This is a genomic window from Halococcus agarilyticus (genome assembly GCF_000334895.1).
Lineage (GTDB): Archaea > Halobacteriota > Halobacteria > Halobacteriales > Halococcaceae > Halococcus > Halococcus agarilyticus.
Genome location: NZ_BAFM01000011.1, coordinates 55412 through 110726, shown reverse-complemented (window position 1 = coordinate 110726; position 55315 = coordinate 55412). Strand labels below are relative to the sequence as shown.

The 55315-nt window shown below is 66.7% G+C and carries 56 protein-coding genes, 1 tRNA gene and 1 pseudogene (2 of these 58 cut by a window edge); 27 read left to right on the top strand and 31 right to left on the bottom strand.

Going from position 1 to position 55315, the window contains the following annotated elements; translation table 11 throughout:
• On the bottom strand, window positions 1–332 hold the 5' portion of the coding sequence (pth2, locus tag TX76_RS10510) for a peptidyl-tRNA hydrolase Pth2 (RefSeq protein ID WP_049902363.1). 7 nt of this gene lie to the left of the window's left edge; only the first 332 of its 339 coding nucleotides appear in the window; the start codon lies at window positions 330–332; the stop codon falls past the left edge of the window.
• A 140-nt stretch (window positions 333–472) separates the two neighbouring features.
• Window positions 473–1513, bottom strand: a complete 1041-nt coding sequence (locus tag TX76_RS10505; protein WP_049902362.1) for a hypothetical protein — start codon at window positions 1511–1513, stop codon at window positions 473–475.
• 124 nt (window positions 1514–1637) lie between these two features.
• Here TX76_RS10505 and TX76_RS10500 point away from each other — a divergent pair, with 124 nt between their 5' ends.
• A complete protein-coding gene (locus TX76_RS10500) occupies window positions 1638–2144 on the top strand; it encodes an RDD family protein (protein WP_049902361.1) in 507 nt (168 codons plus the stop codon).
• 40 nt (window positions 2145–2184) lie between these two features.
• Here TX76_RS10500 and TX76_RS10495 read toward each other — a convergent pair whose 3' ends face one another.
• Window positions 2185–3393, bottom strand: a complete 1209-nt coding sequence (locus TX76_RS10495; RefSeq protein ID WP_049902360.1) for an AI-2E family transporter — start codon at window positions 3391–3393, stop codon at window positions 2185–2187.
• A gap of 95 nt (window positions 3394–3488) precedes the next feature.
• Here TX76_RS10495 and dcd point away from each other — a divergent pair, with 95 nt between their 5' ends.
• Genes dcd through TX76_RS10480 form a run of 3 tightly spaced genes read left to right on the top strand, consistent with a single transcriptional unit; the run spans window position 3489 to window position 5734 of the window.
• Window positions 3489–4157, top strand: coding sequence for a dCTP deaminase (dcd, locus tag TX76_RS10490; RefSeq protein ID WP_049902358.1), 669 nt, complete (start codon window positions 3489–3491; stop codon window positions 4155–4157).
• On the top strand, window positions 4154–5041 hold the full coding sequence (locus TX76_RS10485; protein WP_049902357.1) for a thiamine-phosphate synthase family protein: 888 nt from the start codon (window positions 4154–4156) through the stop codon (window positions 5039–5041). The genes dcd and TX76_RS10485 overlap by 4 nt, the downstream gene beginning before the upstream one ends.
• Before the next feature lie 9 nt (window positions 5042–5050).
• Complete coding sequence (locus TX76_RS10480; protein WP_049902398.1) at window positions 5051–5734, top strand: class I SAM-dependent methyltransferase; 684 nt, start codon at window positions 5051–5053, stop codon at window positions 5732–5734.
• A gap of 12 nt (window positions 5735–5746) precedes the next feature.
• On the opposite strand, the gene TX76_RS10475 is transcribed toward TX76_RS10480, so the two are convergent.
• Entirely contained in the window at window positions 5747–6508 is a 762-nt protein-coding gene (locus TX76_RS10475; protein ID WP_049902355.1) for a DUF7001 family protein, read from the bottom strand.
• Between the two features lie 405 nt (window positions 6509–6913).
• Here TX76_RS10475 and TX76_RS10470 point away from each other — a divergent pair, with 405 nt between their 5' ends.
• Both TX76_RS10470 and TX76_RS10465 read left to right on the top strand, forming a co-directional pair.
• Window positions 6914–8500 (top strand): SagB/ThcOx family dehydrogenase, encoded by a 1587-nt coding sequence (locus TX76_RS10470; protein WP_049902353.1) that lies wholly within the window; start codon window positions 6914–6916, stop codon window positions 8498–8500.
• A 65-nt stretch (window positions 8501–8565) separates the two neighbouring features.
• A complete protein-coding gene (locus TX76_RS10465; RefSeq protein WP_049902352.1) occupies window positions 8566–9000 on the top strand; it encodes a VanZ family protein in 435 nt (144 codons plus the stop codon).
• Window positions 9001–9117: 117 nt separating this feature from the next.
• Here TX76_RS10465 and TX76_RS10460 read toward each other — a convergent pair whose 3' ends face one another.
• Both TX76_RS10460 and TX76_RS10455 read right to left on the bottom strand, forming a co-directional pair.
• The gene (locus TX76_RS10460) at window positions 9118–10971 is read right to left on the bottom strand and encodes a DUF2070 family protein (RefSeq protein WP_049902351.1); all 1854 of its coding nucleotides are present in this window, start codon (window positions 10969–10971) and stop codon (window positions 9118–9120) included.
• A 51-nt stretch (window positions 10972–11022) separates the two neighbouring features.
• Complete coding sequence (locus TX76_RS10455) at window positions 11023–11574, bottom strand: GMP synthase subunit A (protein ID WP_049902350.1); 552 nt, start codon at window positions 11572–11574, stop codon at window positions 11023–11025.
• A gap of 218 nt (window positions 11575–11792) precedes the next feature.
• Between TX76_RS10455 and gdhB the strand changes: the two genes are divergently transcribed.
• Window positions 11793–13082 carry a glutamate dehydrogenase GdhB gene (gdhB, locus tag TX76_RS10450; RefSeq protein ID WP_049902349.1) on the top strand — a complete coding sequence of 430 codons (1290 nt, stop codon included), beginning with the start codon at window positions 11793–11795 and terminating at the stop codon, window positions 13080–13082.
• Between the two features lie 31 nt (window positions 13083–13113).
• On the opposite strand, the gene TX76_RS10445 is transcribed toward gdhB, so the two are convergent.
• Both TX76_RS10445 and TX76_RS10440 read right to left on the bottom strand, forming a co-directional pair.
• The gene (locus tag TX76_RS10445) at window positions 13114–13551 is read right to left on the bottom strand and encodes a VOC family protein (RefSeq protein ID WP_049902348.1); all 438 of its coding nucleotides are present in this window, start codon (window positions 13549–13551) and stop codon (window positions 13114–13116) included.
• Window positions 13552–13660: 109 nt separating this feature from the next.
• A complete protein-coding gene (locus TX76_RS10440; protein WP_049902346.1) occupies window positions 13661–14236 on the bottom strand; it encodes a DUF7097 family protein in 576 nt (191 codons plus the stop codon).
• Between the two features lie 129 nt (window positions 14237–14365).
• Here TX76_RS10440 and TX76_RS10435 point away from each other — a divergent pair, with 129 nt between their 5' ends.
• The gene (locus tag TX76_RS10435; RefSeq protein ID WP_049902344.1) at window positions 14366–15871 is read left to right on the top strand and encodes a (R)-citramalate synthase; all 1506 of its coding nucleotides are present in this window, start codon (window positions 14366–14368) and stop codon (window positions 15869–15871) included.
• Between the two features lie 364 nt (window positions 15872–16235).
• Here TX76_RS10435 and TX76_RS18335 read toward each other — a convergent pair.
• A pseudogene (locus TX76_RS18335) lies at window positions 16236–16439 on the bottom strand (IS5/IS1182 family transposase); the annotation flags it as partial.
• A gap of 69 nt (window positions 16440–16508) precedes the next feature.
• Here TX76_RS18335 and TX76_RS10430 point away from each other — a divergent pair.
• Entirely contained in the window at window positions 16509–17372 is an 864-nt protein-coding gene (locus TX76_RS10430) for a 3-hydroxyacyl-CoA dehydrogenase family protein (protein WP_049902342.1), read from the top strand.
• Between the two features lie 28 nt (window positions 17373–17400).
• Here TX76_RS10430 and TX76_RS10425 read toward each other — a convergent pair whose 3' ends face one another.
• The 5 genes from TX76_RS10425 to TX76_RS10405 all read right to left on the bottom strand — a co-directional run bounded on the left by TX76_RS10425 (window position 17401) and on the right by TX76_RS10405 (window position 23613).
• Entirely contained in the window at window positions 17401–18096 is a 696-nt protein-coding gene (locus tag TX76_RS10425; protein WP_049902340.1) for a metal-dependent transcriptional regulator, read from the bottom strand.
• An 89-nt stretch (window positions 18097–18185) separates the two neighbouring features.
• On the bottom strand, window positions 18186–20483 hold the full coding sequence (locus tag TX76_RS10420; RefSeq protein ID WP_049902338.1) for a heavy metal translocating P-type ATPase: 2298 nt from the start codon (window positions 20481–20483) through the stop codon (window positions 18186–18188).
• A gap of 105 nt (window positions 20484–20588) precedes the next feature.
• Window positions 20589–21038 (bottom strand): universal stress protein, encoded by a 450-nt coding sequence (locus TX76_RS10415; protein ID WP_049902331.1) that lies wholly within the window; start codon window positions 21036–21038, stop codon window positions 20589–20591.
• 69 nt (window positions 21039–21107) lie between these two features.
• A complete protein-coding gene (locus TX76_RS10410) occupies window positions 21108–22337 on the bottom strand; it encodes a putative manganese transporter (protein ID WP_049902329.1) in 1230 nt (409 codons plus the stop codon).
• A gap of 307 nt (window positions 22338–22644) precedes the next feature.
• The gene (locus TX76_RS10405; protein WP_049902327.1) at window positions 22645–23613 is read right to left on the bottom strand and encodes a nucleoside hydrolase; all 969 of its coding nucleotides are present in this window, start codon (window positions 23611–23613) and stop codon (window positions 22645–22647) included.
• Between the two features lie 26 nt (window positions 23614–23639).
• On the opposite strand from TX76_RS10405, the gene TX76_RS17605 reads away from it, so the two are divergent.
• Together TX76_RS17605 and TX76_RS10400 are read left to right on the top strand one after the other, a co-directional pair.
• Window positions 23640–23774, top strand: a complete 135-nt coding sequence (locus TX76_RS17605) for a carotenoid oxygenase family protein (protein ID WP_154019055.1) — start codon at window positions 23640–23642, stop codon at window positions 23772–23774.
• 38 nt (window positions 23775–23812) lie between these two features.
• Window positions 23813–24910, top strand: a complete 1098-nt coding sequence (locus TX76_RS10400) for a hypothetical protein (protein WP_228842357.1) — start codon at window positions 23813–23815, stop codon at window positions 24908–24910.
• Window positions 24911–25002: 92 nt separating this feature from the next.
• On the opposite strand, the gene TX76_RS10395 is transcribed toward TX76_RS10400, so the two are convergent.
• Together TX76_RS10395 and TX76_RS10390 are read right to left on the bottom strand one after the other, a co-directional pair.
• Window positions 25003–25075 (bottom strand) — tRNA-Gln (locus tag TX76_RS10395).
• Window positions 25076–25166: 91 nt separating this feature from the next.
• On the bottom strand, window positions 25167–25757 hold the full coding sequence (locus TX76_RS10390) for a homing endonuclease associated repeat-containing protein (protein WP_049902323.1): 591 nt from the start codon (window positions 25755–25757) through the stop codon (window positions 25167–25169).
• Window positions 25758–25906: 149 nt separating this feature from the next.
• Here TX76_RS10390 and TX76_RS10385 point away from each other — a divergent pair, with 149 nt between their 5' ends.
• Together TX76_RS10385 and TX76_RS10380 are read left to right on the top strand one after the other, a co-directional pair.
• Window positions 25907–26590 (top strand): IMP cyclohydrolase, encoded by a 684-nt coding sequence (locus TX76_RS10385; RefSeq protein ID WP_049902321.1) that lies wholly within the window; start codon window positions 25907–25909, stop codon window positions 26588–26590.
• Between the two features lie 49 nt (window positions 26591–26639).
• Window positions 26640–27299, top strand: coding sequence for a metallophosphoesterase family protein (locus TX76_RS10380; protein ID WP_049902320.1), 660 nt, complete (start codon window positions 26640–26642; stop codon window positions 27297–27299).
• Here TX76_RS10380 and TX76_RS10375 read toward each other — a convergent pair.
• A complete protein-coding gene (locus TX76_RS10375; protein WP_049902318.1) occupies window positions 27283–28473 on the bottom strand; it encodes an aspartate kinase in 1191 nt (396 codons plus the stop codon). The two genes, TX76_RS10380 and TX76_RS10375, sit on opposite strands and share 17 nt — an antisense overlap.
• 188 nt (window positions 28474–28661) lie before the next feature.
• On the opposite strand from TX76_RS10375, the gene TX76_RS10370 reads away from it, so the two are divergent.
• Both TX76_RS10370 and TX76_RS10365 read left to right on the top strand, forming a co-directional pair.
• Complete coding sequence (locus TX76_RS10370; RefSeq protein ID WP_049902316.1) at window positions 28662–29057, top strand: hypothetical protein; 396 nt, start codon at window positions 28662–28664, stop codon at window positions 29055–29057.
• A 35-nt stretch (window positions 29058–29092) separates the two neighbouring features.
• The gene (locus tag TX76_RS10365; protein ID WP_049902314.1) at window positions 29093–29389 is read left to right on the top strand and encodes a hypothetical protein; all 297 of its coding nucleotides are present in this window, start codon (window positions 29093–29095) and stop codon (window positions 29387–29389) included.
• Window positions 29390–29823: 434 nt separating this feature from the next.
• On the opposite strand, the gene TX76_RS10360 is transcribed toward TX76_RS10365, so the two are convergent.
• From TX76_RS10360 to TX76_RS10350, 3 genes are all read right to left on the bottom strand, one after another.
• Window positions 29824–30453, bottom strand: coding sequence for a hypothetical protein (locus TX76_RS10360; RefSeq protein WP_049902312.1), 630 nt, complete (start codon window positions 30451–30453; stop codon window positions 29824–29826).
• Between the two features lie 243 nt (window positions 30454–30696).
• Window positions 30697–31563 (bottom strand): sulfurtransferase, encoded by an 867-nt coding sequence (locus TX76_RS10355; protein ID WP_195156043.1) that lies wholly within the window; start codon window positions 31561–31563, stop codon window positions 30697–30699.
• A 317-nt stretch (window positions 31564–31880) separates the two neighbouring features.
• A complete protein-coding gene (locus tag TX76_RS10350) occupies window positions 31881–32771 on the bottom strand; it encodes a sulfurtransferase (protein WP_049902310.1) in 891 nt (296 codons plus the stop codon).
• Between the two features lie 99 nt (window positions 32772–32870).
• On the opposite strand from TX76_RS10350, the gene TX76_RS10345 reads away from it, so the two are divergent.
• The 3 genes from TX76_RS10345 to TX76_RS10335 all read left to right on the top strand — a co-directional run bounded on the left by TX76_RS10345 (window position 32871) and on the right by TX76_RS10335 (window position 34800).
• Window positions 32871–33665: a sulfurtransferase gene (locus tag TX76_RS10345; RefSeq protein WP_049902309.1), complete on the top strand. Its 795-nt coding sequence runs from the start codon at window positions 32871–32873 to the stop codon at window positions 33663–33665.
• A 249-nt stretch (window positions 33666–33914) separates the two neighbouring features.
• On the top strand, window positions 33915–34574 hold the full coding sequence (locus TX76_RS10340; RefSeq protein ID WP_049902308.1) for a helix-turn-helix domain-containing protein: 660 nt from the start codon (window positions 33915–33917) through the stop codon (window positions 34572–34574).
• A gap of 85 nt (window positions 34575–34659) precedes the next feature.
• Window positions 34660–34800 (top strand): YHS domain-containing protein, encoded by a 141-nt coding sequence (locus tag TX76_RS10335; protein WP_228842356.1) that lies wholly within the window; start codon window positions 34660–34662, stop codon window positions 34798–34800.
• Window positions 34801–34853: 53 nt separating this feature from the next.
• Here the strand turns inward: TX76_RS10335 and TX76_RS10330 are convergent, their stop codons facing one another.
• Window positions 34854–35531: a class I SAM-dependent methyltransferase gene (locus tag TX76_RS10330; RefSeq protein WP_049902307.1), complete on the bottom strand. Its 678-nt coding sequence runs from the start codon at window positions 35529–35531 to the stop codon at window positions 34854–34856.
• A gap of 184 nt (window positions 35532–35715) precedes the next feature.
• Between TX76_RS10330 and TX76_RS10325 the strand changes: the two genes are divergently transcribed.
• A complete protein-coding gene (locus tag TX76_RS10325; protein WP_049902306.1) occupies window positions 35716–36141 on the top strand; it encodes a DUF2391 family protein in 426 nt (141 codons plus the stop codon).
• A 96-nt stretch (window positions 36142–36237) separates the two neighbouring features.
• On the top strand, window positions 36238–36816 hold the full coding sequence (locus TX76_RS10320) for a DUF7090 family protein (protein WP_049902305.1): 579 nt from the start codon (window positions 36238–36240) through the stop codon (window positions 36814–36816).
• 58 nt (window positions 36817–36874) lie between these two features.
• Here TX76_RS10320 and TX76_RS10315 read toward each other — a convergent pair whose 3' ends face one another.
• From TX76_RS10315 to TX76_RS10290, 7 genes are all read right to left on the bottom strand, one after another.
• Window positions 36875–37657: a DUF7089 family protein gene (locus TX76_RS10315; RefSeq protein ID WP_049902303.1), complete on the bottom strand. Its 783-nt coding sequence runs from the start codon at window positions 37655–37657 to the stop codon at window positions 36875–36877.
• Between the two features lie 5 nt (window positions 37658–37662).
• On the bottom strand, window positions 37663–37752 hold the full coding sequence (locus tag TX76_RS18745; protein ID WP_449404487.1) for a hypothetical protein: 90 nt from the start codon (window positions 37750–37752) through the stop codon (window positions 37663–37665).
• A gap of 376 nt (window positions 37753–38128) precedes the next feature.
• A complete protein-coding gene (locus TX76_RS18510; RefSeq protein WP_049902301.1) occupies window positions 38129–38896 on the bottom strand; it encodes an OapC/ArvC family zinc-ribbon domain-containing protein in 768 nt (255 codons plus the stop codon).
• A 36-nt stretch (window positions 38897–38932) separates the two neighbouring features.
• Complete coding sequence (locus TX76_RS10305) at window positions 38933–39379, bottom strand: DUF2073 domain-containing protein (protein WP_049902299.1); 447 nt, start codon at window positions 39377–39379, stop codon at window positions 38933–38935.
• A complete protein-coding gene (locus TX76_RS10300) occupies window positions 39379–40023 on the bottom strand; it encodes an Era-like GTP-binding protein (RefSeq protein ID WP_049902298.1) in 645 nt (214 codons plus the stop codon). Before TX76_RS10300 ends, TX76_RS10305 begins: the two co-directional genes overlap by 1 nt.
• Window positions 40024–40201: 178 nt before the next feature.
• On the bottom strand, window positions 40202–40543 hold the full coding sequence (locus TX76_RS10295) for a DUF7521 family protein (RefSeq protein WP_049902296.1): 342 nt from the start codon (window positions 40541–40543) through the stop codon (window positions 40202–40204).
• A 1-nt stretch (window position 40544) separates the two neighbouring features.
• On the bottom strand, window positions 40545–40889 hold the full coding sequence (locus TX76_RS10290; protein ID WP_049902295.1) for a winged helix-turn-helix domain-containing protein: 345 nt from the start codon (window positions 40887–40889) through the stop codon (window positions 40545–40547).
• A 105-nt stretch (window positions 40890–40994) separates the two neighbouring features.
• Here TX76_RS10290 and TX76_RS10285 point away from each other — a divergent pair, with 105 nt between their 5' ends.
• A complete protein-coding gene (locus tag TX76_RS10285; protein WP_154019052.1) occupies window positions 40995–41366 on the top strand; it encodes an SdpI family protein in 372 nt (123 codons plus the stop codon).
• Between the two features lie 791 nt (window positions 41367–42157).
• Window positions 42158–43960 carry a Cdc6/Cdc18 family protein gene (locus tag TX76_RS10280; RefSeq protein ID WP_049902292.1) on the top strand — a complete coding sequence of 601 codons (1803 nt, stop codon included), beginning with the start codon at window positions 42158–42160 and terminating at the stop codon, window positions 43958–43960.
• Window positions 43961–44031: 71 nt separating this feature from the next.
• Here the strand turns inward: TX76_RS10280 and TX76_RS10275 are convergent, their stop codons facing one another.
• Window positions 44032–44946: a S26 family signal peptidase gene (locus tag TX76_RS10275; protein ID WP_049902291.1), complete on the bottom strand. Its 915-nt coding sequence runs from the start codon at window positions 44944–44946 to the stop codon at window positions 44032–44034.
• 114 nt (window positions 44947–45060) lie between these two features.
• On the opposite strand from TX76_RS10275, the gene TX76_RS10270 reads away from it, so the two are divergent.
• Window positions 45061–46722 carry a DNA-directed DNA polymerase II small subunit gene (locus TX76_RS10270; RefSeq protein WP_049902290.1) on the top strand — a complete coding sequence of 554 codons (1662 nt, stop codon included), beginning with the start codon at window positions 45061–45063 and terminating at the stop codon, window positions 46720–46722.
• Window positions 46723–46984: 262 nt separating this feature from the next.
• On the opposite strand, the gene TX76_RS10265 is transcribed toward TX76_RS10270, so the two are convergent.
• Entirely contained in the window at window positions 46985–48778 is a 1794-nt protein-coding gene (locus tag TX76_RS10265; protein WP_049902288.1) for an asparagine synthase-related protein, read from the bottom strand.
• 203 nt (window positions 48779–48981) lie between these two features.
• On the opposite strand from TX76_RS10265, the gene uvrB reads away from it, so the two are divergent.
• Window positions 48982–51051 carry an excinuclease ABC subunit UvrB gene (gene uvrB, locus TX76_RS10260; protein ID WP_049902287.1) on the top strand — a complete coding sequence of 690 codons (2070 nt, stop codon included), beginning with the start codon at window positions 48982–48984 and terminating at the stop codon, window positions 51049–51051.
• A 1-nt stretch (window position 51052) separates the two neighbouring features.
• On the opposite strand, the gene TX76_RS10255 is transcribed toward uvrB, so the two are convergent.
• Window positions 51053–51499 (bottom strand): hypothetical protein, encoded by a 447-nt coding sequence (locus tag TX76_RS10255; RefSeq protein ID WP_154019051.1) that lies wholly within the window; start codon window positions 51497–51499, stop codon window positions 51053–51055.
• A gap of 276 nt (window positions 51500–51775) precedes the next feature.
• Here TX76_RS10255 and TX76_RS10250 point away from each other — a divergent pair, with 276 nt between their 5' ends.
• The 3 genes in view from TX76_RS10250 to TX76_RS10240 are tightly spaced (each overlapping or abutting the next) and all read left to right on the top strand, a layout consistent with a single transcriptional unit that may run on beyond the window.
• Window positions 51776–54247 carry a ribonucleoside-diphosphate reductase subunit alpha gene (locus TX76_RS10250; protein WP_049902285.1) on the top strand — a complete coding sequence of 824 codons (2472 nt, stop codon included), beginning with the start codon at window positions 51776–51778 and terminating at the stop codon, window positions 54245–54247.
• Window positions 54247–55242: a ribonucleotide-diphosphate reductase subunit beta gene (locus TX76_RS10245; RefSeq protein ID WP_049902284.1), complete on the top strand. Its 996-nt coding sequence runs from the start codon at window positions 54247–54249 to the stop codon at window positions 55240–55242. The genes TX76_RS10250 and TX76_RS10245 overlap by 1 nt, the downstream gene beginning before the upstream one ends.
• Window positions 55242–55315, top strand: the 5' end (the start) of a protein-coding gene (locus TX76_RS10240; protein ID WP_079890800.1) for an acyl-CoA thioesterase. 454 nt of this gene lie beyond the right edge of the window; only the first 74 of its 528 coding nucleotides appear in the window; it begins with the start codon at window positions 55242–55244; the stop codon falls past the right edge of the window. Before TX76_RS10245 ends, TX76_RS10240 begins: the two co-directional genes overlap by 1 nt.

The window sequence follows — 55315 nt, the reverse complement described above, 5'->3', positions numbered from 1 at the left end:
AGCGAGAGATCGCCCGTGACGCGATCGACGACGCGATCCTCGCCGGGCCCGACCGCGAGCGCGGTCACGGTGCCGGGGTCGAGCTGGGTGCGGCCCGCATCTCGAATCACCGCGTGGGGCAGCCCCTCGCGCTCGGCGCGGTCCGCGAGCTCGAACAGCGTCCGCTCCCCATCCCCCTTGAGCACCACCTTTGTCTGGCCCTCGCCCTGCCACTCCTTCCGAACGGTCGCCGACGTGTCCTCGACGGCCGACAGCGAGGCGTGGGCGACCTGGGCGGCGAGCTTCCCCCGGCCCATCCCCAGGTCCGTGCGCGCGACGATGGCCTGTTTCATGGCGTGTACGGGGACGGCGATGGATATAGGGCTGGCTACTCGGTGGTCGGCAGTCCTCGTCACCCTCCGACGGCCAGGCTCGCAGGCGTCGCGGCTCCGCGTCGGGACGAGCCGGCCAGCAACCGATCCGGCAGCGCCCCTCAGACGTACATGTTCGTGAAGCCGACGTCGCCGTCCTCGACGTCGATGTAGACGATCCGTGCGGCCGCGGCCGACGGATCGTCGAGCGCCCACTCGTACGTGGCGCTCGCGCCGCCGTCGAGCGTGGCCGTGATCCGGTACGTGCCGGCCTCGTCGAGCGGCAGGTCCCACTCCATCGACTCGCCCGCCGAAACGGTCGTCTCCCGGTCGAACAGCGGTGCGTTCCCGCCCTTTTCGACCACGATACGGACCGTGTGGCGTTCGTCGTCAGTGTTGGTGAGCCCGAGGTCGGCCCCCGCATCCGACGTTCCGACCGGGGTGCTTGGCGTCATGGCGGGCGTCGACGAGGTCGTTGCCCGAGCCGAACCCGGTGTCCGTTCGGAGATGGACTGTCCGACCCTCGCCGTCGCGGAGAGCGTACGGTCGCTCGATATCCGCACGACGAGTGTCGTCGTCACCGAGTGCGATTCGTTCCCGACGAGAACCTGGCTCTGATACCGGTGCCTTCCCTCGGGGAGACACGACCCCGAATCGCCGCGGGTGTACGCGTCGAACGTCTCGCGGAGCGACCCGTTCGGCTCGATCGTCCGCCACCCCAAGATGCTCTGGATCGGTTGTTCCGCGTCTGCGAGGTGTCGCCAACAGCCGTCGACCAGCCGCGTCTCGCCTGGCATCTTCACGCCGGGATCGTCGGGGTCTAGGACGACCTCGCTCGACCACGCCAGATCCCCCGTGTCGTCGGAAAACAGCAACGTCGGGCCGAGACCGACGCGAACGGGTGCCGGTCCGGTGTTCTTCAGCGCCGCCTCGATCCGAGCGGGCGCTTCCGATGACGGCTGTTCGATAGCTTCGGCAGTAAACGAGAGCGACTCGGAGTTCCCCCTCGTCACCGTCCGAGCGTCTCCGGACGCCGCTGCCGTCTCGCCGGACTTCCCCGATTCCGTTCCCGGTTCGGATCCCGTCGACGAGATGCATCCAGTCACCCCGACGACGGCGACGCTCCCCACGGCTCCGAGGAGGGAACGACGCTCGATGCGCATGTGTCGGTGTCCGCCGGAACCAGTAAGTTTCTTGTGGTGATCGCCCTGAAGACACCCTTCCGCCGCGGAGCGGGGTCCGGACCCCGCCAGAACCAGCAAGTGAGATACTGGAGAACACCGGGGCATGGGCAGCGACGACACCGACGCCGGATCGGGCGGATCGGTGGAGAGGACGAAACTCCACCTCGCGTCGTGGGACGATCGCTTCGTCGCGTGGCTGATCGATCTCCTGCTCGTCGGTGCGGTCGTCTCGACGTTCGGCGGGGTGGGGGACCTCTTCACCCTCGCCACCGACGCGTTCTTCGTGTCGATCCCGTTTCTCGGGGCCAACGGCGTCGGGTTCTGGCTCTACTGGACGGCGCTCGAAGGCTATCGCGGTCAGTCGGCCGGGAAGATGGTGATGGACATCGCGGTGACCGACGAACGGGGCGGGGAGATCGGCTACCCGGCGGCGGCGATCGAGAGCTTCGGGAAGGCGTTCGTGCTGCCCCTCGACGTGCTGATCGGCTGGCTCGCGATGGAGGAGGAGTACGTCCGGCTGTTCAACAGACTCTCCTCGACCATCGTCGTCGATCTCCCCGAGGGGGAGCGCGTTCCGACGGACGTCGAGTACGTCCCCCCGAAGGACTGAGGCTCCCGGTGGGCGCACCCCCAGCGCTCGACGGCGGGCGTCAGTCCGCCCCGGCCGGGTCGTCGTCCTCGTCCGCATCGGTCGTCCCCCCGGCAGGGACGTCGTCGCGCGCCGACCGCGGATCGGTCCCGACGCCCTCGCCGAGCGAGACCGTGGGCGTGAGCCGATCGCCGCGGACGAGTTCGGGAAGCACGATCCGGACGAGTTCGAGGATCGCGATGAACACGATCGGGAGGAGGAAGAAGCCGTACCAGCCCCAGAGGATCGGCCCGAGGATGTACGCGAACATCAACACCAGCATGTCGAGCTGTCGGCCCGTGATATAGGGTTGGATGAACGTCTGTGGCAGGATGTCGAGCACGAGGAAGTAGCCCACGAGCGCCCCGACGACGAACGCGATCGCACCGCCGCTGCCCGTCCGGAGCGCCTGTACTCCCAGATACGCCACGACCGGGAGGTAGATCACCTTGCCCACCACGACCGGGATCAGGCTGGCGACGCCGGTCAGGACCCCCAGGACGAGCACCATCGGCACGCCGAGGCCCGCGGGCGCGAGGAGATCCGTCGCCCCGTAGGCGATCGTCGCGATCACCGCCATCGTGAGCACGAACAGGAGGTTGCCGAAGAACACCGATTCGAGGTCCTCGTCGACCGCCGCGGCGTAGGCGTACGCCACCGTGTCCCGACCGCCGAACAGCGCTTCGAGCCCGCCGCCGAGCCGGTCGTCGTTCTGGAGGAGAAAGAAGGAGAGCGTGAGCGCGAGCCCGACGAGCACGATCCCGCCGGCGACCGCGCCGAACGCCTGCGCGCCGACGGTGACCACCGACTGTGCCATCTGCTGGGGTTGACTGACGATCTGTGCCGGGTTCTGGAGGAGCGTCCGCACCGTCCCTCGCTGCTCGGCCGGGACCATGCTCAGATCGACGACCCCCCCGAACGCGCCCGAACCGCTTGCGCCGACGGCCCCCTGGACCTGCTGAAAGACGTTGAACCCCGCGTAGGCCACGAGCAGGAGGATCGGCACGACGACCAGCAGGACTGTGATGCCCGCCGCGATCCCGTCCGAGTCGATCCGGTCGGCGAGGCGGCGACAGATCGGCCTGGTGGCGTAGTAACCGAACACCCCGAGCACCGCCATCCCGACGAACGAGTAGGCCACGAACCCGGCGATGACGGCGAGCGCGAGCACGAACGCCCACCAGCCGATCCGGGTGCGATCGGTCGGCGGACCGACCCGTGAAGCAGACATCGTATCGGAAGTCGAGGGAGTCGTCGGGGAAACCGTTGTGCTTGCACGGCAGCGCGACGGGAAGTTTTAGGCCGTCGCCGCCGTCGACTTCGGTCATGATCCTCTCGGATGCGGACATCCACCGCCGGCTCGACGAGGGCAGCCTCGTCGTCGAGCCGCTCGCCGACCCCGACCTGCAAGTCCAGCCCGCGAGCGTCGACCTCCGGCTGGGCCGCGAATTTCTGGAGTTCCAGCGCACGAACATTCCGTGTATCCACCCCGACTCCGAACACGAAGTCGAGGAGTACGTCACCGAAACCCACGTCGACGACGGCGAGGAGTTCATCCTCCATCCCGGCGATTTCGTTCTCGGAACGACCGTCGAGCGCGTCGAGGTCCCCGACGACCTGATCGCGCGGGTCGAGGGCCGCTCCTCGTTGGGGCGGCTCGCGGTCGTGATCCACGCCACCGCGGGGATCGTCGATCCGGGCTACCGGGGCCAGGTCACGCTCGAACTCTCGAATCTGGGCACTGCACCCGTCGCACTCACTCCCGGAATGCGGATCTCGCAGGTGATCTTCACCGAGCTCAAAACCGCCGCCGACCGGCCCTACGGAACGGAGCGCGGCTCGAAGTACCAGGATCAGGCCGGGCCCCAGGCCTCCCAGATCGGCGGCGACGACGAGTTCGACAGTCATGGAGCCGGCGACCGCGTAGAGCCCGGCGACGGCCGAACCGACGACTCCACCGACCGGCGGCACAGGTCGGAGGGCGACGGCCCATGAAGTTCGTCGAGGAGCTCGTCGTCGAGGAGTTTCTCCCGACGTTTCGCTCGATGCTCGCCGAACGGCTGCGCGAGCGCGACCTCACCCAGAGCGAGGTCGCGTCGATCCTCGGCATCAGCCAGTCCGCGGTCTCGAAGTACGCCCACGGCGAGGTCGCCCGGAACGAGGAGGTCCTTCACGACGAGCGGGTGCGCGACCTCGCCGACGACCTCGCCGACGGTCTCGCGACCGGCGACCTGACCCCGGTGGGCGCGCTCGTCGAGATCGAGGTGCTGATCCGGCGGCTCGAACGCGGCGACCTGCTCGCGCGGCTCCACGAGGAGCGGGTGCCCGAACTCGCCGAAAACGGCGGGTACGACGTCCACGATCCCGAGGGGACGCTCCGGGCGGCCGAACGCACCCGGTCGTCGGTCCGGCGGGGGCTTCGAGTACTGGAGAACACCAGCGGGTTCGCTGGGCTGATCCCGAACGTCGGCTCGAACCTCGTCGAGTGCACCCCCGACGCCGAGGGGATCGACGACGTGGCGGGCGTTCCCGGCCGGATCTTCGACGTCAAGGGCCGGACCACGGTGCCGGGCGACCCCGAGTTCGGCGTCTCGGGCCACGTCGCGGGCGTGTTGCTCGCCGCGCGCGCGAACGGGAGCGACGCCCGCGCCGCGCTCGATCTCCGGTACGACGACGCCCTCCGCGATCGGCTCGAATCACTGGGGCTCGAACTCGTGGCGTTCGACGGCGAGACCGAGGTCGAGGCAGCCATCGCCGATGTCCCGGTCGCCGAGGCGGACGTGCTCTACCAGACCGGCGCGATGGGGATCGAGCCGATCACGTACCTGCTCGCACCGAGCGCCGAGGCCGCCGCCGAGCGCGTGCGCGATCTCGTCTGAGTGATCACGATGGCCGACCTTTCGACGGCACAGACGTTCTACGGCCGGTGGGCCCGACTCTACGACGCGATCGCCACGCTCCCCGGCGTCGGCTCGTGGCGCGAGGCGGCCGCCCGGAGCCTCGACCTCTCGCCGGGCGACACCGTGATCGAGATGGGCTGTGGGACGGGGGCGAATTTTCGATACCTTCGCGAGCGGGTCGGCCCCACTGGAACCCTCGTCGGCGTCGACTTCACCCGCGGGATGCTCGACCGGGCAGCCACCCGTATCGCGCGCGAGGGCCGGTCGAACGTCCATCTCGTTCGTGGCGACGCCACCCAGCCCCCGATCGAGGGGCCCGTCGACGCGGTGCTCGCGAGCTTCGTCGTCGGGATGCTCGCCGATCCGGCGGCGGCGGTCGACGGCTGGCTCGATCTCGTCGCACCTGGCGGCCGCGTCGCGCTGCTCGACGCCGCACGGAGTTCACGGGCCAGCGCGCGGCCGCTCGACGCCGCGTTCCGGCTGTTCGTCGCCGCGAGTACCCCACCAGCGACCCAGTTGCGCTACGAGAACCCGCCGTGGGAATCCCTCGACGAGCGCGTGGCGGCCGCGCGCCGACCGCTCGCCGATCGGACGGTCGATCACACCCACGAGACGTTCGGCTTCGGGTTCGTCAGGCTGTCGAGCGGGCGAGTCGTCGGATCTGGCGAATAACCGGGTCGGACTCTATCCGTACCGTTCGGCATGGGTCTCGCAGAACGTGGGCTGGCGGAGCTGTGCTTCGATCACGCCTGGCTGTCGGTGGGCGTTGTGGAGGCGACACCGCTCGTCGTCACAGAAGGCCGAGCCCGTGTCGAGGTACTCGACCGCCTGAAGGACGTACCCCTTCAGCGCGTCGGTCGTGCGGGGATCGTCGTCGACGAGGAACTCGCCGTCGACCTGGTTTTCGAGGACTTCGCGCGGCGGCGCATCCCCCGAGAGCATGGCGTGGCGCTGCTGTGCTTGGTAGTAGGCTTCGGGCTTCGCGGGGGCCTCGAACAGACCGGGCACCGAGAGCAGGGCCGGCTGGCCGAGGACGTTCACCCGCTTGTGCCACCGTTTGTCGTGTGCGCCCCACGTCCCGAGCACGCGATCGAGCAGGGGGACGTGGAGGTGATCGAGGTCGCGCTCGTCGGCCGGGATTCGAGCACTCAGCGCGCGCTGGACCCCCTGGCCGTCGTAGATCACCCCGCCCGCGCGCTCGGGGTGCTCGATGGCGCGCTCCTCGTACCGCACGATCCCGAGCATCTCGTTGCCCGTCTCGCGCTCGTATGGATCGAGCACCCGCGCCCGCGCGAACGCTGCGGGGAGGTCGTCGTCGACGAAGCGATCGAGGTATCGGTCGCGGACCGTCACTGCGGCGTCGACGCGCTCGCGGAGCCACGCGGCGATCTCGTCGGCGTCGGCCGCGGTGGTGGGCGCGCGGTAGAGCGTGATCCGTTCGACCATGCTTCGAGTTCGGGCCGCACGGCGAAACGCTTGCGGTCGATCCGGTCGCATCGCGTCGATCCCCCACGATCCACGATGGACCGCGCCGGCGAACCTGGCGGTGCTCGGATGAGGGGCACTAACCGAGGAAACCCGGGCCGGGTGGGATTGAAAGGGGCCGGCCGTCGCCGGCGCTTCGCGCCGGCTGCTCGGGAGAGCCCTGCTCTCCCGGTGCTCGGCGAACCCCGGCGAAGTAAGGACCGCAGGCCGAAGGCCGAAGACCGCAGCGAGCCGCGGGAGCCGAGCGTGTCGGGGGCTTTCGAACCGGTTGCGGTTGCTATCGTTGTCTCGACTTCTCCGGCTTATCTGAACACTACCGCGAACCCCCACCCGAAAGGACTTGTCGCCGTTGGAGCAAGGCCCTCCATGGTCGACGCCCGCGAGTACCACGAGCGGACGAAGCACTCGCCGCGCACGCTGCGCGCGGACGACTTCGAGCTGGATTTCTCGAACCGGCCCCACCCATCGAAAACGTACGTCGACCTGTCGCGGCGTTCGCTCGGAACGGTCTCGACGCCGCCCGAAGTGCCGGTCCTGGAGGCCATCGCGAACGATACCGTGGAGCCGGAGGGGACGCCTGGCGACGGCCCAGAAACGATCGATCTCACGACGCTCTGTCACTACGCCGCCGGCGTGACGAAGACGCTCGAAGTCCGCGGCGAGACCGCGTCGTTCCGCGCGGCCGCCTGCACCGGCAAGCTCTACCACGTCGATCTGTACGCGATCACCGGCGATCTCGACGGCAGCGAGAACGACGATAACGGGATCGAGGCCGGCGTCTATCACTACGATCCCGACACCGACGAGTTCCACGTCCTGCGCGAGGGCGACTACCGTGGCGTGCTGGCCGATGCCGCCGGCGATCACGCGGGCGTCGCCGACGCACCCGTGACGATCGTGGCGACCTCGGAGTGGTGGCGCAACGCGTGGAAGTATCGCGAACGGACCTACCGCCACGCGTTCTGGGACTCCGGAACGATCCTCGCGAACCTCCTCGCGGTCGCACACGCGTCCGGCCACCGCGCCGAGATCGTGACTGGGTTCGCCGACGACTCGGTGGTTCGCCTGCTCGGTCTCGATCCCGACGACCAGGCACCCCTCGAACTCGTCGCCGTGGGCCGTGACGACTCCGAGGCGGACGTTCGGACGGTCGAACCCATCGACCCGATCGATCCCGCGACCGAACTCACCTCCGAGCCGGTCGACTACCCGCTGATCCCCGACGCGTGGCGTGCGAGCACTCTTTCGGATGGTACGGCAGCCGACGAGTGGCGCGAGCGATTCACCACCGCTGCGGACGACGCGGACCGCTTTGGCACGCACTCTCCGGGCGATGGCGAGCGGATCGACCTCGACCCTGTCGACAGCGATACCGCCTCCGCACGGCCCGTCGAAAACACCATCGGGCGGCGTGGATCGCTCCGGGAGTACAGCCACGAGCCGATCAGCGCCCGGAAATTTGCCACGGTCCTCGATCGCGCGCTCGGTGGCGTTCCGTTCGACTGTTTCGGATCCGATGGAGGGGACGGATCACGCGCGCCGTCGACGCTCGTGGACCCCTACTGTCTCGTCCACGCCGTCGAGGGAGTTCCGAGCGGGGCCTATCAGTACCACCACGCCGAGGACACGCTCGAACGGATCGGCGAGACGGACCGCGAGACCGCCGGCCAGCTCGCGCTCGGCCAGTCCGTCGTGGGCGACGCCGCGGCGAACGTCTACCTGATGGCCGACGTGGAGGCGATCGTCGAGCGATGCGGGAATCGGGGCTACCGGCTCGCACAGCTCGAAGGCGGGATCGCGCTCGGGCGGCTCTACCTCGCCACCTACGCCCACCGTGCGCTCGGCGGACGCGGGTTCACGTTCTTCGACGATCGCGTGACCGAACATCTCTCGCCACGCGCCGCGGACGGGACTCCGATGACGCTGTTCGCGCTCGGCAAGCCCGCGGAGTGAGCGCTCGGCGGCGGCCGTTGCCCGACGATCGCACGCCTTTTGTCGGTCGTTTTCGTGGGCGGTACATGACCAGCGTGCGCGTGCCTCTCGCCGCCCGCTCCGTTCGCTACGCGCTCGTCGCCGTCGTCGCTTGCGTCATCCTCGTCGCGTCGGTCCTCGAACCCGACCCGACGGCAGCGCCGACGATGGGACCGTTCGGGATCGTCGGGGCGGACAAGTGGACGCACGCACTCGCGTACGCGGGGCTCACGGGGACACTACTGTACGCGTCGGTGTCGTCGAACCGCGACGGCAGTCGGGTGGTCCTCGCCGTCGTGCTCGCGGTCGGGTTCGGGATCGGCGTCGAGCTCGTTCAGTGGCCGATCCCCTACCGAACCGCGAGCGTCGCCGATGCGATCGCGGACGCGGTCGGTGCGCTCCTCCTCGCGCTCGCGTGGCGGTCGTTCGGCCGGCTCGTGCGGTTCGTCCCGATCACCCGATGGACGACATCGGGCGAGTGAGCACGCGGCCCGTCGACCGCGGACGAGCGTCCACGCGCCGACGGCGCGCGTTCGTCGGACCGGCTCGAAGCGGTAGCATCTCGCCATCGCTCCCACAGCGAATGAAACCCGGAGGATCTAGGCGGCGAAAAAGAGCAGGACACTCACCGCCATCAGCGCGAGGACGAGGGCGGCGGCGAGTGCGCCACCCATCGCCACCATCGCGTTGGCGTGACTCGCGAGCGTCTCGGTCCGGTCGTTGCCGAACACCGTGACCTCGGCGCGTTCGGTCGCCATCCCGGCGGCGACGGGTTCGCGGTCGGCGAGTGCCTCCTCGACGAGGGTCTCGATCCGCGCCGCGAGTTCGTCGGCGTCGATCGCGCCGCCGACCTGGTTGGTCGAGCTCACGGTGTTCACCACGTGGGTGTCGGTCGTGAGCACTTCGGCGGTGTCCACGGGAAGGGAGCCGACGATCGTCTCGCGGAGACCCGGCTCCATGTTGTTGCCGTCGATCAGGACGTAGGCGGTGGTGTCACCGCCGACGTCGAACACCGCGACCCGGATGCCGAGCGGGCCGATGCCGTCGGTGGGCTCCCACGGCGTCTCGTCCCATGCGACGCCGAGTTTGAGGGTGTCCCGGGGCGCGTTCCGGAGCCCCTCGGCGACCGTGCCGGCGGCCTCCATCAGGTCGAACGATCGCTGGCTGCCGGGGACGACGTGACCGAGATCCGGGCCTTCGAGCCCGTTGTTGGAGTTGTGGGCGTCGGCGAGCAAGACGTCCGAGAGCCCGCGTGAGCGCGCCTCCGCGGCCGCCGAGAGCCCCACGGAGTAGTCGACGTCGTCGGCGAACCCCGGGGCGTACGTCGAGACGAGCAGCGCGCTGTCGCCGACGGCGTGGCCGGTCACGGTTGCCTCGCCGACGGTCGCGCGCCGGCCCGGCGTCGCGGTCTCCGTGTACTCGATACGCTCGTGTGCACGCGCGGCCGCGTCGAGCACCGTGTCGACCTCGTGCTCGGTCACGAGGTTGAAGTCGTGGCCAGCAGTGGCGTGCGGCGGGAAGCCGAGGCCGTCGGCGCTCCGGGCGACCCGTTCGGGGAGGTTGCCGCCGCCGATCTCGCCCATCGGTCCCGGATGGATCATCGGGAGGACGAAGCGCGCTTTCTCGGTGCCGTCGGGCCGGCGGGCGGCGAGCACCGAGACGGGGACGATCGCCTCCTCGCCGAGCGCCTCGAAGAACTTCTCCAGCTCCCGTGTGCCCTCGGCGATGTGGCCGATGAACCCCCGGACGAAGTCCAGCACCGAGACGCCGAGGCTCCGCCGCCACGGCCGGTCGATCGCGGCGACGAACACCCGGACGCCGACCGCGTACAGCACGCAGGTCAGCCCGAGGAGCGCGAAGTCGAGCGGTTCGACGGCCTGGAACTCGGCGGGCCCCTGGCTCGGCCGCGAGAGGTACGATCGAAGCAGCGGGCCGCCGACCTCGACGAACCGCATCGTGCCGCTGTAGATCAGAACGAGCAGCGCGGCGGTCGCGGTCTGGATGCTCGCGGGCACGCTCGCGGCGAGCAGCGACTTCCGCGAGACCGCCATCACGGCGAGCAGCCGGAGCGCGAATATCGACGCGAGCCCGATCGTCAACGCGTCGAAGACGAACCCCTGGCCGAGCGGCGTGAGCACGGCGAGAAAGCCCGCCACGACGAGCACGACGACGAGCACGAGTTCGCACACGAGCGCGAGCAGCGACGCCCGGTTCGGGGTGAGCTGTCCGCCGAGTCGGCGGTCGACCGGCGGGGTGAGCACCGCCGCGACCACCGTGGGGATCCCGATGAAGAACACCCCCTGCCACGCGTCTTCGAGGACGAACCGCGAGTCGAACGCCGCGACGCCCGCGAGCGCGGCGACCACCAGCGCGAACCCGAGGCTCGCGTACCACCGCGGCGCGCGGAACACGTACCGCGAGAGCGCCGCGAGATCGCCCTGCGTGGTCGTCATTGACGGCTACACCGCACGAGAGCAGGTAAAACCCCACTACTCGCCGAGACGTTACGACTCACAGATGGTGCGGAAGTTCTCGAAGACTTCCTCCCCCGCCGCGGTGTGGGCGACCTCGGGATGCCACTGGACGCCGTAGAGCCCCCGATCGGGATCGCTCATCGACTCGATGTCACAGACGTCGCTCTTTCCCGTGCGAACGAACCCGTCGGGGAGGGCGACCACCTCGTCGGCGTGGCTCGCCCAGACGCGGGTCTCCGGCGCGAGCGAGCCCACCAGCGAGTCCTCGGGCTCGTCGATCTCGACGGTCACGTCGGCGTAGCCCCCGTAGTCGCCGGCACCGACCGCCCCACCGAGCTCGTCCGCGATGATCTGCATCCCGAGGCAGATCCCGAGAACCGGGACGCCGAGGTCGAGGTACTCGTCACACCGCCCGCTCTCGTCGATCGACGGCCCGCCCGACAGGACGAGACCGTCGGCGTCGATCTCGTCGGGCGGAGTGGTGTTGTCGACGATCTCTGTCTCGACGCCGATGTCGCGCAACGCCCGGCCTTCGAGGTGGGTGAACTGGCCGTGGTTGTCGACGACGACGATGCGTGTCATTGCTGACCATTGGTGAGAGTCGCCTAAAAGCTCCCTGAAACCGCTCGAACGGGGAGCGACACGCCGCCCCGTGGTCCTAATATTGAACAGTATGCACAGGTATGTCGTAATAGCATTAGTATTATCAAGATGCGGTCCGTGGACCGAGTCGATGGGAACTGCCGACAGCACCGCGGCACGCACAGCAGCCGACTGCCACTGGCGAGGGGATCGCTGAGATGGCGGCGGCAACCGCCGAAACCGACGAGAGAGCGGAGGAAGAAGAGCCGGAATCGGCACGTGAGACCGCCGAGCGCCAGTTAGAGCGCGCGGCCGCGCAACTCGATATCGATCGGAACGTCGTCACCAGACTGTCGAACCCGACCCAGGTCCACCGGGTGTCGGTGCCGATGGAGCGCGACGACGGCACCGTCGAGGTCTTTACTGGATATCGCGCCCAGCACGACAGCGTTCGCGGACCCTACAAGGGCGGCCTCCGCTATCATCCCGGCGTCACCGACGAGGAGTGCGTCGGGCTCTCGATGTGGATGACGTGGAAGTGTGCGGTGATGGATCTGCCCTTCGGCGGGGCGAAAGGCGGGGTCGTGGTCGATCCGAAATCGCTCTCCGGCGAGGAGAAAGAACGGCTCACGCGACGGTTCGCCCAGGAGCTCCGGACCGTCATCGGCCCGACCCGCGACATCCCGGCCCCCGACATGGGCACCGACGCCGAGACGATGGCGTGGTTCATGGACGCCTACTCGATGCAGGAGGGCGAGACCATCCCCGGTGTCGTCACCGGCAAACCGCCCGTCGTCGGCGGGAGCTACGGCCGCGAGGAGGCCCCTGGCCAGAGTGTCGCGATCGTCGCACGCGAGGTGTGCAAGTACTACGACCGCCCGCTGGCCGAGACCACGGTCGCAGTGCAGGGGTTCGGCAGCGTGGGTGCGAACGCTGCCCGCCAGCTCGACGACTGGGGAGCCTCGGTCGTCGCGGTCTCGGACGTCAACGGCGCGATCCACGACCCCGACGGGCTCGACACGGACGACGTGCGCTCGCACGAGGAACAGCCCGAGGCCGTCACCGGCTATCCGGAGGCCGAGGCGATCACGAACGCCGACCTCCTCGAACTCGACGTCGACGTGTTGATCCCGGCCGCGATCGGCAACGTCCTGACCGAGGCGAACGCCGGCGACGTGCGGGCCGATATCGTGGTCGAAGGCGCGAACGGCCCGACCACGACCGCTGCGGATGCAATCTTCGAGGAGCGTGGGGTTCCGGTCGTCCCGGACATTCTCGCGAACGCCGGCGGCGTTACGGTCTCGTATTTCGAGTGGCTTCAGGACATCAACCGCCGGGCGTGGTCGCTGGAGGAGGTCAACGAGGAGCTCGAAGCCGAGATGCTGACCGCGTGGGAGGACGTTCGCGCGGCGTTCGACGACCACGACGCGACGTGGCGCGACGCCGCCTACATCGTCGCGCTCCGCCGGCTCGCCGAGGCCCACGAGGCGCGCGGCCTCTGGCCCTGAGACCGGCCCGCCCCGCCCGCTCGTCGACTCCTTACAGCGCCGTTGGATCGAGCGGCTCGTTCATCCCCTGCCACTCGTTGCGGTCGTTTTCCGCACGAGTGTCACGATAGGCTTCGAGCCCGTTGCCGTCGGGATCGTCGAAGTACAACGCCTCGCTGATGCCGTGGTCGATCGGGTCGACCCGGACGCCACGCTCGTCGAGCGTTTCGTAGATCCGTCGGAGCCCCTCACGGCTCTCGACCTCGAACGCGGCGTGGTAGAGGCCGACGCCTGGTCCCGACCCGGTCGCGTCGGAGCCGACCTCTTGGAGGGCGACATCGTGGTGATGGTCGCCGAAGGTGAGGAAGACGAACGGGCCGTAGCGATCGCCCACGTCGAGATCGAACACGTCGGTGTAGAACGCGACCGCGCGCTCGACATCGCGAACCTTGAGGTGAACGTGGCCGAGGTGGGGCGTCGGACGGCTCATGCGCTTTCGTGGGACGGTACAGAAATAAGGGCTCTGCCGCCCCAGTCGGCGGAATCCGATCGTCGCGGCCGCATCCTGACTGTCAGTATTGGCTCGTCGGTCGTCTGGTTCACTCGTCGCCGTATCGATCGGCTGCCGAGGCGAAGCCGAACTCGTTCTGTTCGCGGCTCCGTCGTCCCTCGCGTGCAGCGATCGCTTCTGGGTCGGGACTGGCGTCATCGCCGAGCCGCGCCCACGAGTTGTGGATCTTGGCGTGACACCACCGACAGAGGGAGACCGTGATCTCGTGGTTTGGCTCGTCGGCCGAGCCGTCGTCGCCGTGGTCCGCGCCGTCGTCGATCTGCTCCGTGTCGTCGGTGTCGGCGTACGAGAGGTGATGTTCTTCGAGCAGCGGGCGCTCCTCGGAGTGGGCCATCCGGCGCTCGTCGAGTCCGCAGCGGACGCACTCGCGGGAGCGGTTTCGCGCCCGGAAGTGGGGACAGTCTTGCCAGTCCCACTCACCGGCGGGATCGGCCGCCGGACACCGGCAGTCGTCGGCTCGGCGTTCGGCGGCGAACCCGGGATCGTGTTCCGCGTATTCGAGGGCGTACCGACACCGGCCGTCGTCGGTCAGGTGGTCGCACCGCTCGACGAACGCGTAGGGGTTGTCGACGCCGACCGACGTGCCGGCGGACGTCTTCTCCATGTTCGTGTATCGATCGACGATGGCTTCAACCCTCGGCAGACAGCGACGAACGGATCGGACAGCAACATCTGCCAGAAGGCACCTCTTTAAGACCCTGCCGCGCGGCGGTGCGAGTGGCTATCATGACCAGTGACCGATTTATTCGGGGGCCTCCCCGAAACCACTCCGCTCTCCGACGCTGACGTACAGTTTCTCGATACCACGCTCCGCGACGGCGAACAGGCTCCAGGGGTGTCGCTCGCGCCCACCGAGAAGGTCGATATCGCGCGGCGGCTCGACCGTGCCGGCGTGTCGGTCATCGAGGCCGGCAGCGCCTGCACCGGCGCGGGCGAGCGCGAGGCCATCTCGCGGGTCACGAGCGCGGGATTCGACGCCCGGGTGACGAGTTTCTGTCGCGGGGTCCGCCACGACGTCGACCTCGCGCTCGACTGCGACGTTGACGGAATCAACCTCGTCGTGCCCGCGAGCGACCGCCATATCGAGGGGAAGATCGGCTCGACCCGCGAGGACGTGCTCGCGGATACGGCCGAGCTCGTCGCGTACGCCCGCGATCACGGCCTCTGGGTCGAACTCCTCGGCGAGGACGGCTCCCGCGCCGACGTCGACTTCCTCTCGCGGCTCGCCCGCCGGGGGTTCGACGCCGGCGCGGACCGGGTGTGTTACTGCGATACCGTCGGGCACGCGACGCCCGAGCGCACGGTCGAGGTGGTCTCGGCTCTCGCCGAGTGCGGCCCGACCAGTACCCACACCCACGACGACCTCGGGCTGGGGGTGACGAACGCGCTCGCGAGCGTGGCGGCCGGTGCTGACCTGGTCCACGCCACCGTCAACGGCGTCGGCGAGCGTGCGGGCAACGTCGCCCTCGAAGAGGTCGCGATCGCGCTTGCGCACGGATATGGGGTCGAGACCGTCGATACCACGACGCTGTACGACCTCGCCAGAACCGTCGCCGACGCCACCGGGGTCCCGCTCGCGCCAAACAAGGCGGTGGTCGGCGAGAACGCGTTCACCCACGAGTCGGGCATCCACACCGACGGCACGCTGAAGGACGAGGCGATGTACGAGCCCTATCCGCCGGAAATGGTGGGTCGCGAGCGACGACTCGTGCTCGGCAAGCACGCCGGCCGGGCGGGCGTCGCAGCGGCGCTCGAAGAACACGATGTGCAGGTGACCGACGACGAACTCGCGGAGATCACCGATCGGGTCACCGATCTCGGCGAGGGCAAGCGCGTGACCGACGCCGACGTGCTCGCGATCGCCGAAACAGTACAGGGCCGCGAGCGCGAGCGCCGGGTCGAACTCCTCGATCTCACCGCCGCGAGCGGCAGCGGGACGCCGACCGCGAGCGTCAGACTCAGGATCAACGGCGAGGAGCGCACCGCGAGCGGCACCGGCAGCGGCCCGGTCGACGCCGCGGTGGGAGCCGTCCGCGAGGCACTCGGGACCGGCAGCGATGCGACGCTCGACTCGTATCACGTCGACGCCATTACGGGCGGCACCGACGCAGTCGTCACGGTCGAAGTCGAGATGAGCCGCGATGGGCGAACCGTGTCGGTCGCCGCGAGCGACGCCGACATCACCCGGGCGAGCGTCGAGGCGATGGTCGAGGCGCTCGACCGGCTCCACGCCGCGTAGCCCGCACCGTTTCGCTGTTTGTCCGCTCTATTGAATCCCCTCTTCCTTGGACACTTGATCTTGCGAAACGACCGTCCACTACGCGCGTACTGCTTAGTTGGGGATTTCAGCTGGCCTATTAAATAGGGCCATGAGAGTGAAGCCGAGGTACAAACCAGTTCCGTGAACAAGTGTCTGAGTCAAGAGATCGTCGGGTGTACTGATTCCCAAAGCATGAATGAGCCACATATCACTGAGAGATACGAGCAACGCGAGGGAATATCCGAACACCGCTCTACGAAGACTGAAAAGAAAGTTTGCCCGTATATCTTCGAACATATTGTCCAACTCCTGTCGAAGTACATAATCTTTCTCACTACCGTCGTTAGAGGATCCGGTTGAGATTGTAGACAAGACACGCAAGGGTGAGTCCGTGGAACTGATTCCACCAACGGTGTGACCTCACGAGCGCACCGTACTTTCGCTTGAGCGGAGGATTTACTGTTTCGCTCCGGTTCCGTCGACTGTAGAGGCGGGCATCTAACCGTGCGTTCCATACTTTTTCGGGTGATGAGAGTTTCCGCTGTTTGTCCGCCCTCAACGGGGAGAACGAGCAACGCTCCAGCAGGCTTACGAGCGGGCCGCCCGGAGCGGGGGTATGCGCGAACTCGACTCGATCGAGCGGGTGGGTGTCGTGGGCGCGGGAACGATGGGCAACGGCATCGCCCAGGTCGCCGCCACCGCCGGGTACGACGTGGTGATGCGGGACATCGAGGAGGCGTTCGTCGAACGGGGGTTCGACGCGATCGGAGATAGCTTAGAGCGGCTCGTCGAGAGCGAGAAGCTGGCCGACGACGAGGCGGCGGCGACCCGCGAGCGGATCACCGGGACCACGGACCTCGACGATCTCACGGACTGTGATCTCGTGGTCGAGGCCGCAGTCGAGGAGATGGCAATCAAGCAGGAGATCTTCGCCGATCTCGACGACACGATGCCCGACGACGTGGTGCTCGCGACCAACACCAGCACGCTCTCGGTCACGTCGATCGCGAGCGCAACTGAGCGGGCGGAGCTCGTCGTCGGCGTCCACTTCATGAACCCCGTGCCGGTGATGGACGGCGTCGAGGTCGTCGTCGGCGAGCGCACAGGGGAGAAAACGACCGCGCTCGCCCACGAGTTCGCCGAAGAGCTGGGCAAGGAGACCTGGGAGTCGGACGACAAGCCGGGCTTCGTCTCGAATCGCATCCTGATGCCGTGGATCAACGAGGGCGTTCGAACGCTCGACGAGGGTGTCGCGACGAAGGAGGACATCGACCGCGGGATGAAGCTCGGGACGAACGTGCCGATGGGCCCCCTCGAACTCGCCGATCATATCGGTCTCGACATCTGTCTCGACGCCACCGAGACGCTCCACGACGAACTGGGCGATCGCTATACGCCGGCGTACCTCCTGAAGCGAAAGGTCGAGGCGGGCGATCTCGGGAAGAAGACGGGGCGCGGGTTCTACGACTATCGGGACTGAAACACGACGGAGTCACGATCGAACCGGGTCAGCCGACGAGAACGTCACCGTTGTCGGGCTGGTCGGGTGACGCCTCCCGGACGCGGACGGTCGCCGCGGTGTCCTCGGGCAGCGAGATCGTCTCTTCGTTCTCGTCCGTAACGACGGTGACCATCCCGAAGGGGGCGATCTCGGTGATCTCGACCCGCGTGCCCGGCGTGATGCCGGCGTCGGCGAGGTACTCCAGGACGGCGGCGTCGCGGTCGGCCACCTCGGCGACGATCACGACCTCGCCCTCGTCGTACTCACAGAGCGGGGTGTGGTCGCCCTCGGGCGTGGCGAGATCGGCGGTCGGGATCGGCGAGCCGTGCGGGTCGACCGTCGGCTCGTCGAGCGCGGCGGCGAGCTCGGTTTCGAGCTTCTCGCTGATGTGGTGTTCGAGCCGGTCGGCCTCGTCGTGGACCTCGGACCAGTCGTAGTTCAGCTGCTCGGTGAGGAACAGTTCGAGCAGGCGGTGATGCCGGATCGTCTCGACCGCGAGGAGTTCCCCATCCTCGGTCAGATGTGAGCCCTTGTACTCCTCGCGCTCGACGAGGCCCTGGTCGGCGAGGCGCTTCATCGTCGCGGTGACGGTCGGCGTCGTCACGCCGAGCGCCTCGGCGATCGTCGAGGGCGCGACCGGCTCGTCGCCGTCGCCGAGCTGGTAGACCGCCTTGATGTAGTCCTCGGCCTTCGCGCTCGACATACCACCGTTAGTGGCGTCTAGCGCTTAGATGTTGCCCTCTCCCGCCCCGCACGGTTCGTGTGTTCCGTCGGGCGCTCCGCGAGCGACCCTCATCGGTCGGGTTCGATCCGGGCGAGGCGCATCGCGTTGCCGGTCACGCCGATGGTCATGCCGGCGTCGCCCGCGAGCACCGCGAGCCAGATCGGGACGTAGCCGAACGGGACCGCGATCGCGAGGCCGGCCTTCACCGCGAGGCTCGCCCAGACGTTCTGCCGGATGACGCCGTTGGCGTCGCCCGCGAGCTCGTAGAGGTAGGGGAGTTTCGCGAGGTCGTCGCCCATCAGCGCGATGTCGGCGGTTTCGAGCGCCGTGTCGGTGCCGGCGGCCCCCATTGCGAGGCCCACCGTCGCCGTCGCGAGCGCCGGCGCGTCGTTGATGCCGTCCCCGACCATCGCCACCGCGCCGGACTCCTCGATCAGGTCCTCGACCGCCGCGACTTTCTCGTCGGGGAGGAGCTCCGCCCGGTGCTCGTCGACCCCAACTTCGTCGGCGATCGCGCGCGCGGTGCGGTCGTTGTCGCCCGTGAGCATCACCGTGCGCTCGACGCCGAGCTCCTTCAGCCGGGCGACCGTCTCCCTCGCCGCGGGGCGCACCTCGTCCGCGACGGCGACGACGCCCTCGATCTCCTCTTCAGTTCCGACGAGCACGACGGTTTTCCCTTCGGCCTGGAGGTCCGGTACCGTGCCCTCCAGCAGGTCGAGGCAGTTGTTCCGGTCGCAGAGTCGCTGAGCGGTCCGCGTGACCACACCCCCATCCGTCGTGGCGTGGACGTGCGAGAGGTCGAAGCCGAGGTCGTCGAACAGGCCTGGTTTCCCGGCGAAGTGCTGGGTGCCGTCGAGTTCGGCCCGCACGCCCTTGCCCGTGATGGCCTCGAACTCGTCGATCTCGCGCTCGGGGACGCCCGTGCTCCCGGCTTCGGCGACGATCGCCTCGCCGATCGGGTGCTCGCTGCGCGCTTCGAGACCGCGAGCGCACCGGAGGACGTCCTCCTCCGAGTTCCCGTGGAGCGGGACGACGTCGGTCACGGTGAGTTCGCCCTTCGTGAGCGTCCCGGTCTTGTCGAACGCCACGACGTCGACCGACCCCATCGCTTCGAGGTGGTTGCCGCCCTTGATCAGCACGCCGTTGTCGGCCGCGCTCGTGATCCCCGACACGACCGAGACGGGCGTCGAGATCACGAACGCGCACGGACACGCGAGGACGAGGAGCGTCAATCCGTAGACGACGGCGGTCGACCACGCGGTTCCGAGGACGAACGGGCTCCCGAGCGTGACGAGGACGGCAAAGGCGACGACCACGGGCGTGTACCACGCCGAGAAGCGTTCGACGAACTGCTCGCGCTCGGTCCTGTTCGACTGGGCGTCCTCGACCATCTCGACGATGCGCGAGAGGGTGTTGTCCTCGGCTTTCGACGTGACTCGAATCTCGAGGTACCCCTCCTCGTTGATCGTTCCTGCATAGACCTCGTCGCCGGCCGTCTTGTCCACCGGGACGCTCTCGCCGGTGATCGGGGCCTGGTTGACCGCGCTCTCGCCGTCGATCACGTCGCCGTCCATCGGGATCTTCTCGCCCGGCCGCACCACCACGATATCGCCGACCGACACCGCCTCGACCGGCACCGTCTTCTCGCCTCCCTCACCGTCTTCGCCGCCCTCGCGTTTGACGGTCGCCTCGTTCGGCGAGAGATCCATGAGTTCCTGGAGCGAGTCGCGAGCCTGGTCCATCGAGGCGCGTTCGAGCAGCTCGGCGACGCTGAACAGGACCGCGAGCGTGGCGGCCTCGAAGTAGAGCGCCTCGCCGAACGCGAGGCTCGCGACCAGCGCGCCGAGGATGGCGACCGACATCAGGAAGTCGATGTCGAGATTGAGGTTTCGGGCGGAGTAGTAGCCGTTGCGGAGGATTTCCTGCCCCCCGATCGCGACCGCGACCAGGAACAGCACGTCCGCGACCAAGAACTCGCTCCCGAAGACCGTCCCAACCGTGGCGTTCTGCGCCGTCAGGACGAACTCGAAGAGGAGCCCCAGTGCGAGGAACCCGCCGCTGATCCACGTTTTGAGCGCGCGCGAACTCGTCCAGATGCTGTCGCTCGAGTCGGTCGCATCGTCGCCGGCCGTTCCCTCGCCCGCGGCATCAGTGACGTCGTAGCCGGCGCTCTCGATGGCTGCAACGATATCGTGTTCCTCGACCGCCGTCGCGTCGTAGGTGACCGCCACCGTGCCGGTCGTCGGCCGGGTTTCGTACGTCGAGAGGCCGACGAGTCGGTCGAGCGCGTTCTCGACCTTCCCCGCACACGATGGGCAGTTCATGTCGGGGACCGAGAGTTTCGTGGTCGCTTCACCCGAGTCCATTACCGACACTACGAGCCAGACTTTTATCAAACTAACTGCCAAAGTAGCCGGTTTCGATAATAGATATTGTCAAAGGATCGACGCCGAGCTAGTAAGTGTGCCGTCTCAGGTGACGTTCTCGGCAGGGGCGCTCACCGTCATGACCGGAACCTGGGCCGCTCCGGCGACGTGTTGGGTGACGCTCCCGAGGAGGCGGCGTTCGATCCCCGAGTGGCCGTGGGTGCCCATCACCACGAGATCGACGTCGTTCTCGGCGGCGTACGCGAGGATCCGTTCGCCAGGCGTCCCCTCCAGAACGTCGGTGACGAGTTCGACGCCGGCGTCCGCCGCCGCGGTCTCGACCTCTCGAAGCGCCTGCTCGCTCGCGTCCTGACCGACTTCCCGGAGCGCATCGTGGACATCGGCCTTCGAGACCGTCAGCCAGCCCGTGTCGGTGTCGATGACGAAGACCGCGTGAACCGTCGCGCCGTACTTCCCGGCGATGTCGACGGCGTGCCGAACGGCGGCGGAGGAGTGCTCGCGTCCGTCCGTCGGGACGAGGATTCGCTCGTACATCTCAGTCGCTCCCCTGGCGTTCCGTTAGTGCCGATCGCACATCAGCGGATCGGTGGCATCGGGCCGTCATCAGATCACCCCGAACCCGAACTGGGCGAACGGCCAGAAGTAGTAGACGAGCACGCCGACGATGACCGCCGGGATCGTGGTGTAGATGGTGGCGATGATCGCGGCCTTCATGTCGATCGCCATGAGCGGGAAGAGGGCGTCGCCGTCCTGGCTGATGGCGTTGCCGACGAGCGCCGAGAACGGGATCGCGCCCTCGGCGTACAGCCCCGCGAACACGATCTGTGGCGCACAGCCGGGGATCAGCCCGAGCGCCGCGCCCGCGATCGGGGCGAGGACGCCCGCGGCCGCCGTGAGCGCGCCGATGTCGACCGAGAGCAACACGATGCCGTACTCGTAGACGAGGTAGGCACCGATGACCCAGACCGTGACCATGCTGGTCTCCATCGCGGCGTGCTGGAACGTATCGTACGCGCTGGCGTACGACTCGCGGACCCGTCCCGCCTCGCCCTCGCCGATGAACCGGCGACCGAAGAAGTGGAGGTAGAAGGAGAGCGTCGTCCCGGTCAGGCCGGCGACGGTGAACAGCCCGAAAAAGGAGGGCGCGAACTCGAAGGGGACTTCGGGCGCACCGCGAGCCAGATACATCACGCCCGCGATCAGGCCCGCGATCGCCACCACCCACCACAGGACGTGGACGCCGTGAGTGAACGTCGACAGCACGCCCGAGGAGTCCGTCCCGTGGTCGTGATCGGCGTGGTCGTCCATCTCGAAGCCGGCGACGCTCGGGCCGCCGTCGGCGACGCTCGCCGTCGCGAACCCGCCGTCGGTCATCGGGCGGCTGATCTGCTCGATCGCACGATCGACGCGACCGACGCCCAGCCCCCACCAGTCGATCGCGTAGCCGAACAGGACGGCGGAGACGAACGCCAACGCGTAGGCGTAGAGCGCGGCCTCGGGCGCGAGCGCGAGAATGACGAACGCCGAATCCCCCGCGGTGGCTCCGAGCGTCGCCACGACGGTCCCGAAGCTGATCGTGCCCCGGATGTACAGCGGCATCGCGATGATCGCGCCACCACACCCGGGCGTGAGGCCGAGCAGGCCGCCGGCGATCGGCTGGAGGCGCTCGTTGGCCTCGAGGAACGCGACGATCCGCCCGCCCGTCCGGTACTGGAGGTAGCCGAACAGCAGGACGGTGATCGCGACGAAGGCCGAAACCTGGACGAACCCGTCGCGGACGGAACCGAGGAAGATGTCGATCGCCCCCTGGAGGCCGAGCTGCAGTGAGATCATCGCTCGGGAGGTCCTGCGCGCCGGTGCCGACGGGCGGAGTCGGCGGTGGGACGCCCGTTCGGACGAAGGCTGACGTTCATGCTCGTACTGAGATGTCGCTGCAAAGATCATAATGCTTTCGGTCAAATGATCTCGTTAGAGTGGGCTAACAGTCTGGTGGCGTCGGCCAGAATCGGCGGACGGGACGGGGAGGAGGGTCGGGTCACCGTTCCGCGGTCGGCCGGATTCGATACTCGGGAGCGAACGGTGGACGAGCGGCCGCTCGCTCGTTGCCCTCAGTTCGGGAGGGGGAACGAGCCCGAAGCGGTCAGTCGAGGCCGGACTCCGGCGGGCGTCCGTGGAGCATCGCGCGGAACATCGCTTCGAAACGGTCGGTGTCGAAAGAGTCCACGACGGTGGTTCGTGGCTCGCCGTCGGTTACGCGGTGCTCGTCGACTGCCGAGTAGCCCCGCGTGAGACCCTCTCGGTCGTCGACCGCGACGTGGTACGTGTCCGATTCCTCGACGAGCGAGGGCTCGACGAGGGCTGCCATCGTCGCGGAGTCGGGCTGGGTGGTCTCGTCCCTGTCGAACGAGTCGCGGTTGAACGCCCGCACCGACGCCGCGATCTCGTCGAAAAAGGCCCCGAACTCGGTGTCGATGGCGGTGAACTCGTCGAGCGTGTCGCCGTCGAAGACGGTGTCGCGGACGGTGACGCCCCAGTCGAACAGCGTCACGTCGAGTTCGGCGAGGACCTTCCGCGCGGCGTGGGGGTCCACCCAGAAGTTGTACTCGGCGGCCGGCGTGACGTTCCCGAGACAGTTCGCGTTCCCGCCCATCACCCAGACCTCGTCGAGGAGGCTGTCGAGATCGGGTTCGCGCTGGAGGGCGAGCGCGACGTTCGTCAGCGGTGCGATGCAGACGAGCGTCAGTTCGCCGGGGTGCTCGCGAGCGTGCTCGACGATGTAGTCTGGGGCGTACCGATCGCCCGACGAGATCCCGGTGTCCGGGAAGCGCTCGCCGCCGAGGCCACCCTCGCCGTGGACGTAGTCGGCGTAGTCGTGCCCGACGAGCAGGGGTTCGGTGGCCCCCTCGTAGACGGTGACGCTATCGGCGACGCCGGCGAGATCGAGCGTGTACTTCGCGTTCTCGACCTCGTAGTCAAAGTCGACGTTCCCCGCACAGATCGTGACCCCCTCGATCGCGAGGCGGTCGGAGACGGCAGCGAGCAAGAGTGCCTGGGTGTCGTCGCCCGCGGTGTCGGTGTCGATGATGACGCGACGCGTCCGATCAGTCATGTGTCCCCTACCGAGGAACGCGTGAAATAGACACCGGCGACGGGCAGTCGGCGCTACTCGCGCTCGACGACCAGTCGTTCGAGGAGCGCGCTCGCGCGATCGTTCCGCATTCGATTCCATTCGGTTTCCACGGTGGGTACTTCGAGGGGTTCGAAGGCTAAGAAGCGTCGTCGGCGATGAGCGAGAACCCGCGTTGACCGTGATAATCGCGAACGATATTGAGGCCACGGAGAAGTTTGGCCTCGTCGAGGATCACGACGAACGGTGGGCCGGCGTTATCGCGTTCCATTCGGATATAGCTTTAAGTCAATTCAACGACAGCCTTACTCGAACTATGCGACGACGACGATACCTCTCGGCGGCGGCAACAGCAGCGGCGCTCGGTTTCGCAGGATGCGGTGGTGGTTCCGGCGACGGAAATAATACCAGTGATGGTGGGGATACCGAGGCCGGCGGCGGAGAAACGACCGAACCTAGCACGGAGACGGAAGCGCCGACCGAGACCACAGTGGCGACGGAAACGTCGGGCGGTGAGACGACCGGCATGTCCGACACCACGATGGCCGAGACCGAGACTGAAGGCATGTCGACCGAGACGATGATGGAGACTGAGACGGAGATGAGCACCGAGACTTCCGGGACCACCGAAATGGAAACGGAGACAACGATACAGACGGAGACTACTGCGAGCAGCGGATCGGACTCCAATACCAGCTCGAACGTGTCCGCATCGTCGGGTGGAGGTGGAGGATTCTCGGAGACGTTCTCAGGGAACGGAACCTCGACCGTTGAGGGACTGGAACTTTCTCCCGGCCCTGTCACGGCTGAGTTCACCGTCGGCGGCGAGGGGTACTATTCAGTGACGCTCGTCACGCTCGAAGGCGAGTCCTTCGAAGACGTATTCATTGTCGACGGCGTGATCTCGGGCGAGGGATCGCAGGTCAAGACGGCGACAGTCGGCGGTGGGTACAACCTCAATGTTGATATCGAAGGTGACTGGGAGGTGACCATCAAACAGCCCGCGAACCCACAGCCTGAGTCGCTGCCGATCGACGCGAGCGGAACGGGGATGGACTACGTTGGCCCGTTCGAGTTCAGCGGGCCGACGACCTTCCAAGGCACACATGATGGCGAGGCGAACTTCATTGTCGATGCGATCCCGGTTGACCCGTCCGCCATATCGACCTCTGTGTTCAACGAGATCGAACAGTTCGAAGGCGAAACGACCGCCCGCGTGAACGGCCTCGCGTATGTGAACGTCGTTGCCGACGGCGAGTGGACGCTATCGACCGGGTAGCAATCGTCCGAGAGCCACCGGCACACCCTTAGCGCATACCTCGTGTACGTGGATGGGTATATCCGGCGTTTGGATTACGTCGAAAAGTGGAGTAGTCCCGGGAGGATTCGAACCTCCGTCGTGAGCCCCAGAAGCTCACATGATTGGCCACTACACCACGGGACTGCACTCGCTACGCTCGTTCGTCCCGTGAGACTCGCAAATCCGGAGGATTTGCTCACCACCACGGGACTTCGACTGTCCGTAGTAGGAGTTGCTACTTATCCTTGTTGGAAACCTCGCGCCGTGGTCGGTCGGGAACCGTGTGGTGTCGTTTTCGGTGGCAGTTCGCGCAGAGGATCTCGCACTTTTCGATCTCCTCCAAGAGTCGCTCCTTCGAGTAGCCGTAGGAGATCATGCTACTGACCGTCATCTCCTTGCGATTCGCGTCGGTGTGATGGAAGTCGAGACACGCAGGGTCGTTCTCGTCACAGCTGACACACCCGCCGTTCGTCCGCTTGTGTTCGTGGGCCCACGCACGGAGCTCGGCCCGTCTGTCGAGCGTGCGCTCGGTGTTCCAGTCGACGTTGCGGTAGTGCCACCGCTGATCGACGGAGAGGCTCGCCCACGTGGCGTCCTCCGGAAGCGTCACGTCGTCCGGTTTCGGGCCGACTCGTGGCCCCGTGGAGGCGTACGTTTCGAGTCCGGCTGCCGTCTTCGCCGCGTTCCAGCCGTCCATGACCCGGATGATCGTCGCCGAGGCGGGCGTCAGTCCGAGGTCCTCGTACGCCGCCTTCGTCGGCGACTCGCCGAGTCGATCGGCCGCACGCCGCAGTGCGTCGCAGCACTCCTCCTCGGTCGTTCGCATGGATCGTCTGGTTCGTGATCGGCAATGAACGTACGCCTGCGTCGAAACGACGAAAGCCGATTCAATGATGGGGTCCGTTCCGCGTTCCATCCGCCGTCCCGAATCCACCGGATCGGTATCTACTTCCGGGCGAGACGTGGAGGGCGCGTATGTACGTCGGACGGTTCGTCGTGATCGGTCCGGAGGTCGGTGCGTATCGGGTCTCCTCACGGTCGTTTCCCGACCGGCGGATCGTCGATCGCGACGGCACGCTCACCGTGGTGCCGACCGCCGAAGCCGACGAGACCGACAACCCCTACGTCTCGTACAACTGCGTTCGTCCCACGGATCGCGGGGCCGTCGTCGGCAACGGCTCGCACGTCGACCCGATCGCCGAGAAGCTCGCTCGGGGCTACCCGCCGCGCGACGCACTCTGTCTCTCGCTGCTCGCGCTCGACTTCGAGAAGGACGACTACGACACCCCGCGGATCGCCGGCATCGTCGGCCGTGGCGGGGCGAACAGTCGTTCGTCCGACGAGACGGATGACCGATCGTCCGCCGGGGCGGCCGAGGAGGCGAGCTACATCGGCATCGTCCGTCGGGACGGGATCACCGTCGAGCGAGTCACCGAGCCGACGCTGGTGGCGACCTACGAGAAGGATCGTCCGGAGTTGGTGGCGTTCGACGCTGCGGACGCCGGCGGAACCGGAAGCGATGCGGCGGCCGCGACGGCGCGCGCCACGGCGGCAGCGACGGCGGTCTACGAGTTCGAGTTCGAACACCGGGTCTGTGCGGCCGGCGTCGCCCGCGATGCGGACGGGTTCGCGACCGCGATCGAGAACGGCGACGAGTGATCGGTCTCGGGGGCCGTGGTTGAAGTCGCTGGGGTTCGACAATCGGGGTATGCAAGTCGGTGTCATCTCCGATATCCATGCGAACCGGGTCGCGCTCGACGCGGTGTTCGAGGACATGCCGCCCGTTGATGGCGTGATCTGTGCCGGCGACGTCGTGGGGTACAACCCGTGGCCCGGCGACTGCGTCGATCGGGTGCGCGATCGGGGGATACCGACCGTGATGGGCAACCACGACCGCGCGGTGGCCTCGGGGACCGGGTTCGCCTTCAACAGCATGGCCGGCGCGGGCGTCGAGTACACGCGCGAGGAGCTCGGCGAGGAAGGGATCGCGTGGCTCGGCTCGCTGCCCGACGAGCGCACCGCGTTCGACGGCCGGGTGAAGATCGTCCACGGCCATCCCGACGATCCCGACCGCTACACGTATCCCGACCTGTTCGATCCGGAACTGCTCGACGAGGAGGACGTCCTGGTGCTTGGCCACACCCACGTCCAGCACCACGAGACCTACGACGCGGGGATCGTGATGAACCCTGGCAGCGTCGGCCAGCCCCGCGACGGTGATCCGCGTGCGGCCTACGCAGTTCTCGATCTCGACGCGATGACCGTGGCGGAGCACCGGATTGGCTACGACATCGAGCGCGTCGAGCGCGCAGTGGGCGAGGCGGGGTTGCCCGAGGAGATCGGAGCCCGACTCAGGAAGGGGCGCTGAAGGTCTCCTGAACGACCGAGAGTGCGTCCTCGCGGTCGTCCCAGTCGACGAACACCGCGACCGAGGTCGCGCTCGTGATGACGTCGTGGAGGGCGATGTGCTGCTCGGCGAGCGCGTCGGTCATCTCGTTGACGATGCCGGTCTGGGTCGGGAGATCGCCGCCGGTGACCCGGATGGCGGCGGTCTCCTCGTCGACCGTGACGCTCGACAGCGCGGCCTCCTCGATCACGGTCTCGTGGAGGACGGTCTCGGCCGCGGCAGCATCGTCGGCGTAGACGTAGAAGGTGATCGAGTCGAGCCCGCTCGCCACCGCGTCGATGTTGATGTCGGCCTCGGCGAGCGCCCCCGAGAGCTGGGTCATGATCCCCGGCCGATTGCGGATCGCCCGGCCCGCGACCGTGAGACACGCGAGCGGCGTCTCCTGGAGGTCGATTAGGGTCTCGAAGGTGCCCTCGATGCTCGTCCCACCCTGGAGGAGGTCGCCGTGCTGGTAGTGGACCACCCGGACGTCGAGGGTCGAGTCCTTGTAGTTGAGCGCGCTCGGCGCGATCACCTCCGCGCCGCGGAAGGAGAGGTTTCTGAGTTCGTCGACGCTGATCTTCCCGACGTTTCTGGCCCCCTCGACGACCCGGGGATCGCCGGTCATCACGCCCTCGACGTCGGTCACGATCACGACCTCGTCGGCGTCCATGTAGTTGCCGAGCATCACCGCGGAGGTGTCGCTCCCGCCGCGGCCGAGGGTGGTGACCGAGCCCGCGCGGTCCTCCGCGAGGAAGCCCGCGACGACCGGGACGACGTTGCCCAGTTGGTCGGCGAGCGCCTGAGCGCGGCGGGTGGTCTCCTCGACGTCGACCTCGCCGCGCGCGTCGGTGACCACCGGCCAGTCGTCGCTGCCCGGTTCGAGAAAGACCGCGTCGACCCCGCGGGCGGCGAGTGCGGCCTTCACCATCCGGGCGGAGGTGCGCTCACCCATGCTGACGATTTCCGCTCGGTCGGCCTCGTCGGCGTCGAACTGGATCTCGCGGAGCAGGAAGTCCGTCGTGGAGCCCATCGCGCTGACCACGACCGCGATCTCGTGGCCGGCCTCGACCGCGGCGGCCACCGAGTCGGCCGCGCGGTTCACCCGGTCGCCGCTGCCGAGGCTCGTTCCCCCGAACTTCGCTACGACGCGCATCGACGTTCCTCGTGGCTGCAGGTCGATTTCGTGCGAGATTGGCACATGATCCGCGAGTGGTCACGGCCGGGGATAACTGCTTTCATCCCGTACGCGGGCCGTCGTCGCGGTCTCGGGGGTGTTCGTCGACCGCGGGGGCGAGGCCGACGGGCGAGCGAGGTTTACGTCTCCACGCCCCACGGGGGTGCATGGAGGTGCGCGAGGCCGTCGAGGCCGACGCCGGACGACTCGCCACGCTCGCCGACGCGCCAGCCGACACGATGCGCAACCTCGTCCACGATCGCACGGTGCGAGTCGCCGAGGACGCCGGCGAGATCGTCGGGTTCGTCAGCTTCGACGCGAAGCGCGACGCCGTCCACGTCACCCAGTTCGACGGGACGAGCGAGACGGCGGCGCGGCTGCTCGACGAGCCGGCACGGTTCGCCCGTAGCGAGGGGATGGCCGCCGAGGTGCTGGTCGAGGAATCCAGAAGCGAACTCCAGCGCGCCGCCACGGCCGCCGGCTTCGAGCGCGCGGGGCCTGGGCCCCGCTTCGAGGGTGCGCCGACGATCAAGTACCGACTCGAACCACCGGTTGAACGGTAGCAAGAGATATATTCTTTCGATACAGTCGTGGTAGTATGTTCGGCGGTATCGATCCGGTGGCCGTCGCCTTCGTTCTCCCCGTCGTCGGAGCGGCAGCCATTGGCGTCTACGAGTGGTGGAGCGGGGAACCGTGCACGTCGGTTCTCTCGTCCGCGCTGTTCGCTCTCGCATATCTCTTCATGTTCGTCGCCCTTCGCGGGGTAGAGGTTCTCGGTCTGGCAGAACGGATCAGAACCGTCGCAGTCGGATTGGAGGTCGTGTTCATGATCGGTGCGATTCACTTCCTGCGGAAACACCAGTCCGACGGGGCTCCGACGAAGGAGATGGCATAGCGGCGGGCTGCGAACGGTTTGGGGTGGCGGCCCTGGCGGATGAAGGGCGAGCGGCACGAACGAACGGAGTGAGTGAGCGCCGTCGTTTCACTTCGTCTGCTCGCGGGCCTACGGCCCGCTCGCATGGTTCGAGGGGCGCTCCGCGTCCCTCGCTACTCCACGACGAGCCTCACGCTCGCTTCACTCGCGTGAGACGCCCGAGGGCGTCGGCGGTGCTGTACAGTTGCGGGCGGTTGCGGTGAGCCCCGATGATTGTACCGCGAGCGACCGCAGGGAACGAGCGGGCCGAGGAACCCCCGTAGGGGGTGACGCGGGCTTTTGCTCCAGATTTTGCTAGCGAGGCGCTACGCGCCTCGGACCCTTCGCGCGGCGAAGTCGCGCAAAGACAGCGAGCGAGTGAGCGAAGCGAACGAGTGCAGCAAAAGGTGGTGGCCTTAGCAGACGGGCTTCGGGTTCACGCCCATCGATTCGAGCCGTTCGGTGTACTCGTCGTAGGCGGTCTGGATCGCGTCGCCGGCGGCTTCCTCGGCGCGCGCCCACTCGTCGTCGGTCTCACAGACCTCGTCGAGGAGGTCTCGGCCGCGTTCGAGCTGGGCGTCGACGTCGTCGCCGAGGTCGCGAAAGAGTTGTGCACCGCTCGTGTCGGCCTGGCCGACGAAGAAGCCGACGAGCTGTTCTTTCGACTTCTCGGTCGCGATGGTCCGCCCGACGAACGCGCCCGCGCGACCGGCGGTGTCGTCGATCGAGCGGAGATACTCGTGGATGGCCGGCGTGTCGCCTGGTTCGTGATCGCCGTCGAGCCATCCGGTGACCTGGCCGTAGTGCTCGCCCTCCTCGTCCGCGGTGGTGGCGAAGACCTCGCCGGCGGCGTCGTCGTCCTCGCTTTCGGCCCACTCCTCGAACGTCTCGCGGGCGTGGAACTCACTGTCGGCGGCCGCGCGGAGCACCGGCGCGGACTCCATCTCGCCCTCGGTATCGGCGTACAGCGACTTCGAGGAGCCGAGCCGCGAGAGCGCGGTTCGGTTGTCCTCGCGAACACCATCGACGAACTGACTCGGATCCATATGCGCTCGCAGACGCGCGGGCGGTTTGTACCCATCGCCCTATGCCGGGGACGAACGAAGTCAATAGTTCGAAGCGGGCGCTATCGGTCTCGTCGAAAAACAGTGAAGGTTGCTGTAGCGTGGTTTGCCCGACGACTCCCCGCTCCGCCACGAGGCTTCGTTCGCGGTGCTCACTCCGCCTCGCCGGTCTCCACGGTTCGCCTGACGGCTCACCGTTCCGATCCGAGGCCTCCTTCGTCCCACTCAGTCGGCCTCGCCAGTCTCGATCGGGGCGTTGACGAGATTGCCCCACTCGGTCCACGAGCCGTCGTAGTTCACGACGTTCTCGTAGCCGAGCAGTTCGTGGAGCGCGAACCACGCGATCGAGGAGCGCTCGCCGATCCGGCAGTACGCGACGACCTCCTGATCGTCGGTCACGCCGTCGGACTCGTAGAGCTCGCGCAGCTCGTCGGCGGTCTTGAACGTGCCGTCGTCGTTGACCGTCGCGGCCCACGAGATGTTCGACGCGCCGGGGATGTGACCGCCACGCTGGGCGGTCTCCTGGAGTCCGGGCGGCGCGAGGATCTCGCCCTTGAACTCCTCGGGTGATCGGACATCGACGAGGGGAACACCCCGCTCCATCGCGTTCTCGACGTCGGTGCGGTACGCCCGAATCCCCTCGTAGGGACCGCTCGCGGCGTACTCCTGACTCGAAAACTCGGGCACGTCGGTGGTGGTCTCGTAGTCGTTCGCCAGCCAGTAGTCCCGGCCACCGTTCATCAGCTTCACGTCCTCGTGGCCGTAGTACTTGAACTGCCAGTAGGTGTACGCTGCGAACCAGTTCGAGTTGTCGCCGTAGAGCACGACCGTACTGTCCTCAGTCAGCCCGTGCTCACCCATCACGTCGGCGAAGTCCTCCTTCGAGAGCACGTCCCGTCGGGTCTGATCCTGGAGTTGGGTCTCCCAGTTCAGCCCGATCGCGCCCGGTGCGTGGGCCTCCTCGTACGCCTCGGTGTCGACGTCGACCTCGATCAGTCGGTATGCGGGGTCGTCGTCCTGGAACTCGTCGAGATGCTCCTCGACCCAGTCGGCCGAGACCAGCACGTCGTTTGCGTAGTCACTCATGACCAGCCATTGCTTCGATCCGGGGGCATATATTACCGATACTCTCGGCAGATCACGTCACATCACCCGTGTAGCAGAATTTTTTGCCGGTTCGGGCCGGGAACGAGCGCGGTACGTCAGGCCGATCGAACTGCGGTGACGACCGGTGCAAGCGAGTTGCCGAGTGACGTGCCACGATCCAGCAACGATTGCTGGTATCTCCGAGCGCCGGTCGGCGAACGTGGCTGTTCCGATCCGAGGCCTCCTTCGTCCCACTCAGTCGGCCTCGCCCTGCTCCACGGGTCGTTCCTCCCCGCTCCGCCACGAGGCTTCGTTCCCGTTGGTCACTCAGCCTCGCCGGTCTCGATCGGAGCACGAACCAGATTTCCCCACTCGGTCCACGAGCCGTCGTAGTTGCGGACGTCGTCGTAACCCAGCAGGTCGTGGAGCGCGAACCACTCGATCGAGGAGCGCTCGCCCACGCGGCAGTAGGTGATGATCGACTCGTCGCCCTCGACGCCGTGGTCGGCGTAGAGTTCGCGCAGTTCGTCGGCGGACTTGAACGTGCCGTCATCGTTCAGGACCTGCGCGACCGGCACGTTCGACGCACCGGGGATGTGGCCACCGCGCTGGGCGGTCTCCTGAAGGCCCTCGGGCGCGATCTTCTCGCCGGTGAACTCCGCGGGCGAGCGGACATCGACCATCGGGATGCCGGTTTCGAGTGCCTCGTCGACCTCGCGCTTGTACGCCCGGATGTTGTCGTAGGGCCCGCCAGCGGTGTACTCGACAGGCGAGAACTCGGGCACCTCGTCGGTCAGCGGATAGTCGTTTTCGACCCAGTAGTCCTTCCCCCCGTCGAGCACGCGCGCGTCGTCGTGGCCGAAGTACTTGAACTCCCAGTAGGCGAAGAGGGCGAACCAGTTGGCGATGTGGCCGTCGCCGTAGAAGACGACGGTGGAGTCGTCCGCAATGCCGTGGCTCCCACAGAGCGCCTCGAAACTCTCTTGGCCCAGAATATCGCGCTCGGTCTCGTCCGAGAGGTCCTCGTCCCACTGGAGTCCGATCGCACCGGGGATGTGACCCTCGTCGTATCGCGAGGGGAAGTCGTCGTCCTCGGGTGATTCGGGGCTGTTGACCTCCACGATGCGGTACTCGGGGTCGTCGTCCTGGAACTCGTCGAGATGCTCCTCGACCCAGTCGGCCGAAACCAGGACGTCGTTGGCGTAATCGCTCATGGTCCGCCTTTTCTTCGTCGACCGAACACAAAGCGTTCCTGCTTGAATGGGTAGTGCCGGATGACCGGGTTCAAGCCGCCGCGTCGAGTGGGAGATGGTATGACCGATGTCGTGGTGTCCGCCGAGTGGCTCGACGAGCATCGAGCGGACGCGAACGTCCGGATCGTCGACGTGCGCGACGAGTGGGAGTTCGAGGGGATCGGCCACGTGCCCGGTGCAGTCAATATTCCCTTCGATTCGTTCCGGGCTGCCGACGGCGACGAGGGAATGCTACCTGGCGAAGACGTCTTCGCCGATCTCCTCGGCGAGGCGGGCATCGAGCGGGGTGACGAGATCGTGGCGTACGACGACACCCACGGCGTGTTCGCCGCCCGATTCCTCGTGACCGCCGTGCTCTACGGCCACGACCGGGCGAAACTCCACCTGCTCGACGGGGACTACAGCGCGTGGGGTCGCGGTCACGAGACGACGGGCGAGCCGACCGCGGTCGATCCCGCGACGTACGACCTCGAACGGGCCGACGAGACGGTGCTGGTCGGTCGCGAGGCGGTCGCAGCGGCGGTCGAGGACGACGACACGCTGCTGGTCGACACCCGCGAGGCGTGGGAGTACGAGGAGGGCCACATCCCCGGCGCGATCCAGTTCGGCTGGCGCGAGTTCGTCGACGACGAGACGCGCGGACTCAAGGGGCGCGAGGCGATCGAAGGAATTCTCGAATCCCACGGCATTACCCGCGATCGCCGAGTGCTCCTCTACTGCAACACCGCCCGCCGGATCAGCCACACCTACCTCGTCTTGCGCCATCTCGGGTTCGAGGATCTCGGGTTCTACGAGGGGAGCCTGACCGAGTGGGAAGATGCCGACGGGGCGATCGAGACGAGCGAGGCGGAGTGAGCACCGCGAGCGACGCCTCGTAGCGAAGCGGGGAACGGAGTGATCCACGGAGCAGGGCGGGGCCGAGTGAACGCCGCCCCGAAGCGGCGAACGAACGTGAGCCGCAGAGACGGCGTGATTTGGCGATTGAGACGGAGTTACCGATCGGGGGCAGCGTGACCGGGCGATCAAGTTCCGGACGGTGACAGCGCGGGCGAGGCTGCTACCGAATCAACACGCATATGCAAACACACGGCGAATGAGCCCCCAATGAGCACCATCGCGAACATCGCGCTCCCGGCCGACGAGTTCGCTCTCTACGATGCCCTCGTCGCGGTCCCCGACCTCGAACTCGACGTCGAACGCGTCGTGGCCCACGACGACGAGCGCGTCATGCCGTTCATCTGGGTATCGAGCGACCACATGGACGACGTGGAACGGGCGTTCGAGAACGATGCGAGCATCGAGAACGTCGAACTCCTCTCCGATCTCGGCGAGGAGCGACTCTACCGGATGGACTGGACCACCCAGATCGAGGTGGTGGTGCAGATCCTCGTCGAGGCCGATGCCACGGTGCTCGACGCCTTCGGGACGGACGGCCAGTGGGAGTTCCGGATCCTGTTCCCCGAGCGCGAGGCGCTGTCGGCGACCCACGATTTCTGCGAGGAGAACGGACTCACCATCGACATCCAGAACATCTACGAGATGGACGCGGATCGCCACGGTCGGTTCGGACTGAGCGAGGCCCAGCACGAGACCCTCATCGCGGCGTTCGAGCACGGCCACTACGAGGTCCCCCGCGACATCAGCCTCGACGACCTCGCCACCGAACTCGACATCTCCCATCAGGCGCTCTCCGAGCGGTTCCGCCGGGCGTACAGCACGCTGATCGAGAACACCCTGATCGTCGGCCTCGGCGACGAAGAGTGACGGAACCGGCGGTAGACGGAGTAGTCTATCGTCGCCTGCAACTGCTGGCAGGGAGGTTAGCAACGTCCAGCGCGAAAAGTGATCGATGACACGATGCGTGGTCTGCGGAACGGACGTGCATCGAGACGACGCACCGGAGCGAACGGATCACGACGGCGAGACGTACTACTTCGACGCCACGGAGTGCAAAGAGGCGTTCGAGGACGATCCCGAACAGTACGCGTAGGCAGTAGTCTCGCCCCGACGGCCCGGACTTTTCTGGCAGTTCCCGTCGACGTCTCACGGAACGACGCCGACGGTGAGGAGCGTTCCGTGAGTCCGGTAGCGCTCGACCATCGCCGTGCGGGTGTCGAACCCGTCGGTCGGGAACTCCTCGCCGGGCGGGATCTCGATCTCGCGATCGGGAATCGTGTCCTGGCTGGCGACGTGAAACCGCGCCTCGCGGAACGCGTCGCGGTACTCGGCCATCCCCCACCGAGTCATCGCCACACCGACGTTCTCCTCCCAGTCGTCGGTGTGGACGCTCTCTTCGAAGTAGTTCACCGCACAGTAGAAGGTGCCGCCCGGCCGGAGCACGCGCCGGAGTTCGTCGAGTGCGGCGCGGGGATCGTTCGCGTAGTAGAACGCCTCCATCGTGACGGCGTGATCGAGGCTGTCGTCGGCGAACGGGAGGTGTTCGAAGTCGCCGACGAGGAATGCAACGGCGGGATCGTCGGTGTACGACGCGGCGTTTTTCGCCATCTCGGGTGCGCCGTCGAGACCGTAGCTCCGCACGTCGGCGGTCTCACGGAGCGCACGCCCGGCGTAGCCGCTGCCACAGCCCAGATCGAGCACGCGGTCGCCGGCCTCGACGGGCATGCGGGCGAGGACGTGCTTTGCGGTGTGCCAGTGGCGTTCTTCCATCCCCCGGTCGCGACCCTCGGCGGCCCACGCGTCGAACTCCTCCCTGACGCTCATGGTGGGGCGACGTGGCCGGTCGTGAAAACCCGTTCGACGAACCGCTCGTTCGGTAGTCGTTCGTCGATCGAAACGAGAGGACGACCGCGATCGTCGGAACCGGGCTCGTGGGAGGGTCGAGCCGATGGAGATGTGGCCGTCCCGATAGCGCAGGCGTCTTGTTCGACGGCCGCGAGCGACCGGCATGGCGCGATGGCGACCCCAGTTCCAGGTGGCGGACATCGCTCAACAGGTCGTCGGCGGGTTCCTGCTCGCCGGGCCGTTCGTGGTCACCGAGGAGGTCTGGACGCTCGCGACCGAGATGGGGTGGCCCCACGGGCTCGCCACCGTCGCGATCGTGTTCGCCATCGGGTACGGCGCGCTCTATGGGGCCGACGGCGACCGCGATCCCGAGCGCGAGCGTGACGTCGCGGGGGTGCCGATACGGTTCGTCTCGCTGATGGGCGTCGCCTTCGGGTCGGTCGCGATCCTCGCGGTGGTGTTCGACGCGCCGACGACGTTCCTCGCGGATCTGCCGACGATGGAGCGCTTCGGCGTGACGCTCCGAGCGATCTCCGTGGGGGCGATCTTCAGCGTCGTGGGGGCGGCCACCGCCGACAGCGTGTACTGAACCGGCGGGAACTGCGCGGGCCGAACGGGGGACGTTCCGGTGATTGGGCGAAGTGGGGTCGCAGGGGTTAAGACGACGCCCGTCCCGGTTCGGCGCATGGATTACGCGCTCACGATCGAGAACACCCCTGACTCCATCCCGGCCGGAACCGGCGTGCTCCTCTGTCATCCGAGCACCGGCGAGACCGACCGGATCGACACCGACTTCCTGAGCACCGACACCGACCGCTTTCTGGTGATCTCGACGCGCACCACCGCGCGCGAGGTCGAACAGAAGCTCGAACACTACGCGGTCGACCGATCGAAGGCAACCATCCTCGACGCGCTCAGCGTCGAGCGAGGGTACTCACGGCGCTCGGGCAACGACGTCCACTACGTCGCCTCGCCCGACGACCTCGACGGGATCGTCGAGAGCACCCGCGAGTTTCTCGATTCGACCGACGGCAAACGCCGGGTCAGCGTCGATTCGATCACCGAGATGGCGTACTACGCCGACGAGGAGCGCGCCCGCGAAGCGGTCGAAGCGCTGCTCGCGCTCTTGGAGGAGCACGACGCGGTCGGACTGTTCCACCTCGCGGAAGAAGTCCACGAGGAGAGCGTTGTTTCGGGGTATCACGAGCTGTTCGAGGGCGTGATCACGCTCGATCCGGACGACGACGTGACCGGCGAGTTCTGAACGGCCCGTCGTCCACCGATCGACTCGCCGTTGGCGGTCGTCGGTGGTCCCGTTCGACCTATTCGTCGAGTTTCTCGAAGGTCTTCGTGGCCCACTCGATCGCGTACTCCGCGCCGTACTCGCGGTAGGCTCTGGTGTCGAGCGCGCCGAACGGCGTCGGGAGGTCGAGATCGTGTTTGACGCCGCTGCAGGCGAGTTCGGCGGCCGCCGCGAAGGCCGTGTCGCCGGTGGCGACCTCGTTCGAGAGGTCGGCGAGCCTGGGTTCGAGGCGCTCGCCCGCGTCGGTCCACGCGTCGTGGAGTCCGGGGTATTCGTCGTGCCACGCCGCGAAGGTCTCGCAGGTGTGGAGTCCGAGGAAGGCGTCGTAGAGCGCGGCGGCGAGCTGGTAAGTGTCCGCGGGGCCGAGCGGCGTGGCGGCGGCGAGATCGGGGTAGGTGGAGCCGAAGAAGCCGAGGAAGTGTTCCGGGAAGTCGAGCCCCGCCTCGACGAGGGCGTCGGCGAGCAGGAAGTCGACGAACGCGTCGGGCGAACCCCGAAGACGGGGTTTGACGAGGATCGTCGGCGGGGTGGTCTGGGCGGTCCACGCGACGCCGCCGTCGCCCGGCATGCCGATCGTGAACTCGTCGCCGGCGTAGCGATGGAGTGCGTCGGGAACATCCGGCGGGAGCCACCCGTCGGGGTAGGTGATCGGATCGAGTCCGTCGACGAGCGGGCCGAGTGATTCGGCGACTGCGGGATCGAGCGTCTCGAAGTCGCGCTCGCAGTCGAGGACGAGCGCCTCGGATGCGTGTTCGTTTCGGATCCCGGCGAGTTCGCCGGTGAGCGATCGCGGCTCGAACATGGCTGTTACGTGAGCGCGAGCACGGCGATGACGCCCACCGCGAGCAGCGCCGAGACCCCGACCGTTCCCAGCACGATTTTGGTTGCCTGACTCATGCTTGCCCCTTCTTCGGGCGGTGTGTTAAGTGCTTCAATTGTCGTTTCGGCTGTCGGCGTGGTGGTGTCTGCGGTGTGGATGCGGCTGCAGTGCGGTAGCGGAAGGAAGCCACGCGGCCGCGTTGCTCGCGGCCGCACGGGAGGGACGGGGGCTTCAGCGCGTGCCGGGCGTCCGCGAGCAACGCGAGCGGACGAAACAGGCGAACGGCGCAGCCGTGAGCCGGGCTACGCGCCCGGCGCGCGCAATGCGTTGCGGAGGCTGCCTGGTGGTGCTGAAAAATCGGGGATTTTTCGCATGCAAAAACGCCGCTGAGCGGCGTTTTTGAGCAACATGAAAAGGGCGAGCGAGCGCGCCGAGCGCGAGCGAGGGCTTTCCTTAGGAATCGTCGTCGCCGAGCCACGTATCCGGCACGTCGATGACGTACTGGCCGTCCTCCTTGAGGGCGATGATGCGCTCCTCGCGGTTGTAAAGCTCCATCAAGTTGAGCTCGTACTGGCCCGGTTCGAGGATCTTGATGCTCTCGAACTGGTCGTTGAGCTCGCGTCGGAGCGCCTCCACGTTGTCGGTGTCGTCTCCGTCGGCCGATTCGTCGGGTTCGCTGGAGCTGGCGGCGGTTTCGGTTCCATCGGCCGGATTGGTCTGTCCGGACGACGCCTCGACATCCCCCTTCGTTTCGAGTGGAGATTCCGTGTCACCGTCGTTCGGCCGTGGCTCGGCCGTCGAGTCGGTGTCGGTCGAGACATGGGTTTCGGATGGAGTCGGCGACTCGGACGGTTCGGATGGTGACGTGGGAGCGGAATCGGCCGCGGACGGCTCGGAGTCGGCGGTGGCTGGGCCCCGGTCGCCTGGCGACGACTCCGAGGACGGGGTTGCCGTCTCGTCTTCCGACGACGTGCCGGGCTCGGTGGATGTTCCGGGCTCGGTGGATGTTCCGGGCTCGGTGGATGTTCCGGGTTCGGTGGATGCTCCGGGCTCGCTGGGAGTTCCGGGTTCGGTGGACGATCCCGGCCCGGTGTCGGTGTCGCGCGCGTCGCTCGCGGGTCGGAACTGGAACTTGTTGCCGCCGCAGTCCGGACAGCCCGACAGCATCTCCTTCGAGCCGTCGGGGAAGACGTGGCCGCACTCCGTACACTGGTGGGGCATGAGGGAAGGGGGAGTTGTGCTAACGAGGGGACGACTTCATCGGCGGGTGACGAGCGCGCTGATCAGGGTCTCGTCCTTGTGGAGCGTTTCGAGTCGGTTCGCCGGCCCGATGACGGTGAGCTTGGTGCGTGACTCGCGGCCGAGCAGCCGATCGAAAAAGCCGCCGTTTCCCTGCTGTTCGGTGCCCGGATACGTCTCGATCTCGATGCCGGTGAACTCGTCGGGACTGATCTCGGCCATCGTCACCTCGATGAGTTTCGACTCCTCGTCGGGATCGAGGCCCTCCTCCAGGATAACGATGTTGCCGTCGTGGACCCCGTCGAGGATCAGCCGGATCTTCTCCATGCTCGTCAGCCCGTCCATCCGCTCGCCGCTGATCATGTCGATCTGGACGCCGCTCCCGTCGTCGGCGTTTTCGGCGTCGATCTCGTCGTCACCGCCGGCGTCGCCGTCGGTGCCGGGATCGTCGTGTGCTTCGGACATCAGCCGAAGTACTCCGCGATCTTGTCGTACACCTCGTCCATGTTGTCACCTTCGAGCGCCGAGAGCGGGACCGTCTCGTGCTGGGGGAAGGCGTTGTTGATGCGCTGGACGCTCGCCTCGTCGAGGTCGATCTTGTTGGCGAAAATGAGGACGGGAAGGTCCTGGCTCTCGATGATCCCCACGAGCATGGTGTTGACCTGGGTGAAGGGGTCCTCGGCCGCGTCGAGCACGTAGATCACGCCGTCGACGTCCTCGCGGAGCCAGTGCATCGCCTCGGCGACGCCCTCGGTCGCCTCCCGCGACCGGCGGACGGCGTCGTCCTCCTCCATGTCGTGTTCGAGGAACTCGGTGTAGTCGACCTTGGTGGCGACGCCTGGCGTGTCGACGATGTCGATCGAGACCGACTTCCCGTTGCGCTCGATCTCGATGTCCTCCTTCCGGCGGGCGCGCCTGGTCTCGTGGGGAATGTGGCTCTCCGGGCCGACCGCGTCGCCGGTCCAGTCGCGCGCGATCCGGTTCGCGAGCGTGGTCTTGCCGGCGTTCGGCGGGCCGTAGATCCCGATCCGGCGCTGTCGCTGGCCCCCCGAAAAGAGGCTCGACGTCACCCGTGCGATACTGTTTCTGAGTCCCGTGAACAGTCCCATCCTGTGATCTCACCCCTCACGCGCCGCGCGAACCGTGAACGAAGGCTCTCGGTGCAGACCCTTTCGATGCATACACTTAAAACTACGTCAGACACGTATCAGGCTTGCCATCCCTGCCGAAGGGAGCTACCGTCGGGGAGGAGTTCGGATCGACCGTCTCTGAGCGTGCAGCCTGTCCTCACGTGGCTGATCGGTCCGAGTCGGGCTGCATGTGGAGCGCGTAGACGATACAGCTCAGCCCCGTGATCTCGCTCACCTGTATGAGGGCGGCGAGTCCCGTCCGCGGGACCGTCCGCACGAGCAAGAAGACGACGAACAGCGTGAACGGTACGCCGAGGACGAGAACGAACCCGAGTGAGATGAACAGCATCGGCCGACTCCGATTGCGTCGGTAGCCCCGGAAGGCCTGGTAGGCGATGAACAGTCCGAGGAGTGCGCCGACGACGTCGCTCGCCTGAAGCACTGTCCCAACCCATCCCGACGTGGCTCCGCCCGCCGTCTGGAGAACTGCCGACAGCATCTCACATCCCCTCGATCAACGCGGTAAACCGATCGACGATGTCCTCCTGCCGATCGACGTGGAGGCTGAAGCTGCCGTCGTCGAGATCGACGGTGACTCGCCGGAAGTTCGTCGAGTACACCGTGTGATGATGACCGCCGGTTGGATCCGGGCGCGTTCGTTCGACCAGCAGGTCGCGCTCGCGGAGGTCGTCGAGGCGGCGGTACACGGTCGGTTGCGATGCTCCGCAACGTTCGCTCAAGGTGCTCGCTGACATGGGTTCGACGCTCGTCTCGGCGAGGATCGTCCGCACGATCTCGTCTTCTAAGAGTGCGGCGATGGCTTCGACGTCGGACTCCTCGCTCACAGTGAACCCCTCATCGGAGATGGTACTTAAAGGAGTGACGACCGCTTCAGTCGGTGCAGTTCCGCTCGGGGTACTACAACCGCTCCCTCCGTAGCAGCAAACGTGATGACGGAGGCATCAACCCGATCCAGCCGTACTCCACTCCGCGGATCGTTGGATGCGGGCGGGGTTCTGGCCGTCGTGCTGAGTATCGCCACGAGTGCGCTCGCCTACGGGACGCTCCCCGACCGAATGCGGATTCACTGGTCACTCGGCGGCCCCTACTACGGACCCGAGTTCGCTGCAACGCCGATCGTGCTGATCGCGTTTCCGCTACTCGTCGCGGGTTTCTACGTCGGTAGCCGCTGGCTCCGGGCGTATCTCGAAACGACCGAAGCGTTCGACGTGGCCCGCCTGCTCTACGACGGCTGCACACTTCTGCTACTCGCGGGAGTGTTGCTCCTGCAGCTCGTGATCATCTGGGTCAATCTCGGATAGATCGTCCGTCGAACCGCCGAGCGGACTGCGACGTTCCGAGAAGCAGCAACGAGAAGCGGCCCCATCCGTGCCAGCATTCGACATGCAAGACCCGGCGACATGTAAGACCCGGATCGGAAGCGATCCGGTGAGTGTTCGAGTTTGGATGGGTTTTTGAGCGGGTTTGGCGGAGTCGGGATCAAGAGTGGCATGGAACTGATAGCAGAAGTGAGAGAAGGAGAAGGAGAAGGAGAAGGAGAAGGAGAAGGAGAAGGGTTCCGACGACCCCCACCCCTTCGTTTCGAGTGGAACGCCGATCCGACCCGGAGTGGACCGTCGGCAGAGCGTCGTTCTAGTGGGTTTCTAGTCAGTTGTGTGTCGACTGGCCGTTTTTACCACGCGGTTCTCTCAACCCCTCGGGTGTGTTTCGGAAGGGTGTTACTTGAAGCTTTCCATGATTGAGTCGGCCTGATCGCTCACCCCCTCCCCCTCTCTTTCCCGTTCCAGTGGAAACGAAGGGGTGGGGGGCGAGGGAACTGCACAGGGGTTCCACCGATCGTCGAACAACGGCACCCGCGACCGTTCGCCGTGCCCCCGGTTACCCGAATCGTTCGATCGGCGTCGGTTCCAGGAACCAAAAAGACTAATGCACTCCCCACCACTGGTTCCGCTGGACCACTCGCGACCGGGCTGACCGCAACGCTACGTCTCAGACCGGTCGAAACGGCTTCTATCGATGGAATACGTCACGATCCGGACGTGCGCGGCGTATCCTCCATCCGAAAGAGAGGGGTGGAACGCGGGGACCAATCATGGGAGGAAACGACTCGACACCGGACGATCGCGACGGGGCGGACCGGGAGGACGACGTCCCGTCCACCGACGCCGAGGAGACCGTCGACGACCTCCCGTTCGGTGAGTTCGACGAGGGTTCGGCCGGTGTCGAACATCCGGACGATCCGGACGATCCGAGCGACTCGACCGATTCAGGGACCGCACGACCGGAGGCGACTCCGGAGATCGATCCATCGGCGTCGTCCGGGGATTCGCTCTCCCGCGACAAGTCGTCGCGAAGCGACCCACCCGACGACGACACGTCACAGGGCGGGCTGTTCGACGATCTCCTCAGCGGCGATCCGATCTTCGAGAACAAGGACGTCCTTCGGCCCTCCTATACGCCCGATCAGCTCCCCCATCGCCAGGCACAGATCAACGACATGGCGACCATCCTCGTCGGCGCGCTCCGTGGGGAGACCCCCTCGAACATCCTGATCTACGGCAAGACTGGAACCGGGAAGACCGCGAGCGCGAAGTTCGTGAGCAACGAGCTCGAGACCACCTCCCAGAAGTACGACGTGCCCTGCGAGGTCGAGTACATCAACTGCGAGGTCACCGACACTCAATATCGTGTGCTCGCCCAGCTCGCGAACACGTTCATCGAGGCCAACGAGCGTCACATCGAGACCAGGCTCGCCAGCCTCCGTGATCTGAAAGAGCGCGCGACCGGGGGCCAGGCAACCCTCGACGACACCACTGCCGAGAACGTCGGCACCGCCGAGAGCACCGACACTGCAGGGAACGTCGAAGATACCGGAACCATCGAAGACGACGGGAACGCGGGGAACCACGGCGACGACGAGAACGTTCATCTCGCCGACGATCCCGAGTTCGACTCGATCGCCGCGATCGAAGAGCGGATCGCGGAGCTCGAGGCCGATCTCGACGCGTTCGAACCCGTGCCGATGACCGGCTGGCCGACCGATCGCGTCTACTCCACGTTCTTCGACGCGGTCGACTACCACGAGCGAGTCGTGGTCATCATGCTCGACGAGATCGACAAGCTCGTGGAGAAGAGCGGCGACGACACCCTCTACAATCTCTCGCGGATGAACTCCGAGCTCGACAACTCTCGGGTGTCGATCATGGGAATCTCGAACGATCTCAAGTTCACCGAGTTCCTCGATCCCCGGGTCAAGTCGAGCCTCGGCGAGGAGGAGATCGTCTTCCCGCCCTACGACGCGACCCAGCTCCGGGATATCCTCGCCGCGCGCGCGGAGATCGCCTTCGAACCCGACGCGCTTTCGGAGGACGTCATCCCGCTCTGTGCGGCCTTTGCCGCCCAGGAACACGGCGACGCCAGGCGCGCGCTCGACCTCCTCCGCACGGCGGGCGAACTCGCCGAACGCGGTCAGACCGAGCGCGTCGACGAGGATCACGTCAGGCAGGCCCAGGAGAAGATCGAACTCGACAGAGTCGTCGAAGTCGTCCGCACCCTCCCGACCCAGTCGAAGGTCGTCCTCTTCGCGGTGATCCTCCTCGAACGCAACGGCGCACAGAACATCAACACCGGCGAGGTGTACAACATCTACCGCCGGCTCTGCGACGAGATCGATGCCGACGTCCTCACGCAGCGCCGTGTCACGGACCTCATCTCCGAGCTCGACATGCTCGGGATCGTCAACGCGGTCGTCGTCTCGAAGGGACGGTACGGCCGGACCAAGGAGATGAACCTCTCAGTCCCGATCGAGGAGACCGAGGCCGTTCTCACCAGCGACTCGCGACTCGGCGACATCGAGGACGTCCAGCCGTTCGTCCAGGCGCGCTTCGACAGCTAGCTCGCGGAGCCGTCGTCACCGACACACCGATCGATTCTCCGATTCTCTCGATCGTCGCACCGGTCTTCCGATCACCGAACGGCCCGCACCATCCCGACGCCGGCGAGTGTGCCGAGGACCGATCCGCCCGGCGTGCTCAGTGTGCCGACGAGCGCGCTCGCGCCCGCGTTCACCATCCCGAACAGCAGCCGGATCTCGCCGAGCCACGGGATGCGGAACTCCGCGGTGCCGGTGATCCACGACGGCTTGACCGGATCGCTGATGGGATCGAAGCCGATCTGATCGTACTCCCCGTTGTGGTCGCCCTTGGTGATGAACCCGGCGTGGGGGGCCGGGCAGTTCGACAGCTCCTCACAGTCGTCGGCACCGCCGAGGAACGCCCGGTTGGCCTCGTCGTACCAGTTCTCGCCGTCGTTCACCCAGAAGCGTGCACGGTGGATGATCGGCGTCGCACGCGGGTCGCCGTTCTGTTCGTACACGATGACGTCGCCGTACTCGTTGAACTCCCTGTAGCTCGCGTTCGCTCCTGCACGGTAGCTGACCACCCCTGTCCCGGCGTGGGCCGCCCCGCCGGCGAAGCGGTGTTCCTCCATCACGAACACGAGATCACCTCTGTAGAGGTTCGGCTCCATACTCCCGCTCTCGATCGCGACCATCGGCGGCCAGATGCCGGAAACGGCGAACAGGAGGAGACCGATGGCCGCCACGATCGCGAGACTCGACGCCACCTCCCGGACGAACGCCACCGCCTCGTTGTCGGTCGTCGCCAGCCATCGCGCACGCGCGATCGGCCCATTCGAACCCGACGACCCGCCCGAATCCGACGCTCTCTTCGAATCCGATGCTCCGTCCCGTGGTCCACCCTGCCCCGGTTCCCCTCCGCTCCCATTCGCGCGTTCGCTCCCGTCCCGTCCGGTCTCGTCGTCGGCGGCGGTCTCCCGGCCGTTCCACTCGGACCACGAATCGGAGCCGTCGCCGGAATCCATTGTCCTCCATACTTCGGGCGCTCGCTTCAAGCTTGTCTTCCACACTCACTCGCGGCCGACGACGACGCCTCGCCGTCCGCTACGCTTTTGCTCCGTCCCGCGAAACCCATCCCCGTGCCGCGTTCGACACCGGTCGAGGTCGTGAACGAGCTCGCCACGAGGGGGTACAACGCCGAACGCGAGGCCGTGACCCTGCTCGCGAGGGCGGACGACCTCGAAGACGCGATCGAGCGTGCGACCGAGACCGTCCCGGACGAGGCGCTCACCCTCTCGGCCGACGACGTCGCAGCCGTCGTCCGAACCGCCGATGCCACCGGTTCGTCTCCCGGTCACACCGACGGTTCGTCGCCCGACACTCGATCCGGCTCACCTGCCACCGATTCTGACGGTTCCGGAGATTCCGCCACCACACCGGCTGAGACGCCCGATCAACCCCCATCAAACCCCTCCGTTTCGAGTGGAACTGCGACCCATGAGAACGACAGGCGAACCGACTCTCCACTCGAAACGAAGGGGTCGGGGAGAGACGAAGCTGCCGGCGAAAGAACTACCGAGCGCTCGGTCGACCCGGACCTCAGATCGCTCGACGTACAGGGCGACGTCACCGGCCGGAGCACCGGTACGGGCGAGTACGCCGACTTCGTCGCCACCTTCCGGGACCGGTACGAACGTCTCTCCGGCCTCCTGCGCTCGCGCGTCAACCACCGACCGACCGAGGCGGTCGACGCGATGGCCGGCGGGAGCGACGCCGCGATCGTCGGGATGATCGCCGACATCCGGTCGACCGCGAACGGCCACTGGCTGGTCGAGCTCGAAGACACCACCGGCACGTTTCCCTGTCTCATCCTCAAGGACCGCGAGATCGCAAGCGTCGTCGACGAACTCCTGCTCGACGAGCTCGTCGCGGTCGAGGGCACGCTCGCGGGCGACGGCGGGATCCTGTTCGTCGACGAACTCCACTTCCCCGACGTCCCCCGGACCTATCGACCGTCGACCGCCGACCGCCACGTCCGCGCGGCTCTGATCTCGGACGTCCACGTCGGCAGCCAAGAGTTCGCCAACGAGGCGTGGTCGGCCTTCGCCGACTGGCTCCACACCGAGGACGCGGCAGCGGTCGAGTACCTCCTCGTCGCGGGCGACATGGTCGAAGGGGTGGGCGTCTACCCGGACCAGGACGAGGAGCTCGATATCGTCGACATCTACGAACAGTACGAGGCCTTCGCCGAACGCCTGAAGGAGGTCCCCGGCGATATGGAGATCCTCCTCACCCCGGGCAACCACGACGCCGTCCGACTCGCCGAACCCCAGCCAGGCTTCGACGAGGAGCTCCGGGAGATCATGAGCGTCCACGACGCGCGCTTTTCGGGCAATCCCTCGACGGTCACGATCGAGGGCGTCACGATTCTGATGTACCACGGCGTCAGCCTCGACGAGGTGATCGCCGAACTCCCCGAGGAGAAGGCCAACTACGACGAGCCTCACAAGGCGATGTACCAGCTCCTGAAAAAGCGCCACATCGCCCCCCAGTACGGCGGCCACACTCGACTCGCACCCGAGGAGCGTGACTACCTCGTGATGGAGGAGATCCCCGATGTCTTTCACACTGGTCACGTCCACAAACTCGGCTACGGGAAATACCACAACGTGCTCGCGATCAACTCCGGGTGCTGGCAGGAACAGACGAGCTTCCAGAAGAGCGTCAACATCGACCCCGACGTGGGCTACGCGCCGATCCTCGATCTCGACACGCTCGACCTGACGATCCAGAAGTTCTAGCACCCACCTTTTTACTGCGGGGGGATTGCGCTCGCTCACTCCGTTCGCTCGTTCGCTCGCGGTGGGGCTGCTGGTGTCCTCCGCGACCGCCAACCGCACAGCACCGCCGAAGCCCTCGCTCGTTTCACTCGCTCGCCCTTCATCCGCCAGGCGAACGCTGCTCCCTTGCGCCGCAACTCACTCGGATCGTCGAGACGCCAGGCCCGCACCGCTGCCGCGGCATCTCCACAGCCGGACCGCGACGCCGCGACTCTCGTTCGATTCAGTCGACGTGGTTCTGGAGCCACGCCTCGACGGTCGAGATCGGCGCGATCGTCATGATGTTGTCTTCCTCGTCGCTGAGATGTTCGCGCCGGAGCTCCCGGATCTTCGCTGCGTTGAAGAACTCGCGCTCGCACGCGCCGCGCAGGAGGTCGTCGACGTGCTCGCGCAGGTCCGGATCGGAGCGGTACCACGCGTCGCCCAGACTCTGCCCGCCATGAGTCATCTGATCGAGGAGCAGCCTGACGCCGGTGTTCAGGGTGAACCCGGCGACGTGAGCGGGGTAGGGGTACGCCGGCGGCAGACGGGTTCGCTCGTAGGGGATCTTCGCGAGATCCGCGTTCAGCGCCCGGCTCAGCCTGAGCTTCGACTTGCTGGCACCGTAGGGCACGCCGCCGTCGGTGGTCGGGTACGTCCCCATCCGATAGGTCATCGGCAGCCCGGCGACGTGATCGAGGAACGCACCGTTCGCAAAGGGCGTCCGGGTCCCGACCTTGCGCCTCGCCAGCGGGTTGCTCGCGAAGACGAAGCGGGCGTAGTGGTTCTGGAAGTGGGCGTCGAGCATCGTCCGGCGCATCGTCCGCTGGTCGCTCTCCCGTGCCGAGCGCTCGAACGGTGCTCGCGGGTCGACGTCGGCCTCGATGAGGTCGTCGAGGGTGTCCTCCGGGATCGCGTGCTGGCGGTGGTAGAGCCCCTCGGCGGCGTCCTCACACTCGGTGAACTGATGGCGCGTGATGTGCTCGCCGAGGAGTTCGCCCTGGCCGGCGGCTTCGAGGACGACGCCCGGGGCGTTCCCGTCGAGGTTGTAGACGGCCGAGAGGTTGACGAACGTGTTCCAGCGTACCATCCCGCCGGTCGCGTCGATCGCCGCATCGATGACCTCGGCGAATCGCTCCCCGTCGAGCGTGATCTCCTCGTTCGCGATGTCGAGCGTGTCGGCGATGCGACCGGCGAGCGCGGGGTTGCCGCCCGCCGGCGGGTTGGAGTCGTACGTGTAGGTCTGGATCGAGTCGATACCGCCGTTCGTCTCGGTGGCTCGCTTCAACTCGGTGGCCATCGTCCGGCTGTCGAGCCCCCCGGAGAGCCACAGCCCGGTCTCGCCGTCGATGGTGCCCGCCATGTCGGTGACCGCGTCCCGGTAGCGGCTCGCCAGTTCGAACACGTAGCCGTCGCCTGGCTCGGCCGCCTCGAAGTCGGGCGTCCAGTATCGAGTTCGTTCGACCTCGCCGCCCTCGTATTCGAGCACGGTCGACGGCGGCAGCGCGCGAACGTCCTCCACGAGCGTCTTCTCGCCCCAGACGTGGCCGAGCATCACGACGTCGCTCACCGCCGCCACGTCCACCGTGGGGTCGTCGATCCGACTCAAGGGGGCCTTGACTTCCGACCCGAACAGCAGTCCCCCGTCGTCGGGGGTCGCGTAGTAACACGGCCGTGCGCCGATCTTGTCGGTCGCCAGCACGACCCGTTCGGCCGCCCCGTCGTAACACGCGATCACGAACGGCCCATCCAGATTGGGCAGCACCTCCCGCGGCCGTTCCAGCACCGCCTCGATCACCTCGCCGGTGTCGAGACCGCGTTCGTTCTGGCTCGACACCACGCCGTAGATGGCCCCCGCCCGATCGCCGTCCTGCCAGCTCGCGTGGCCGGACGGGTCCCGGTCGCCGTGGTGGACGAACCCGAGCCCGCCGTCGTCCCCCCCGAAGCGTTCGGTCTCGTACCACGACTCGTGCTCCAGCGTCCCCGTCATCGCTTCGACGGCCGTTGCGGAGACTGTCCCGCCGGCGATTCCTGTCATCGGTTCATTCGTCTCCTCGTCCTGGCTTAAGATTTGCCAATTTCGAACCCAAACCGACGAGAAACCAAGTCAAACGATCGAAACCATGGATTTTCTCGTTTCGATAGCTCATCGGACGGAATACTCCAACGATGAACCGCTAACCGGCCCGCGATCTTCCACAAGCGAGTGCGTCAAGTGGGTCCGTCCCCTCCTTCCCACCGATGAGTGACACCCAGTCCGGCCCGCTCCAGCCCGACCGTCCCGGCTCCGAGCGCCCGTTTCGGGTGGACGCGCCGTTCGATCCCGCTGGGGATCAGCCCGATGCCATCGCGCGGCTCGCCGAGGGGTTCGAGAGCGGGATGGACGAACAGACCCTGCTCGGGGTCACGGGATCGGGCAAGACGAACACCGTCTCGTGGACGATCGAGGAGATCCAGAAGCCGACCCTCGTGATCGCCCACAACAAAACCCTCGCAGCGCAGCTCTACGAGGAGTTCCGGAACCTCTTCCCCGACAACGCCGTCGAGTACTTCGTCTCCTATTACGACTACTACCAGCCCGAGGCGTACGTCGAGCAGACCGACAAGTACATCGAGAAGGACGCCTCGATCAACGACGAGATCGACCGACTCCGCCACTCCGCGACCCGCTCCCTGCTCACTCGCGACGACGTGATCGTGGTCGCCTCGGTGTCGGCGATCTACGGTCTCGGTGATCCCGCGAACTACGAGGAGATGAGCCTCCGGCTGGAGGTCGGTCAGACCATCGATCGCGACGAACTGCTCGGCCGGCTCGTCGACCTGAACTACGAGCGCAACGACGTCGATTTCACCCAAGGAACCTTCCGCGTCCGGGGTGATACCGTCGAGATCTTCCCGATGTACGGCCGCTACGCCGTCCGCGTGGAGTTCTGGGGCGACGAGATCGATCGCCTCACCAAGCTCGACCCGCTCGAAGGCGACGTCAAGAGCGAGGAACCGGCCTCGCTCATCCATCCCGCCGAACACTATTCGATCCCCGAGGATCGCCTCGAAAACGCCATCGGCGAGATCGAGGACCTGCTGGACGAACGCGTTGCCTACTTCGAACGCGAGGGCGACCTCGTGGCGGCCCAGCGCATCGAGGAGCGCACCACCTTCGATCTCGAAATGCTCGAAGAAACAGGGTATTGCTCGGGGATCGAGAACTACTCCGTCCACCTCTCGGATCGCGAGCCTGGCGACGCGCCCTCCACGCTCCTCGATTACTTCCCCGAGGACTTCCTCACCGTACTCGACGAATCCCACCAGACCGTGCCCCAGATTCGGGGCCAATTCGCGGGCGATAAGTCCCGAAAGGACTCGCTGGTCGGGAACGGCTTCCGCCTCCCGACGGCCTACGACAACCGTCCGCTCCGGTATCCCGAGTTCGAGGAGCGAACAGGACAAACCCTCTACGTCAGCGCGACGCCCGGCGACTACGAGCGCGAGCACTCCGATCGGATCGTCGAGCAGATCGTCCGCCCCACCCACCTCGTCGATCCCGCGGTCGAGATCTCGCCGGTCGACGGCCAGATCGACGACCTCCTCGACCGGATCGACGACCGCGTCGAGCGCGACGAACGTGTCCTCGTGACGACGCTCACCAAGCGGATGGCCGAGGATCTCACCGAGTACCTCGAGGAGTCGGGCGTCGCGGTCGAGTACATGCACGACGAGACCGACACCCTCGAACGCCACGAGCTCGTCCGCGGTCTCAGACTCGGAGAGTTCGACGTGCTCGTGGGGATCAACCTCCTCCGCGAGGGCCTCGACATCCCGGAAGTCTCGCTCGTGGCGATCCTCGACGCCGACCAGGAGGGGTTCCTGCGCTCGGAAACCACCCTCGTTCAGACGATGGGTCGGGCCGCCAGAAACGTCGCCGGCGAGGTCGTGCTCTACGCCGACGACGTGACCGACTCGATGCAATCGGCGATCGACGAGACCCAGCGCCGCCGCGAGATCCAGCAGGAGTACAACGACGAGCACGGCTTCGAACCCCGAACGATCGAGAAGGCGGTCGGCGAGACCAACCTGCCGGGATCGAAAACCGACACCGGCGGCACCGCGAACCTCGAACCCGACGACGCCGACGCGGCCGCCGAGCTGATCGAAGAGCTCGAAAACCGGATGAACGAGGCGGCCGAGAATCTGGAATTCGAACTCGCAGCCGACATCCGCGACCGAGTACGAGAAATCCGCACGGAGTTCGACCTCGCGACCGAAGACGGCGTGCCGCCCGAGGAGGGTGTGCCGCCGGAATCGGAGTTTTAATTCACGCGTTTTCGCCGGCCGTATCGGCGGTGCTGTCGCGTCCGATTCCCTTCGGAGTCCCCGCCTCGCCAGCCGATTCGTCCGTGACAGCCTGTTCGCGCGCCATCGCGATCCCGAAGAACAACCCCGTCGAGCCGACACCGAACACGAGCAGATTGAGTGCCACGCTCACTCCGAACGAGTCAAAGAGTACGGTGTTCGCGCTAAAAATTGCGACGTGCACCATGACCGCGATGAACGCTGCCTGCCAGCGAGTCTGCTGCCAGTCGAGTCTCCCCGTACCCCCCGGGAGCGTAGAGGTAAATTCGATAGCGAGTCGCGTCCCGACGGCGTAGACGACCCCGAGTGCGATGGCGAGCGACGGATCGCTGACGAGCCACGCGAACGTCCCGCCACCGACGGCGACCCCGACCGCTGTCGAGAGGAGCCACGCACGGACCCGATTCATGTCGACCGGTTCGTACGTTCGTGGCATAACTGTTCGGGAGGTCGTGGACGACACGTACACGGTCGAACGCCGGTTCCGGGGTGTGCCGCCGCGAAACCGAGCGTGAACTGAAGCCGCCCACGCACAGCAAGTCTACTTGTCCTACTGAAAGCACCATTGGAAAGCTTTATTCGAGGTCGGGTCCCGGATGCGGACAGACGCGATCCCGTCACGCGAGGATCGCCGGCAGCGCGACCGCCAGGCAGTCACAACCATGTCCCGACCGACACCAACCCCATGACCGAGAACGCAGCGGCCGTCACGACCGTCGTTCGTCGGGCGCTCGATCGAGCGCGACCCGACGACGAAGCACTGCTCACCGACGACACCGCCGCGGAGATCGTCGCCGCGACCGAGCGCGACCTCTACGCGGGCGCGACCGGGGCGGAGGCCCGGGAGGCACTCGTCGGGGTGCTGACCGCCCGCGTCGAGCGCGATCCGGCGTACAAGCGCCTCGCTGCCGCGGTGTTCCGCCACCAGCACTACCGCGAGGTCACCGACGAGGAACCAGGTGCCGACGGAATTCCCGCCGCGGGCTACCGTGAGGCGTTCCGTGCGGGAATCGAGCGCGGCGTCGAGGCCGAGCTTCTCGACGAGCGGATGGCCGAGTACGACCTCGCCGCACTCGCCGACTCCCTCGAACCCGCGCGCGACGGCCGACTCGAACACATGGCGATGACGACGCTCGCCCAGCGGTACTTCCTCACTGTGGACGACGACTCGATCGAACTCCCCCAGACGTTCTGGATGCGGGTCGCGATGGGGATCGCACTCCGTGAGCCCGAGGACGAGCGTCTCGCGCGGGCGAAGGAGTTCTACGACGCGCTCTCCACCCTCAGGTTCGTCTTCTCGACGCCGACGCTGTTCCACGCCGGCACGACCCACCCACAGCTCTCCTCGTGTTATCTCACGACCGTCCCGGACGACTTGGAGGGGATCTTCGACTCCTACAAGGCCCACGCGAAGCTCTCGAAGTGGTCGGGCGGGCTGGGTAACGACTGGACCAACGTCCGGGCGGCGGGCGCACGCATCGAGTCGACGGGCGTCGAGTCGACAGGCACAGTGCCGTTCCTCAACATCTCGAACGACGTGACCGCGGCGATCAACCGGTCCGGCAAGCGCCGCGGGGCCGCGTGTGCGTACCTCGAACCGTGGCATCTCGATTTCCCCGCTTTCCTCGATCTGAAGCGCAACACCGGCGACGAGCGCCGACGGACTCACGAGATGAACACTGCGGCGTGGGTGCCCGACCTGTTCATGAAACGCGTCCAGAACGACGGGCAGTGGACGCTGTTCTCGCCCGACGAGACACCTGACCTTCACGAAACCTACGGCGAGGAGTTCGAACGGCGATATCGGGAGTACGAGCGCCAGGCCGACGCAGGTGAGATCGATCAGTACGAGCGCCGCGACGCCGCTTCCCTCTGGCGGACGATGCTCACCCGGCTGTTCGAGACCGGCCATCCGTGGCTCACGTTCAAGGACGCCTGCAACGTGCGCTCGCCCCAGGACCACGCGGGTGTCATCAATTCCTCGAACCTGTGTACCGAGATCACGCTCAACACCTCCGAGGAGGAGACGGCGGTCTGCAACCTCGGCTCGGTAAATCTCGCGCGCCACGTCACGGACGCGGATAGTGACGAAACGCCGGGCGACGACGGAGCCGCGGACAGTGGAGCCATCGAGGGGATCGATCGCGAGCGCCTCGCCGACACCATCGAGACCGCGATGCGGATGCTCGACAACGTGGTGGACCTGAACTTCTATCCCACCGACCGCGCCGAGCGTTCGAACACCCGCCACAGACCGGTGGGCCTCGGGATGATGGGCTTTCACGAGGCGCTGCTCGAACAGGATATCTCGATGGCGAGCGAGGATGCCGTCGACTTCGCCGACCGCATCGCCGAGTTCCACTCCTATCACGCCATCCTCAACTCCTCGCGCCTGGCGAGAGAGCGCGGCACCTACGACTCCTACGCGGGCTCGAAGTGGGACCGCGACGTCTTCCCCCAGGACACCGTCTCGCTGCTCGAAGCCGAACGCGACCGCGAGATCCCGGTCGAGGTGAACGAACGCCTCGACTGGGAGGGAGTCCGCGAACACGTCCGAAATCACGGGATGCGGAACTCGAACACGATGGCGATCGCGCCCACGGCGACGATCTCGACCATCGCGGGCACCACGCCCTCGATCGAGCCGCTCTACGCCAACCTCTACGTCAAGTCGAACATGAGCGGCGAGTTCACCGTCGTCAACGACCACCTCGTCGCCGATCTCGACGAGCGCGACCTCTGGGACGACGAGATGCTCGACCGGATCAAGTACCACGACGGCTCGATCCAGGAGATCACCGAGATCCCCGAAGCGGTCCGCGAACGCCATCGCGGCGCGTTCGAGATCGACCCACGCCACCAGCTCAGGCTCGCCGCCCGCAGGGGAGTTTGGCTCGACCAGAGCCAGTCGGTCAACGTCTTCTTCCCCTCCACGGATGGGTCGCTGCTCGACGACGTGTATCGGACGGCGTGGGAACTCGGTCTCAAGACTACCTACTACCTTCGGACGCTCGGTGCGAGCCAGTTCGAGAAGTCCACGATCGACATGGCGGAGTACGGCCGGACCCAGACCCGTGACGTCGAGAGTGAAAGCACCGACAACACCGAAAACGATCTTCCGTCGGTCGAGGACCCGACCTGTGAGGCCTGCCAGTAATGCCGATCACGTACACCACCGATGCCGACGGCCACGATCCGAACAAGATCCTGCCGATCGACTACGAGTGGGCGCGCGAGTACTACCGCGACGGCGTGGCGAACAACTGGACACCCGAGGAGATCCCGATGGGCGAGGACGTCCGTCAGTGGTCGGAGGGCGACCTGACCGACGCCGAGCGTCGGCTCGTCGAGTGGAACCTCGGGTTCTTCTCGACCGCGGAGTCGCTGACTGCGAACAACATCGTGCTCGCGGTGTACGACCACGTGACCGCCCCCGAATGTCGCCAGTATCTCCTCCGCCAGGCCTACGAGGAGGCCGTCCACACCGACACGTTCATCTACTGCTGTGACAGTCTGGGCTTCGAGCCGGAGCATCTCTACGGGATGTACGACCGGATCCCCGCCATCGAGGCGAAAGACGAGTTCGTGGTCGATCTCACCAGAGTGATCGACCGCGACGACTTCGAGATCCGGAGTCAGGAGGACGTTCGGGCGTTCCTCCGTGATCTGATCGGTTTTTACGTCATCATGGAGGGGATCTTCTTCTACGCGGGCTTCGCGATGATGCTCGGGCTGAAGCGCCAGGGCAAGATGACCGGCGTCGGCCAGCAGTTCGAGTACATCATGCGCGACGAGTCGCTGCATCTCGGGTTCGGCGTCGACCTCATCGACACTGTTCGGACCGAAACCGGCGCGTGGACCGACGCGTTCGGCGAGGAGGTGCGCGATCTCGTCACCCGTGCGGTGGAGCTCGAACGCCGCTACGCCCGCGAGGCCTGTCCCGACGAGATCCTGGGGATGGGGCCCGACCAGTTCGCGGAGTACGTCGAGTACGTCGCCGACCGACGGCTGCGCCAGCTCGACCTCGCCCCCGAGTACGACGCCGACAACCCGTTCCCGTGGCTCTCGGAGGCTGCGGACCTGAACAAGGAGAAGAACTTCTTCGAGACCCAGGTCACGGAGTACCGCACTGGCGGCTCGCTGGAGTGGTGATGACCGAATTCGACGCTACTGCCGATCGAACGACTGTGGACCCCACAACTGCCGGGAACGCTGGCACGGCGAC

Excerpts from the sequence above, each read along its gene's own strand:
- TX76_RS10505 (WP_049902362.1), bottom strand. The coding sequence starts at position 1,513 with ATGCGCATCGAGCGTCGTTCCCTCCTCGGAGCCGTGGGGAGCGTCGCC.
- TX76_RS10500 (WP_049902361.1), top strand. The coding sequence starts at position 1,638 with ATGGGCAGCGACGACACCGACGCCGGATCGGGCGGATCGGTGGAGAGG.
- TX76_RS10495 (WP_049902360.1), bottom strand. The coding sequence starts at position 3,393 with ATGTCTGCTTCACGGGTCGGTCCGCCGACCGATCGCACCCGGATCGGC.
- dcd (WP_049902358.1), top strand. The coding sequence starts at position 3,489 with ATGATCCTCTCGGATGCGGACATCCACCGCCGGCTCGACGAGGGCAGC.
- TX76_RS10485 (WP_049902357.1), top strand. The coding sequence starts at position 4,154 with ATGAAGTTCGTCGAGGAGCTCGTCGTCGAGGAGTTTCTCCCGACGTTT.
- TX76_RS10480 (WP_049902398.1), top strand. The coding sequence starts at position 5,051 with ATGGCCGACCTTTCGACGGCACAGACGTTCTACGGCCGGTGGGCCCGA.
- TX76_RS10475 (WP_049902355.1), bottom strand. The coding sequence starts at position 6,508 with ATGGTCGAACGGATCACGCTCTACCGCGCGCCCACCACCGCGGCCGAC.
- TX76_RS10470 (WP_049902353.1), top strand. The coding sequence starts at position 6,914 with ATGGTCGACGCCCGCGAGTACCACGAGCGGACGAAGCACTCGCCGCGC.
- TX76_RS10465 (WP_049902352.1), top strand. The coding sequence starts at position 8,566 with ATGACCAGCGTGCGCGTGCCTCTCGCCGCCCGCTCCGTTCGCTACGCG.
- TX76_RS10460 (WP_049902351.1), bottom strand. The coding sequence starts at position 10,971 with ATGACGACCACGCAGGGCGATCTCGCGGCGCTCTCGCGGTACGTGTTC.
- TX76_RS10455 (WP_049902350.1), bottom strand. The coding sequence starts at position 11,574 with ATGACACGCATCGTCGTCGTCGACAACCACGGCCAGTTCACCCACCTC.
- gdhB (WP_049902349.1), top strand. The coding sequence starts at position 11,793 with ATGGCGGCGGCAACCGCCGAAACCGACGAGAGAGCGGAGGAAGAAGAG.
- TX76_RS10445 (WP_049902348.1), bottom strand. The coding sequence starts at position 13,551 with ATGAGCCGTCCGACGCCCCACCTCGGCCACGTTCACCTCAAGGTTCGC.
- TX76_RS10440 (WP_049902346.1), bottom strand. The coding sequence starts at position 14,236 with ATGGAGAAGACGTCCGCCGGCACGTCGGTCGGCGTCGACAACCCCTAC.
- TX76_RS10430 (WP_049902342.1), top strand. The coding sequence starts at position 16,509 with ATGCGCGAACTCGACTCGATCGAGCGGGTGGGTGTCGTGGGCGCGGGA.
- TX76_RS10425 (WP_049902340.1), bottom strand. The coding sequence starts at position 18,096 with ATGTCGAGCGCGAAGGCCGAGGACTACATCAAGGCGGTCTACCAGCTC.
- TX76_RS10420 (WP_049902338.1), bottom strand. The coding sequence starts at position 20,483 with ATGGACTCGGGTGAAGCGACCACGAAACTCTCGGTCCCCGACATGAAC.
- TX76_RS10415 (WP_049902331.1), bottom strand. The coding sequence starts at position 21,038 with ATGTACGAGCGAATCCTCGTCCCGACGGACGGACGCGAGCACTCCTCC.
- TX76_RS10410 (WP_049902329.1), bottom strand. The coding sequence starts at position 22,337 with ATGATCTCACTGCAGCTCGGCCTCCAGGGGGCGATCGACATCTTCCTC.
- TX76_RS10405 (WP_049902327.1), bottom strand. The coding sequence starts at position 23,613 with ATGACTGATCGGACGCGTCGCGTCATCATCGACACCGACACCGCGGGC.
- TX76_RS10390 (WP_049902323.1), bottom strand. The coding sequence starts at position 25,757 with ATGCGAACGACCGAGGAGGAGTGCTGCGACGCACTGCGGCGTGCGGCC.
- TX76_RS10385 (WP_049902321.1), top strand. The coding sequence starts at position 25,907 with ATGTACGTCGGACGGTTCGTCGTGATCGGTCCGGAGGTCGGTGCGTAT.
- TX76_RS10380 (WP_049902320.1), top strand. The coding sequence starts at position 26,640 with ATGCAAGTCGGTGTCATCTCCGATATCCATGCGAACCGGGTCGCGCTC.
- TX76_RS10375 (WP_049902318.1), bottom strand. The coding sequence starts at position 28,473 with ATGCGCGTCGTAGCGAAGTTCGGGGGAACGAGCCTCGGCAGCGGCGAC.
- TX76_RS10370 (WP_049902316.1), top strand. The coding sequence starts at position 28,662 with ATGGAGGTGCGCGAGGCCGTCGAGGCCGACGCCGGACGACTCGCCACG.
- TX76_RS10365 (WP_049902314.1), top strand. The coding sequence starts at position 29,093 with ATGTTCGGCGGTATCGATCCGGTGGCCGTCGCCTTCGTTCTCCCCGTC.
- TX76_RS10360 (WP_049902312.1), bottom strand. The coding sequence starts at position 30,453 with ATGGATCCGAGTCAGTTCGTCGATGGTGTTCGCGAGGACAACCGAACC.
- TX76_RS10350 (WP_049902310.1), bottom strand. The coding sequence starts at position 32,771 with ATGAGCGATTACGCCAACGACGTCCTGGTTTCGGCCGACTGGGTCGAG.
- TX76_RS10345 (WP_049902309.1), top strand. The coding sequence starts at position 32,871 with ATGACCGATGTCGTGGTGTCCGCCGAGTGGCTCGACGAGCATCGAGCG.
- TX76_RS10340 (WP_049902308.1), top strand. The coding sequence starts at position 33,915 with ATGAGCACCATCGCGAACATCGCGCTCCCGGCCGACGAGTTCGCTCTC.
- TX76_RS10335 (WP_228842356.1), top strand. The coding sequence starts at position 34,660 with ATGACACGATGCGTGGTCTGCGGAACGGACGTGCATCGAGACGACGCA.
- TX76_RS10330 (WP_049902307.1), bottom strand. The coding sequence starts at position 35,531 with ATGAGCGTCAGGGAGGAGTTCGACGCGTGGGCCGCCGAGGGTCGCGAC.
- TX76_RS10325 (WP_049902306.1), top strand. The coding sequence starts at position 35,716 with ATGGCGCGATGGCGACCCCAGTTCCAGGTGGCGGACATCGCTCAACAG.
- TX76_RS10320 (WP_049902305.1), top strand. The coding sequence starts at position 36,238 with ATGGATTACGCGCTCACGATCGAGAACACCCCTGACTCCATCCCGGCC.
- TX76_RS10315 (WP_049902303.1), bottom strand. The coding sequence starts at position 37,657 with ATGTTCGAGCCGCGATCGCTCACCGGCGAACTCGCCGGGATCCGAAAC.
- TX76_RS18745 (WP_449404487.1), bottom strand. The coding sequence starts at position 37,752 with ATGAGTCAGGCAACCAAAATCGTGCTGGGAACGGTCGGGGTCTCGGCG.
- TX76_RS18510 (WP_049902301.1), bottom strand. The coding sequence starts at position 38,896 with ATGCCCCACCAGTGTACGGAGTGCGGCCACGTCTTCCCCGACGGCTCG.
- TX76_RS10305 (WP_049902299.1), bottom strand. The coding sequence starts at position 39,379 with ATGTCCGAAGCACACGACGATCCCGGCACCGACGGCGACGCCGGCGGT.
- TX76_RS10300 (WP_049902298.1), bottom strand. The coding sequence starts at position 40,023 with ATGGGACTGTTCACGGGACTCAGAAACAGTATCGCACGGGTGACGTCG.
- TX76_RS10295 (WP_049902296.1), bottom strand. The coding sequence starts at position 40,543 with ATGCTGTCGGCAGTTCTCCAGACGGCGGGCGGAGCCACGTCGGGATGG.
- TX76_RS10285 (WP_154019052.1), top strand. The coding sequence starts at position 40,995 with ATGACGGAGGCATCAACCCGATCCAGCCGTACTCCACTCCGCGGATCG.
- TX76_RS10280 (WP_049902292.1), top strand. The coding sequence starts at position 42,158 with ATGGGAGGAAACGACTCGACACCGGACGATCGCGACGGGGCGGACCGG.
- TX76_RS10275 (WP_049902291.1), bottom strand. The coding sequence starts at position 44,946 with ATGGATTCCGGCGACGGCTCCGATTCGTGGTCCGAGTGGAACGGCCGG.
- TX76_RS10265 (WP_049902288.1), bottom strand. The coding sequence starts at position 48,778 with ATGACAGGAATCGCCGGCGGGACAGTCTCCGCAACGGCCGTCGAAGCG.
- uvrB (WP_049902287.1), top strand. The coding sequence starts at position 48,982 with ATGAGTGACACCCAGTCCGGCCCGCTCCAGCCCGACCGTCCCGGCTCC.
- TX76_RS10255 (WP_154019051.1), bottom strand. The coding sequence starts at position 51,499 with ATGAATCGGGTCCGTGCGTGGCTCCTCTCGACAGCGGTCGGGGTCGCC.
- TX76_RS10250 (WP_049902285.1), top strand. The coding sequence starts at position 51,776 with ATGACCGAGAACGCAGCGGCCGTCACGACCGTCGTTCGTCGGGCGCTC.
- TX76_RS10245 (WP_049902284.1), top strand. The coding sequence starts at position 54,247 with ATGCCGATCACGTACACCACCGATGCCGACGGCCACGATCCGAACAAG.